The 57,671-nt window shown below is 66.8% G+C and carries 40 protein-coding genes and 7 pseudogenes (1 of these 47 running past the window's edge); 21 read left to right on the plus strand and 26 right to left on the minus strand.

Annotation, left to right across the window (positions count from 1 at the left end; genetic code table 11):
* The coding region (mobF, locus tag OG963_RS42855) for a MobF family relaxase (protein WP_331749784.1) at positions 1-4,567 on the minus strand (4,567 nt) is incomplete at its 3' end.
* Between the two features lie 1,103 nt (positions 4,568-5,670).
* The gene (locus OG963_RS42860; RefSeq protein WP_331749789.1) at positions 5,671-9,408 is read right to left on the minus strand and encodes a S8 family serine peptidase; all 3,738 of its coding nucleotides are present in this window, start codon (positions 9,406-9,408) and stop codon (positions 5,671-5,673) included.
* A gap of 638 nt (positions 9,409-10,046) precedes the next feature.
* On the opposite strand from OG963_RS42860, the gene OG963_RS42865 reads away from it, so the two are divergent.
* The 4 genes and pseudogenes from OG963_RS42865 (at position 10,047) to OG963_RS42880 (ending at position 16,912) form a co-directional block, all read left to right on the plus strand.
* On the plus strand, positions 10,047-11,051 hold the full coding sequence (locus OG963_RS42865) for a LuxR C-terminal-related transcriptional regulator (protein ID WP_331749791.1): 1,005 nt from the start codon (positions 10,047-10,049) through the stop codon (positions 11,049-11,051).
* An 828-nt stretch (positions 11,052-11,879) separates the two neighbouring features.
* Positions 11,880-11,972: pseudogene (locus OG963_RS42870) on the plus strand (IS5/IS1182 family transposase); the annotation flags it as partial.
* Between the two features lie 319 nt (positions 11,973-12,291).
* On the plus strand, positions 12,292-12,546 hold the full coding sequence (locus tag OG963_RS42875; protein WP_371800372.1) for a transposase: 255 nt from the start codon (positions 12,292-12,294) through the stop codon (positions 12,544-12,546).
* Between the two features lie 649 nt (positions 12,547-13,195).
* The gene (locus OG963_RS42880; protein ID WP_331749794.1) at positions 13,196-16,912 is read left to right on the plus strand and encodes a S8 family serine peptidase; all 3,717 of its coding nucleotides are present in this window, start codon (positions 13,196-13,198) and stop codon (positions 16,910-16,912) included.
* A 465-nt stretch (positions 16,913-17,377) separates the two neighbouring features.
* Here OG963_RS42880 and OG963_RS42885 read toward each other — a convergent pair whose 3' ends face one another.
* A complete protein-coding gene (locus OG963_RS42885; RefSeq protein WP_371800373.1) occupies positions 17,378-17,641 on the minus strand; it encodes a hypothetical protein in 264 nt (87 codons plus the stop codon).
* 236 nt (positions 17,642-17,877) lie between these two features.
* Between OG963_RS42885 and OG963_RS42890 the strand changes: the two genes are divergently transcribed.
* Complete coding sequence (locus OG963_RS42890) at positions 17,878-18,906, plus strand: hypothetical protein (protein WP_331749800.1); 1,029 nt, start codon at positions 17,878-17,880, stop codon at positions 18,904-18,906.
* Between the two features lie 59 nt (positions 18,907-18,965).
* On the opposite strand, the pseudogene OG963_RS42895 reads toward OG963_RS42890, so the two are convergent.
* Positions 18,966-19,168: pseudogene (locus OG963_RS42895) on the minus strand (IS5/IS1182 family transposase); the annotation flags it as partial.
* Positions 19,169-19,352: 184 nt separating this feature from the next.
* Between OG963_RS42895 and OG963_RS42900 the strand changes: the two are divergent.
* From OG963_RS42900 to OG963_RS42925, 6 genes and pseudogenes are all read left to right on the plus strand, one after another.
* Positions 19,353-19,721 carry a helix-turn-helix domain-containing protein gene (locus OG963_RS42900; protein WP_371800421.1) on the plus strand — a complete coding sequence of 123 codons (369 nt, stop codon included), beginning with the start codon at positions 19,353-19,355 and terminating at the stop codon, positions 19,719-19,721.
* 15 nt (positions 19,722-19,736) lie between these two features.
* Positions 19,737-19,943: pseudogene (locus OG963_RS42905) on the plus strand (DDE-type integrase/transposase/recombinase); the annotation flags it as partial.
* A gap of 141 nt (positions 19,944-20,084) precedes the next feature.
* On the plus strand, positions 20,085-20,543 hold the full coding sequence (locus OG963_RS42910; protein WP_371800374.1) for a hypothetical protein: 459 nt from the start codon (positions 20,085-20,087) through the stop codon (positions 20,541-20,543).
* Positions 20,540-20,755, plus strand: coding sequence for a hypothetical protein (locus tag OG963_RS42915; protein ID WP_331749802.1), 216 nt, complete (start codon positions 20,540-20,542; stop codon positions 20,753-20,755). Before OG963_RS42910 ends, OG963_RS42915 begins: the two co-directional genes overlap by 4 nt.
* A pseudogene (locus OG963_RS42920) lies at positions 20,752-20,943 on the plus strand (AAA family ATPase); the annotation flags it as partial. The gene OG963_RS42915 and the pseudogene OG963_RS42920, both read left to right, overlap by 4 nt.
* A gap of 328 nt (positions 20,944-21,271) precedes the next feature.
* Entirely contained in the window at positions 21,272-21,736 is a 465-nt protein-coding gene (locus tag OG963_RS42925; RefSeq protein WP_371800375.1) for an OsmC family protein, read from the plus strand.
* Positions 21,737-21,756: 20 nt separating this feature from the next.
* Here OG963_RS42925 and OG963_RS42930 read toward each other — a convergent pair.
* The 5 genes and pseudogenes from OG963_RS42930 to OG963_RS42950 all read right to left on the minus strand — a co-directional run.
* Positions 21,757-21,999 (minus strand): annotated as a pseudogene (locus OG963_RS42930) (transposase); the annotation flags it as partial.
* 714 nt (positions 22,000-22,713) lie between these two features.
* Positions 22,714-22,845 (minus strand): helix-turn-helix domain-containing protein, encoded by a 132-nt coding sequence (locus tag OG963_RS42935; RefSeq protein ID WP_331749806.1) that lies wholly within the window; start codon positions 22,843-22,845, stop codon positions 22,714-22,716.
* Between the two features lie 1,357 nt (positions 22,846-24,202).
* Positions 24,203-24,487 (minus strand): annotated as a pseudogene (locus OG963_RS42940) (DnaB-like helicase C-terminal domain-containing protein); the annotation flags it as partial.
* Between the two features lie 674 nt (positions 24,488-25,161).
* Entirely contained in the window at positions 25,162-26,361 is a 1,200-nt protein-coding gene (locus OG963_RS42945) for a wax ester/triacylglycerol synthase domain-containing protein (RefSeq protein WP_371800376.1), read from the minus strand.
* A 776-nt stretch (positions 26,362-27,137) separates the two neighbouring features.
* A pseudogene (locus OG963_RS42950) lies at positions 27,138-27,378 on the minus strand (tyrosine-type recombinase/integrase); the annotation flags it as partial.
* A 608-nt stretch (positions 27,379-27,986) separates the two neighbouring features.
* On the opposite strand from OG963_RS42950, the gene OG963_RS42955 reads away from it, so the two are divergent.
* Together OG963_RS42955 and OG963_RS42960 are read left to right on the plus strand one after the other, a co-directional pair.
* Positions 27,987-28,763: a polysaccharide deacetylase family protein gene (locus OG963_RS42955; protein WP_331749812.1), complete on the plus strand. Its 777-nt coding sequence runs from the start codon at positions 27,987-27,989 to the stop codon at positions 28,761-28,763.
* Positions 28,764-28,984: 221 nt separating this feature from the next.
* Positions 28,985-29,134, plus strand: a complete 150-nt coding sequence (locus tag OG963_RS42960; RefSeq protein ID WP_371800377.1) for a hypothetical protein — start codon at positions 28,985-28,987, stop codon at positions 29,132-29,134.
* 790 nt (positions 29,135-29,924) lie between these two features.
* Here OG963_RS42960 and OG963_RS42965 read toward each other — a convergent pair.
* From OG963_RS42965 to OG963_RS42990, 6 genes are all read right to left on the minus strand, one after another.
* Complete coding sequence (locus tag OG963_RS42965; protein WP_331749814.1) at positions 29,925-30,110, minus strand: hypothetical protein; 186 nt, start codon at positions 30,108-30,110, stop codon at positions 29,925-29,927.
* 650 nt (positions 30,111-30,760) lie between these two features.
* Positions 30,761-32,248, minus strand: a complete 1,488-nt coding sequence (locus OG963_RS42970) for a UvrD-helicase domain-containing protein (protein WP_331749816.1) — start codon at positions 32,246-32,248, stop codon at positions 30,761-30,763.
* Positions 32,248-34,389: an AAA family ATPase gene (locus OG963_RS42975; RefSeq protein ID WP_331749818.1), complete on the minus strand. Its 2,142-nt coding sequence runs from the start codon at positions 34,387-34,389 to the stop codon at positions 32,248-32,250. Before OG963_RS42975 ends, OG963_RS42970 begins: the two co-directional genes overlap by 1 nt.
* Before the next feature lie 1,040 nt (positions 34,390-35,429).
* Positions 35,430-35,831 carry a DUF6009 family protein gene (locus tag OG963_RS42980; protein ID WP_319741455.1) on the minus strand — a complete coding sequence of 134 codons (402 nt, stop codon included), beginning with the start codon at positions 35,829-35,831 and terminating at the stop codon, positions 35,430-35,432.
* Positions 35,828-37,354, minus strand: a complete 1,527-nt coding sequence (locus OG963_RS42985) for a phage/plasmid primase, P4 family (RefSeq protein ID WP_331749822.1) — start codon at positions 37,352-37,354, stop codon at positions 35,828-35,830. The genes OG963_RS42980 and OG963_RS42985 overlap by 4 nt, the downstream gene beginning before the upstream one ends.
* Positions 37,351-38,391, minus strand: a complete 1,041-nt coding sequence (locus OG963_RS42990) for a bifunctional DNA primase/polymerase (protein ID WP_371800378.1) — start codon at positions 38,389-38,391, stop codon at positions 37,351-37,353. The genes OG963_RS42985 and OG963_RS42990 overlap by 4 nt, the downstream gene beginning before the upstream one ends.
* Positions 38,392-39,735: 1,344 nt before the next feature.
* Between OG963_RS42990 and OG963_RS42995 the strand changes: the two genes are divergently transcribed.
* Positions 39,736-40,320, plus strand: coding sequence for a 3'-5' exonuclease (locus OG963_RS42995; protein ID WP_331749828.1), 585 nt, complete (start codon positions 39,736-39,738; stop codon positions 40,318-40,320).
* Positions 40,321-40,530: 210 nt separating this feature from the next.
* On the opposite strand, the gene OG963_RS43000 is transcribed toward OG963_RS42995, so the two are convergent.
* On the minus strand, positions 40,531-40,674 hold the full coding sequence (locus OG963_RS43000; protein WP_371800379.1) for a hypothetical protein: 144 nt from the start codon (positions 40,672-40,674) through the stop codon (positions 40,531-40,533).
* Positions 40,675-41,005: 331 nt separating this feature from the next.
* On the opposite strand from OG963_RS43000, the gene OG963_RS43005 reads away from it, so the two are divergent.
* On the plus strand, positions 41,006-41,485 hold the full coding sequence (locus OG963_RS43005) for a hypothetical protein (protein WP_331749832.1): 480 nt from the start codon (positions 41,006-41,008) through the stop codon (positions 41,483-41,485).
* 1,116 nt (positions 41,486-42,601) lie between these two features.
* Here OG963_RS43005 and OG963_RS43010 read toward each other — a convergent pair.
* Positions 42,602-43,387, minus strand: coding sequence for a sulfite exporter TauE/SafE family protein (locus OG963_RS43010; protein ID WP_331749834.1), 786 nt, complete (start codon positions 43,385-43,387; stop codon positions 42,602-42,604).
* Positions 43,388-43,633: 246 nt separating this feature from the next.
* Between OG963_RS43010 and OG963_RS43015 the strand changes: the two genes are divergently transcribed.
* Entirely contained in the window at positions 43,634-43,825 is a 192-nt protein-coding gene (locus OG963_RS43015) for a hypothetical protein (protein WP_331749836.1), read from the plus strand.
* A gap of 463 nt (positions 43,826-44,288) precedes the next feature.
* On the opposite strand, the gene OG963_RS43020 is transcribed toward OG963_RS43015, so the two are convergent.
* The 6 genes from OG963_RS43020 to OG963_RS43045 form a co-directional block, all read right to left on the minus strand.
* Positions 44,289-44,819 carry a hypothetical protein gene (locus tag OG963_RS43020; RefSeq protein WP_331749840.1) on the minus strand — a complete coding sequence of 177 codons (531 nt, stop codon included), beginning with the start codon at positions 44,817-44,819 and terminating at the stop codon, positions 44,289-44,291.
* Between the two features lie 22 nt (positions 44,820-44,841).
* Positions 44,842-45,054 carry a hypothetical protein gene (locus OG963_RS43025; protein WP_331749842.1) on the minus strand — a complete coding sequence of 71 codons (213 nt, stop codon included), beginning with the start codon at positions 45,052-45,054 and terminating at the stop codon, positions 44,842-44,844.
* 26 nt (positions 45,055-45,080) lie between these two features.
* Positions 45,081-45,263, minus strand: a complete 183-nt coding sequence (locus OG963_RS43030; RefSeq protein ID WP_371800422.1) for a DUF6233 domain-containing protein — start codon at positions 45,261-45,263, stop codon at positions 45,081-45,083.
* A gap of 405 nt (positions 45,264-45,668) precedes the next feature.
* Positions 45,669-46,757, minus strand: a complete 1,089-nt coding sequence (locus tag OG963_RS43035) for a ParB/RepB/Spo0J family partition protein (protein ID WP_331749844.1) — start codon at positions 46,755-46,757, stop codon at positions 45,669-45,671.
* Positions 46,754-47,995, minus strand: a complete 1,242-nt coding sequence (locus tag OG963_RS43040) for a ParA family protein (protein WP_331749846.1) — start codon at positions 47,993-47,995, stop codon at positions 46,754-46,756. The genes OG963_RS43035 and OG963_RS43040 overlap by 4 nt, the downstream gene beginning before the upstream one ends.
* Positions 47,996-48,341: 346 nt before the next feature.
* Positions 48,342-48,650 carry a DUF1963 domain-containing protein gene (locus OG963_RS43045; RefSeq protein WP_331749848.1) on the minus strand — a complete coding sequence of 103 codons (309 nt, stop codon included), beginning with the start codon at positions 48,648-48,650 and terminating at the stop codon, positions 48,342-48,344.
* 614 nt (positions 48,651-49,264) lie between these two features.
* On the opposite strand from OG963_RS43045, the gene OG963_RS43050 reads away from it, so the two are divergent.
* Both OG963_RS43050 and OG963_RS43055 read left to right on the plus strand, forming a co-directional pair.
* Positions 49,265-50,197, plus strand: coding sequence for an AAA family ATPase (locus OG963_RS43050; RefSeq protein ID WP_331749850.1), 933 nt, complete (start codon positions 49,265-49,267; stop codon positions 50,195-50,197).
* Complete coding sequence (locus OG963_RS43055; RefSeq protein WP_331749852.1) at positions 50,197-51,135, plus strand: hypothetical protein; 939 nt, start codon at positions 50,197-50,199, stop codon at positions 51,133-51,135. The genes OG963_RS43050 and OG963_RS43055 overlap by 1 nt, the downstream gene beginning before the upstream one ends.
* A gap of 49 nt (positions 51,136-51,184) precedes the next feature.
* Here OG963_RS43055 and OG963_RS43060 read toward each other — a convergent pair whose 3' ends face one another.
* The 3 genes from OG963_RS43060 to OG963_RS43070 all read right to left on the minus strand — a co-directional run bounded on the left by OG963_RS43060 (position 51,185) and on the right by OG963_RS43070 (position 54,413).
* Positions 51,185-51,922 (minus strand): hypothetical protein, encoded by a 738-nt coding sequence (locus tag OG963_RS43060; RefSeq protein ID WP_331749854.1) that lies wholly within the window; start codon positions 51,920-51,922, stop codon positions 51,185-51,187.
* A complete protein-coding gene (locus tag OG963_RS43065) occupies positions 51,919-52,902 on the minus strand; it encodes a ParA family protein (protein WP_331749856.1) in 984 nt (327 codons plus the stop codon). Before OG963_RS43065 ends, OG963_RS43060 begins: the two co-directional genes overlap by 4 nt.
* A gap of 1,133 nt (positions 52,903-54,035) precedes the next feature.
* Positions 54,036-54,413: a hypothetical protein gene (locus OG963_RS43070; RefSeq protein ID WP_331749859.1), complete on the minus strand. Its 378-nt coding sequence runs from the start codon at positions 54,411-54,413 to the stop codon at positions 54,036-54,038.
* A 1,706-nt stretch (positions 54,414-56,119) separates the two neighbouring features.
* On the opposite strand from OG963_RS43070, the gene OG963_RS43075 reads away from it, so the two are divergent.
* The 3 genes in view from OG963_RS43075 to OG963_RS43085 are tightly spaced (at most 19 nt apart) and all read left to right on the plus strand, a layout consistent with a single transcriptional unit that may run on beyond the window.
* Positions 56,120-56,374 carry a hypothetical protein gene (locus tag OG963_RS43075; protein ID WP_331749862.1) on the plus strand — a complete coding sequence of 85 codons (255 nt, stop codon included), beginning with the start codon at positions 56,120-56,122 and terminating at the stop codon, positions 56,372-56,374.
* A complete protein-coding gene (locus OG963_RS43080; protein WP_331749865.1) occupies positions 56,352-56,882 on the plus strand; it encodes a DUF6879 family protein in 531 nt (176 codons plus the stop codon). The genes OG963_RS43075 and OG963_RS43080 overlap by 23 nt, the downstream gene beginning before the upstream one ends.
* A gap of 19 nt (positions 56,883-56,901) precedes the next feature.
* On the plus strand, positions 56,902-57,671 hold the 5' portion of the coding sequence (locus OG963_RS43085) for a helix-turn-helix transcriptional regulator (RefSeq protein ID WP_331749868.1). It continues 82 nt past the right edge of the window; 770 of the gene's 852 nt are visible here — the first part of the coding sequence; its start codon is at positions 56,902-56,904; its stop codon lies beyond the right edge, outside the window.

Genomic DNA, 57,671 nt, shown 5'->3' on the forward strand with positions numbered 1-57,671 from the left:
GGCGTTCGACGCGGGCGCGGGTGTACAGGTCCATGGCGTCGGTGAGGAGGTCCCACTCCTCGCTGTCGAGGCCTTGGGGCCGCGGCCCGAGGACATCGGGACCGGCCTGGGGGTGGCGGCGCCGGTAGTCGCTGATCGCCGTGAGCAGCTTGGTGTAGGTGAGCTGCTCGTCCTCGTCGTCCTCACCCGGGGCGGTGATCTCCTCCATCCACGCCTGTGGCGCGGTGTCCCCGGCAAGGACGGCGGCCAAGGCGCGGCGGGCGAGGCGCGCGTCGAGAGCCGTGTACTTGAGCGGGGCGATGCCGCCGGGGTCGCGCAGCGCGGGGTGGTCGGGCAGCGCCCCGGAGTCGGGCGGGGTGTTCAGGTGGTTGAGGGCGGCTTCGAGGACGACCGAGGCGGGCGCGTCGGGGGACGGCAGCTGCACCGGGCGGCGGCGCCCGGTCAGCGCACGGACCCGCATCTCGAGGTCGTCCCAGGCGGTCGCGTCGTCCGGGCCGGCCGGCCGGGGACCCAGACCCGGCACCGCAGTGATGGCATGGCGGGTACGCCACAGCTCCACCAGGGCACAGGTCATGGACCAGGCCGTGCGGCGCAGCGGCGCCGTGTGGGGTGGCGGTGGTCCGAGTGATCGGGCCCAGGCGGGCGGGGCGGCAGCCAGTGTGTGACCACGGTCGGCCAGCGAACGGGCCAGGATGCGGTGGCGCTCGGCAAGATGGTGGCGCCAGTGCTCAGGCGTTGCCCGGTGGGTGAGGGCGTGCCGGTCGGCGACCCAGTCGGGTATCTCACCGCGGTGGTCGGGACGGTGGGCAAGGTGGTTCGGGAGCCGGTCGCGCAGGCGGAGCTCGGCGGCGATCTTCTCGACGACGCCATTGGCGCGGGCGAGCTTGGTCTTCGCGCGGTGCAGGCGCTGCGCGGTCGTCACGCGGTACCGGGCGACCGTGTGGCGGGTGACGGCCAGGGACTGGGTGCGGGTGGGCGGGCGATGGGCGCTTGGTTCGCGCTGGAAGTCCTCCCTCGCCTGGTCGCGCCAGCGCAGGTTGCGGCGTAGCTGTGACTCGTGGGTGAGGGCTGCGATCATCTGCCGGGCCGCCGGTGACAGAGCAGCTCTCCTGGCCTGGGCCCGGCGGATCTGGGTGCGGATGGTGGCGATCTGGGCGGCGAGTTCGCTGCGGGTCAAGGGTCCCAGCGGGCGGTCGGGCCACGCGGGATGGGTGTGGCCGGACCGGGTGGTGACGGGGGTAGGCAGCTGGGTGACAGCGGCGTCGGCTGCCTTCAGCTCTTCGCGCGCGGCGGCCCGGTGGTCGGCTGCGAGACGGGCCAGGGTGTCGAGTTGGTGCAGCGAGAGTCGGGCCAACGGCCGGGTGCGGCCCTCCTTTTGGAGCGTGGCTGCGTCGGCCAGGCGTTCGCGCAGCCGCCAGGTCAGGACTGCGGCCATGTCGTCGGCGTCCGCGAAACCACGCCGGTAGGCGGTGCGCTGAAGGAGGCGGGGCAGGTCGAACCCGGCGCGTTCGGCGTCGCTCAGCGCGCGGATCAGTGCCGGGTAGGCGTCGGCGGCCATGAACGCGGCGGCCCGGTCGGCGCCGAGAACGGTTTCGAGGACGCCGGTCAGGCGGGCGGTCGTGGCGCGCTCGGCGACGTCGGCGAACTCCGCGCACAGTTGACCGGGGGCGCTGATCTCTCTTTGCAGGGCGGCGATCGACTCGGTCGCCGACAGCTGGGCGCTGCGCCGGGCGGCGATGGAGGCCAGCACGTCATCGAGCCGGTCGCCGTCCTCGAGGGCGACGTAGAGCCGGTTGGTGCGGGCACCGCGCGTCAGCTGCACGTAGACGCCTTCACGGTTGGAGCGCGTCGACGCCAGTGCGTGGGAGGTGTCCACGGTCATGCCCTGGGCGCGGTGGATCGTGGAAGCGTAGCCGAGCTCGCACTGGGCGGCGACGTAGTCGGCGGGCAGCCGGATCCGGCCGCGGTGCCCGGTGTGCCGGACCACGACGTCACCGTTGGCGGTGATGGCTTGGATGGTCCAGGTGTCGCCGTTCTTCACGAAGTCCCGGCCACCGCGCAGGGTCATGCGGCGCCGGTTGAGGCGGGTGACGATGACGTCGCCGACGTGGGCGTGCTGCCGGGCGCGCAGGGCGACCGCACGGCGGGTGTCGACGTCACCGGCGGCGATGTGCCAGGCCTGGGCGCGCTGATTGAGGGCGGTGACCGTCGCCGTATCGGCCGCGGTCATGAGCGCGTTGATGCCTTTACCGCAGTCTTTGGCCCAGGCGTCGAAGACCGCGTCGCACATCGCGTCGTAGCTTCCGGCGACGATCCGCCCCTTGTCCCGGTACCACGTGAACGCGTCGCGGTGATTGTCGCCGTCGCGCAGACCGAGGGAGGCGTCGGCTTCGCCGGGGGTGCGGAAGCGGTGCAGCCGGTCGAGCTCGACCGCGCCGCCCGCCCGGGCGATGAGCCGCAGCGCTCCCCCGGCCTCGACAGCGGCGAGCTGGTGCGGGTCGCCGAGCAGCCGCACCACGGCACCGACGGCCGCTGCGTCGGTGAGGATCCGGTCCAGCAGCAGCGTCCCGGCCATGCCCGCCTCGTCGACCAGGACCACGTCCCCGGGGCGCAGCTGGAAGTCCTTGCCGACCTCCTTGCCGTCGGCCGCGCGGCCGCGCTGATGAAGCCAGGAATGCATCGTGTGGGCGCGCCGGTTCAGGTCCGCGCCGAGAACCTTCGCGGCACGGGACGACGGTGCGAGCGGTATCAACCGGCCTCCCGAGGCGTCCATCGCCCGGGCCACGAGCCGCATCGCCGTCGTCTTCCCGGCACCGGCGGGTCCGAGACCGGCGAGCAGCAGCCGGTCCGACAATGCAAACGAGCGGGCCAGTTCACGCTGCCCGGCATCCATCGGACCGCGATGCAGGGCGGCGACCCGTTCGAAGGTGCCGCGTCCCACGGGCGGGATGACGTGGGTGCGAGCGGCGGCCAGCAGCCGGTTCTCAGCGGCCAACAGCGAGTGGGTGGTGTAGGCGGCGGACCCGATCGGCCGGTAGACACTGCTGCCGTCCGCGCGGACCAGGTCGGGGTGGGTGGGGTTGATCTCGGGTGGGGTGATGTCCAGGCAGTCGCCGTGGACGAGGGCCCGGTCAGTGATCTGTTCGGCCAGGTCGTGCGGGGCGGTGGCACCGCCGTAGGTGCGCATCAGGTAGCGGCGGGCCTCGGCCAGGATGTGGCGGCGGCGGAAGGTGGTGCGGCGTTCGCTGACCGCGGCAAGCACCTCCGCGGCCGCCGCCTCGGGATCGACGCCCGTGTGGGGGTGCTGCTCTGTGGCGGCGGCCTGCGCGGTGGCGAGCAGGTTGTCGACGGTTGCCCGGCTGGTCGCGGCGATCGCCCGGGTCCGCCAGGTGGCCAGGAGGTCGTCGAGAGAGCGGGCCTTGCCTTTGCGTGGGCGGGTCAACAGGGTCGCGCGGCCCTGCAGGCGCGGCCGCATGGACGGGCCCGGCTCCCGTCCGTAACGGCGCCGGTAATCGTCGAACAAGGTCTCCGCCATGGTCCGCACAGCGGTGGCCCGCTGCGAGAACTCCGACCGGATCCGGCGGTCGATGCCGACGATTCTCATCACCGGACGCTGTCCCGGGGTGACCTCGACTTCCTCGGCGACCAGGCCCAGGCGGGCGCAGACCAACTCGAGGGCCCGCTGGTTGAACAGCTCACTGGCCGCGACCACTTCCCGCAGCAGCAGCCTCGAGTCGAGGTTGCGCCACCGCCCGTCCGGCCCTTTGACGCGGGGGCTGATGACCACGTGCTCGTGGAGCATCGGGTCTCCGGCGCGCGATTCGTAGTGGAGGTAGACCGTCGCCAGCAGGCCCGGTACGGCCCGCTGCTGGGCGATTCCGCCTGGCCCGGTACGTACCGCGAGGGCGTTCTCCTCCAGCCAGGCCACCGTCTCTGCGCGGGCCTGGGCCAGGACTTCCAGGACGATCCGCCGCACCTCGGGGCTGCCCAGGGCGAACAGGAGGGACAACTCTTCGGAGGCAAAGGTCAGGTCGAAGCCGGTCCGGGCGTGACGCTGGGGGCCGGTACGGACGGCCAGGAAACGGCCGAGTTCGGCGCCATCAACGGGCGGACGGTGGTACTCGGCCTCGAACACGCGCGCCGCAGACCGCATCCGCAAGTGCCGTGTCTCCGCCTTCGTCAGCGGCCGGCACAACTCCTCGACAGCGTGCTGCAGAACCTCCTCGATCTCCTCGTCCAACGGCGAGAGCTCGGACAGTCGCGGAACAGCCGGGCCGAGCCTCGCCGCCCTGAAAGCCTGCTTCGACGTGCCACCGTCACCCAGCACCCGGGCCACAATCTCCACCGCGTCCGGGTGCATACCCAAGCCGAACAGCGCACCCATCTGCGGCTCACTCACCACACCCGACAACCCCAGCACCCCGGCCGCCCGGCCGTGCCACACCCCCGGAGGAACACCAGGCTCACCCGAGGACACAGTCACCCCACTACCCCGAGCACCATCACCCGCCGCGATACTGCGCCGGTAATAGGAGTAGTTCCTCGCCGTAAGCCCCTTCGCCGTCATCCCCACAACACCAGCCGAACACCCCACACCAGACACACCCGCGCCCAGAACCGGAACCTCCCAAAGCCTCGGAAACAACCTACGAACACCTCCCGCCACCCGGGAAAGCCCGCTTCCTGAGCGGGCAGCGGCAAAAAGTGCCAGAGGTGTGTCCCACAACCAGCCCCACCACCCGCAGACCACCCCACCCCCATTCACAGCTGTCCAGCACCCGGCGTGCCGCCCAGACGCAGCACCCCACCACCCCGACCCACCCTCACGCTCACCCACCGGCACACACCCACCGGCACACACCCGACAGACAACCCCCGCCACCACCCGCACATACAGCGACGACACCGACCCCCGTCCCCGGTCCACCGCCAACAACCGACGCGCCACCCAACTGACAGCGCCACCACCACGTCCCCCACGACCTGATCTACCCCGACGAGATCCCACCCGGCGCGCTCGCCCTCCAGCCCGAGGGCGGTGAGCACCCACGGGGCCGCGGCCTGCCAGCGTTCGCCGGACAGCAGCTTGACGCGCGGTCGCCCCACCGGTCCGCGCCACTGTGACCGAGAACGGTAGGTGGCGGATCGCGCTTGCTCCGGTGCAGGTCAGAGGCGTTCGGAGAAAGCTGGTTGGCAGATCACGAGAAGGATTGTTGGCAGACCATGCCACCTTCGGCCCCGACCGTGAGCACGTCACCGCAGGTGGGCGCGCTAGTCCTCGGTGTGACCGAAGGATCCGCCAACAATCCTTCTCGCCCGCCACCTAAAGATCTCGGTCACAGCCGCATGCGTACCCGTCCCGCCGCCGCTGCAGCCACCGGTGCAGCCGCTCCAGCACGCAGAACGTATGCGCGGGCCTTGTTCACCGCCCCGAGCCGGTCCACCGGGTCGGCGAAAACCAGCCGCCGGCACGACCCGGTCACCAAGTCCCGAGCTACCTCGGCCGCAACCACCCTCTTCAGTGCTGTAGCGGGCAACCAGCTCGCGACGCCACTCCGGGCTCGAGGTGTGGTCAGCAGGCACATGGCCGATGCTGCGGGCATACCCGTGCGGCCCCTGTCCGCGGTCTCCACCGCGGACAGGGGCCCTTTCGTCAGCCTCCCGCCGTCGCTACTTCAGGCCGAAGGCGCGGATCACGGTCTGGCTCACGCTGTTCCCCTTCGTGTCCCGCGCCGTCGTGCGCAGGCTCGCGAAGCGGGCCCGGGACGGCGCGTCGAGCTGCGCCTTCCAGGCGCCGCCCGACTGCCTCAGTGTCGTCCGGCGCCACGTCACACCGTCGTCGTAGGAGACTTCCACCGTCGCCGTGCGTATCGCGCCCGCGCCCGCCGCTCCCTTCAGGTGCGACGGGGTGACCGTCAGCCCGGTCCGCCGGTGCGCCTTGCCGGACAGGTCGGTGGCCACCGCATAGTCGAGCTGCACCAGCGGGAGAGGCGTGAGAACCGCGTAGTCCTTGGTGCTGGAGGTGAACCCCCACTCGGTGCGCGTACGGGTCGAATACGGCCGGTCCGGCAGGCTCCGCTTGCCCTCGACCACCATCCGGTAGGGCAGCGGGTCCGGTGACACGTTTTCGACGGTGACGATCCGCTCGTTGACGTCCTCGCCGAGCAGCTCGTCGCCCTGGTAGAGCGAGATCTTCGAGGTGTCGCTGTCCGCCCAGACGACACCCGCGTGACCGTCGGCGTCGCCCCAGGCCGGTACGACGGACGTGCTGATGACGTCGCCAGCCCGGAAGGGGGCCTGCCAGCTGATGCCGTCGTTGAGCAGTCGCGGGCGCTGGACGGGTGAGAACCAGCTCTCGCCGGTGGTGCTGCGCGGCTGGTACGAACGCGCCAGGCCCCGCTGGCCCAGGTCGCTCATGCCGGCGCCGGAGACCCAGCGGACGCCGGTGTCTGCCGTGACCCACGACGTCAGCGTGCCCTGGGTCGCAACCGGCGTGGAGTTGCTGAGCATGGGGCCGTTGAAGATGGCGGACACGTCATCGCGGTACTGGCGGGCCTCGCCCTGCTTGGTGTCGCGGAACGACTCGTCGATCCGCGCCAGTTCACCCGAGCCGGGACGGTAGGACGGGTCGCGCGGGATAGCTCCGTCGTGATGGCGGACGAGGTCATAGAGGTAGCGCGGATGCGGGTGCGAGACCACCTTCAGCGTCGCGGTGCCGGTCTTGCGGAGCCGGCTGAGCAGCCGAGTGCTGTCGTCGGTGCCGAGCGAGGCCGTCGGCAGCGGGGCGGTGTCGGGAAGGTCGGCCCAGGGGTCAAACTTTCCGTAGCCGTCGTTCAGGATCAGCAGTTGCCTGGCGCCGGCCTTCGCCGCCGCCGCGGCCTGGTCCGGGGCGGGCACGGTGTCGTTACGGCGGACGACCGCCACCTGGCCCCGCACCTTCAGCTTGCGGAAGTCCGCGCCCGAGCCGTTGCCGGCCCAGACGGCCCGGTAGGTGCCGGTGCCCTCGGGCAGCGCGCGGGACAGGCTCTGGATGACGACGTCGTCGTAGGTCTGCGAGCCGGAGGAGAACGTCAGCGGGGGCTGGATCTGCCGCCAGCGGGTCGCGAAGGTGTACGAGCCCTTCGTCACCTTCGGCGTCGGGGTCACCCAGAGGCTGTCGTACCGCCAGTACTCGGGCATGTAGCTGTCCATGAACGGGAACAGGTCGCCGTTGGTGCGGTACTGGTCCACTCGCATGAACTGGTTGGCGGTCGGCTGCGGGGTATAGGCGGCTGCCTTGCGCAGGTTCGCGGCGTCGAAGCGGACGGTGCGGTCGGCGTCGAGGTCGATCTGCGGCGCGGAGAACATGGCGAAGCCCAGCGTGTGCGTGCCGTCGATCCCTGGCACGGCGGTGTTCATCCACGCCGAGTAGGTGCTTGGGGGCAGGCGCAGGCTCATGCGGCCCGAGGCGTCGATCTCATACATCTTGGGCGCGGTGTTGCGCTCGATGTCCTTCAGGACGAGCGTGCCGGGCAGGGCGTCCCCGTGGCGGTCCTTCGCCGTGACGGACAGCGTGACCCGGCGGCCCTCCTTGTTCACGCCGACCGGCGTGCGGGTGAGGACCGTGCCGTCGGCGCGGGTGGCGGTGAGCCGACTGGAGTAGGCGGCATTGTCCTCCGCCGCGTCGAGGTGGGTGATCACGCCGACGGTGGCGGTGCCGCGCGCGGGCACGCTCAGCCGCGAGTCGGTGAGGGTGAACACACCTTCGGGCAGCTGGTCCTGGCTCAGGGACAGGTCCACGGTGACCGGCTCGGACCCGGTGTTCGTGTAGGTGACGTCCTTGCGGACGGTCTGGCCCGGCGTGTACGGGTAGTGGGCCTGGGCGAACGCGGACCCGGAGGCGAACAGTGTGGCCTTCACAGCGGCGGCGATGTCGAGCCGGCCGCTGCCGGCCTCGAAGGGGCTGAACCGCTGGGTGCTCGCGGTGGTGCTGACCAGGGCGTCCTTGAGCTGCTGCCCCGTCCAGTCCGGGTGCTTGGCGGCCAGCAGGGCCGCCGCGCCCGCGACGTGCGGTGTCGCCATGGAGGTACCGCTCATCGTCTGATAGGCGCCCTCACCCTCCGCCGCGTACTGCGAGCGGGCCGCCAGCACGTTCACACCCGGGGCGGTCAGATCGGGCTTGATGGCGTTGTCGCCCACGCGGGGGCCGCGGCTGGAGAACTCCGCCAGCTGATCCACGCCCTTCCCCGGACCGTTCACCGCGCCGACCGTCAGCGCGGCATCCGCCGCTCCCGGGGCGCCCACACTGTACGCCTCAGGACCGGAGTTGCCGGCCGCGATGACGAACAGCGTTCCGGTCTCCTCACTGAGCCGGTTCACCGCCTGGCTCAACGGGTCGGTGCCATCGGTGGGCCCGCCCCCCAGGCTCATACTGACAACCTTGGCGTGCTGGTCCCGGGCCGCCCACTCCATCCCCGCCAAAATCCAGGAGTCCTGACCACTGCCGTCGTTGTCCAGCACCTTGCCTATGTGCAGCCCCGCGCCCGGGGCGACACCCTTCTCCTTGCCGCCGGACGCCGCCCCGGTACCGGCGACAGTCGAGGCGACATGGGTGCCGTGACCCTGCCGGTCGGTGACGTCCTGCCCCGGCACGAAACTCTCCGTGGCCACGATGCGGCCGGCGAAGTCCGGGTGCGCGGCGTCGATCCCGGTGTCCAGCACCGCAACGTCCACGCCCTGCCCGGTGTCCCCGCCCGCCCAGACCTCGGGAGCCCCGATCTGCGCGGTGGTATCGGACAGCGTGGCCGTGACCTTCCCGTCCAGCCACACCTTCGCGACCCCGCCCGCCAGCGTTCCACGGGACGCGCCACCAGCAGTCCGCGCCCTCGCGAAGGATGCCGGAGTGCCGCTGAGGGAGGACCAGAAGTCCGCCGCCTGCGCGTGCTTGGCCGATATCGCCGCGCCCTGGATGCTGCTCAGGGCCAGGGTCGTGCCGGCGCCCTCGGGGACCTTCATGTTGCGGGAGCGGGCCGCAGCGTCGGTGTACGTGACGATCAACGGCAGATGGTCACTGCGCGCGTCGTCGTAGCCGTCCGCGAGCAGCTCGGTCACGTTGAACAGGTGCTCGTCCAGTGCCCCGGACGCGATAAAGGGCAACGCCACGTCGGGATACACATAGATGTCATCACCGACCGACATCACGTGCGCGCCACCGGTCCTGCCCTGCGGATCGGCCACCGACGTGACCGAATGCCTGCCGCCGTTCCCGGTCACCGTGACCTTGTCACCGGTGATCAGCGTGACGGTACGCACAATCGCAGGACCGGCGGCGGAAGTCGCCGTCGGGAACGGGGGCGTCGGAGTGGTGTCGGCCGACGCGGTAGGGCCGGTGGCCGTCAGCACCACCAGCGCGGCGACAGCGGCTGTCAACCCGCGTCTGCGGGACGGAGGCATACGCAAGGGAACCTCATGAACTAGAGGGGCAGCGGTCCTTGGCAGTCAGCCATCCGTTCGCATCACTGTAAAGTCAGCTCTTTGACACTTCTGTGCCACGTCACCAAGCGGACAAGGCGCAAGTCGGCGCAATGATCTCCAAGCAGGACATACTGCAGGGCGCGAGGAGTTGCTGGATTCACAAGGAAGCCCAACCACGCAAGCAGGCCGCCGCTGTCTTGCGCGGTACGGCCGGGTAGCCTCACCCATATGCTGCGCCCGAGCCAGAACCCTCAACGGCCGCAACGTGCAGTTCACATGACTCTTTGACGAATCGCCAATCAACCTTCTTGACTTCGTCGAAAGCCCGGCTGGACGTTGCGAGCAGGCATGATGTGCCGGATATTCAACCCGTATGCCAGCGGCCCGGCGTCCTACCCCTGGGCTCTTTCCTGGTAGCCGGAGTGGTGCGTCACATCGATCGAAGACGTCGTCCTTTGCGGCGGCGCGAGAGCAGCAGATCGAGGGACCCCAACTGGAGTCAACCGACGACCGGGGCCCCTTCCTCTGGCCGTCACCACGGCTTGTACTTTCCTGATCGATATCACACGGGCAGAGGCCAGAGGTGGAGAGCAATGATGGAAAACGACGCACCTTTGGAGTTGGTCGGACTCGATACAGAGGCTGAGGCTATCTATCGCCATCTTCTGGTGCGCGGTGGTGGGACTGTCGACGAGATAGTGGCGGCATTCGGAGTGAGCTTCGAGCACGCGTTGGCGTTGCTCGAACGTCTCCACCACTCCGGGTTGGTCAGCCGCAGATCCTCGGGGGCGTTCCTCACGGTGGATCCCCGCCACGCGCTGCGGACACTGGTGGAGTCACGCGAGCGTCAGCTGGCTGCCGTCCGAGATGCGGCGGGGCCGCTGGGTGCGATCTTCGACGACGCCAGGCGGTCCAGTACGACCGAACCCGCCACCAGGACCATCAGCGGTCCGGAGGCGGTCGGCGACTGCTACTACCGCTTGAAGCAGGCTGCCCAATCCGAGATCTGCGCCATGGACCGCCCTCCGTTCCTACTGGCTCCGAATGGACCACTCGACGAGGCGGCGGTCCGGCGCGGGGTGCGGGTGCGTGTCGTCTACGCGGCTGCCAGTTTCGATGCCGAAGGCGGCTGGCAGGCACTGGGCAGCCTCGTGTCGCGTGGGGAAGAAGCCAGGGTCGTGCCGGCACTGCCCATCAAATTGGCAATGGCCGACCGGTCGGCCGCGATGGTGTCGCTGAGCTTGTCAGCCGACAGTAGCGAGTGCCTCTACACCGAAGCACCCCCCTTGCTGAAGGCATTGACCGAACTCTTCGAGCATTACTGGACCACTGCGCCCTCACTGACTGGGGACCCCGACTCCGAGTCGTTGCCGGCACCAGGACCGCCCGCCCAAGGCGACCAGACCCGCAAGCCCACGGACGAAGAACGGAACCTGCTCACGCTCTTTGCTGCTGGGGTCAAGGACGACGCCATTGCCCGCCAGTTCGGGATTTCGACACGGACACTGCGGCGGCGGATCCAAAACCTTTACGCAGAGCTGGGGACCACCAACCGGTTCGGAGCTGGTCTCGCGGCAGCTAGACGCAACTGGGTTTGAGTGTCCCGGCCCCGTTCGGAGCATGCGGGATTTCCCACGAGCCGACGACTCCCTCGGCCCCGATCGCGCCGGACCAGCCGTTCGGACAAGTCATGCTGAATATCGACCGTGCCAACCGCTGCTGGTTTCAGTCCTACTGAGACGACCGGCCCGGTGCGGGCTTCGGCTGACACTGGCCGTACGAAAGGCGTTCGACGAGTCATACTTCCTGACTAGCCTCGCTGTTTCACTTGGTGTGGGGCCGGGGTCTGTGCGGTAACGCGAAAGTGCCTTCTGAGCTGGGACGATGAACCTTGTCGAGGGGTTTTGTCGGTCCAGGCGGAAGGCACTTTCTGCGTGCAGGGTATCTCTGCTGACGATGCCGGGGTCCGATGCCACCGGGCTGAGCAGCGCGTACTCCACCGCGTTGGGGCTACTTCGGACACGAAGCACCGGCCACGCCCCGGGCCGGGATCGCCACCGATCTCGCGGTGATGCTCGCGGATGGCGGCGGGGCCATCCCGGATCTGGCTTTGTGCTGCGAGACCAGGATGAAGTGTTCGGCCCGATCGCCTCGACACCGACGGCCTGGCGGCTGCTCGCCGACGTCGACGAGACCCGGACTCGCTCGGCTGCGAACGGCCCGCGCCCAGGCACGAGAGGTCGCCTGGCTGCAGGCCGCCGAGGCCCGCTCCGGTATACCGGCGGTGAAGGCCGGTGGACGGGAGCTTCCTGGCCTGGTCTTGGACATCGACGCCACGCTGGTGACCTACCACTCCGAGAAGCACCAAGCCGCACCCACCTATAAGACCGTGTCCTACATGGTGAGGCTGGGTAGTGCTCCTCAGCATGGGGCAGGGGACGTGGAGTTGGATTGTTCCGGACGGGCTGTGGGAGATCGCCAAGCCGTTGATTCCGGCGGATCGGGTGCGGGCCGCAGGGTGGACGGAACACTGCGTGCCGGCGCCGAGATCGCCGAGCTGACCGGCGTGGTCGACCTTGCCGGCTATCTGGACGGCACCCGCATCATCGTGCGCCGCGAGCGCCCGCACCCCGGCGCCCAACTGTCCCTGTCCGACCAGGACGAGGGCCTGCGGCACCAGGTCTTCCTCACCGACACGCCGTTCGCCAGCGAGGGCTCCACCCAGTTCCTGGAGGTCCGTCACCGCGGGCATGCCACCGTCGAGGCCCACATCCGGTGCGGCAAGACCACCGGCTTCGGCCGCTTCCCCTCCCGCCATTTCCTGGTCAACGCCGCTTCTTGGTCAACGCCGCTTGGCTCGAACTCAGCCTCGCGGCGATCGACCTCCTCGTCTGGATCCGCGTCCTCCTGCTGGACGGCGATCTGGCCACCGCCGAACCCAAGAAACTGCGCTACCGAATCCTGCACGTCGCCGGCCGGATCACCCGCGGCGGCCGCCGTCTGCGCTTGCGGATATCGGCGACCTGGCCCTGCAGACATGAACTCGCTGCCGCATTCCACCGCCTGGCCGCCCTGCCTCGCCCCGCCAACTGAACGACCGCCCTCTGACCACCCGCGACCCGAAGGACCTTGGAGAACCCGGCGCACCGCGCCGGGCCCCTACCATGCCCGTCGACCGACACCGCTCCAAACAACCCCGCTCAGCCACCCAGCAGCCTCAACTGAAACGGCGAGGCTAGTAGGTCCTGCGGAATGGATTTACCCTGTTTCGCCGCCTTATGCCTCGCATCACGGCCAAAGTTGACACTCACGCAATACGGGATGGCATTTATCTTCTAACGGGCCTCATAGGGGGCCCGTATGGTGAGGCAACGCCAAAAGGCGCCCCTTCGCCTTCTAATTGGATAATTCCATCTAGAAGTGTCGCAAAATGGTGAGAATATGCGCATTTTAGGGATGTAGCGAGACCCGCTAGTTCGTGAGGGCGTCTTCTATAGCTTCTGCGGTGGCAGTTCCCGCAGCTCGATCCCTCATCTATGTCGGCTCGCTGCGCCCCGAGGGGACCGGGAGTCAAAATTTATCTGCGCTCGTCGGGCTTCACCATTCCGGCCGCGCCTATTTGAACTGCGCGGTTCACCCCGCTCTTTGCCCCTTTCTCAGCTGAAGCTGCCTTACCCATCGGTCGAGCCAGAGTCGCCTCTTCGATGCGGATCAATTCTCGTACTTATTCCGGAGTCTTTGCATGTCTAATGTTCCCGTTCCCAAACCCGGATTGATCGCGCTCGGCGTGGTCGCCGCCCTGGCACTCGGAATCGTACCGGCTACCGCCGCCATATCTGAGGACTCGGCCGGTTCCGCGCCGACAGTCGCACAACGGTCATCCAACGGGGGCGGCACGCACACCGTCACTCTGATCACCGGGGACAAGGTCACCATCGGCACCGCGTCCGACGGCACCGTCGTCCGGTCCTTTCAAGGCGCGAACGGCACCACCACCGGTTTCCACCGGGCGGTCATTGACGGGGCAACGTACGTCTACCCTGATGCCGCCCTTCCCTACGTCGGTGCCGGAAGGCTCGACAAGCAGCTGTTCAACGTGACGCGGTTGATCGCCGATGGCTATGACGACGCGCACGCCTCGAAGCTGCCGCTGATCGTCAGTTACACCGATACGGCCGCCAAGTCCCGCACCTTTCCGAAGGTGGCGGGCTCGAGCGACGTTCGTCGACTGGATAGCATCCAGGGCGCGGCACTGGCGCAGAACCGCAAGGAGGCTCCGGTGTTCTGGTCGGCGCTGACCGGTGGCTCCGGTGTAGCGGCCCGGTCGGCGTCGCAGGGTGTCTTCGCTAACGGTGTCGCCAAGGTGTGGCTCGACGGGAAGGTGAAGGTCGATCTGGCTGAATCGACTGCGCAGGTCAGCGCGCAGAAGGTCTGGGCGGAGGGGAACACCGGGAAGGGCGTCAAGGTCGCGGTGCTCGACACTGGCGTGGACGCCGAGCACCCCGACCTCGCCGGTCAGATCGATGACAGTGTCAGCTTCGTACCGGGACCGGATGAGGGGGATCCTGCCGACTACGCGGGTCATGGAACTCACGTTGCCTCGACGATCGCCGGTACTGGCAGCGCCTCCGACGGCAAGGAGCGGGGTGTCGCTCCCGGCGTCCGTCTGGACATCGGCAAGGTCCTCAACAGCGAGGGCAGCGGCCAGGAGTCCTGGATCATCGCAGGCATGGAATGGGCTGCCCGGGACGAGCAGGCCAGGATTGTCAGTATGAGCCTGGGCGGCGGTGGCGACCACACCGACCCGATGAGCCAGGCGGTGGACCAGCTCAGCCGCGAGACCGGTGCATTGTTCGTCATAGCGGCGGGCAACAGTGGCCCGCACTCCATCGGCAGCCCCGGTGCCGCCGACTCCGCGCTGACCGTGGGCGCCGTGGACTCCGCTGATCAGCTCGCCAACTTCTCCAGTCAGGGCCCGCGTGACGGCGACGCCGGGTTGAAGCCCGAGATCACCGCGCCGGGGGTCGACATCCTGGCGGCCCGCTCCCACTACGTCCGCGGCTCGGGTTACTACACCACGATGAGCGGCACGTCGATGGCGACGCCGCACGTCGCGGGCGCCGCCGCGCTGCTGGCCGCCGCGCACCCCGACTGGACCGGCCAGCAGCTGAAGGAGGCCCTGGTCAGCAGCGCCAAGGCCACCCCGGCGTACACCCCGTACCAGGCGGGCGCCGGACGGCTGGACGCGGCTGCGGCTGTGCACGCCTCGGTCTTCGCGACCGTCAGTGCCTACTCCGGCTTCCATACCTGGCCCGCCAAACCTGGCGAGACCGACGTGAAAAATGTGGCGTACACCAACGTCGGCGACGCGCCCGTCAGTCTGGACCTGGCGATCGACGGCACCCTCCCACCCGGACTCTTCACCCTCTCCGCCACGCGCGTCACCGTCCCCCCGCACGGCGACGCTTCGGTCAACCTGACCGCGCATCTGGACCGACTTCCGGTCGACCAGGACGTCAGCGCCTTCATTACCGGCACGGATAGCGCCAAGACGGTCCGTACCCGGACCATGATCGGTGGCCACCGGGAGGGACAGCGACAGAACGTCAATATCGTCGCGAAGGACCGCTCGGGCGAACCTCTGGCCGGCCAGGTCGTCGTGACCGGGGAAAGCATCTGGACCACCGTCAACCTTGAGGCCGACGGCACCGGTACCGCACGCCTGCCCGTGGGCACCTACAGCGGGTGGCTCACCGCCGACGTCCGGGGTGCAGGCGGACCCCACTCGCTGGGCATGGCGCTGCTGGCCTTCAACGACGTCCAGTTGGACCAGGACAGAACCGTCACCCTCGACGGACGCAAGGCCCGGCAAATCCTGACCCGCGTCCCGCAGCAGGCCACCCCGGTCGAAACACGCATTGACATCCGGCGGACCTTCCCCACCAGTACCTTCGAAACCACCAATCTGCCCAACACGGCCTACGACAGCGTCTGGGCCCTGCCAACGGGCAAGAAGGTCACCAACGGCGAGTTCGAGATCGGTGCGCGCTTCCGCCTTGAGCAGCCAGCACTGACCCTGGGCACGAAGTCCACCCTCTACGCCGACCCGCTGGTCAAGCGGGCGGCCAAGCCGCTGCCAGCCGGCACCCGGACCCTGGCCGCGGTGTACGCCGGCGACGGCACGAGCGAGGACCTGGCTCGCCACCACGTACGCGGCAAGGCCGTGGTGGTGCACGCCGACAATAGCCGACTGATTCAGGCGCAGGCCGAGGCCGCGGCGGCCGCGGGCGCGCAGCTGCTCGTGGTCGTCAACGACGGTGTCGGCCGGCTCGACCCGTGGGACGAGAACGCCTGGAGCCCCGAGAGCCCCGCCCCGCTGACGGTGGCGACGCTCAACGCGGACCAGGGTGCCGACCTGATCGCCTCGATCCGGCGCGGCTCCAGCACTCTGAAGGTCACTTCGCATCCCACCACCGACTACCTCTACGACGTGGTGCACCACTGGACCGGTGCAGCCCCGGCCGACCCGACCTGGAGCGTGCAGAAGCGCGACCTGGCCCGGGTCGACGTCTCCTTCCGCAACTTCCGTCCGGGCAAGGCTCTGGAATACCGCGCCGACATCTGGCGTGGTTGGGCCGTGGGCAATCAAGTCCCGGCCCCCGCCCAAGGTGAACGGACGGACTGGGTCACCAGCGAAGCCGACTGGACGAACGATGCCTACATCGTTGGCGAGACCGGGCAGCACTCGAACAGCACCCTGCACTACCCTGCGGGAAAGACCGGCAAGGTCAGCTGGTTCGGGCCGATCCAGCGCCCCCGCATGGGCCCCGTCGACTTCCAGCCCGTCCGCTACCTCGACACCGTGTACATCCCCGCGCCCGGATGGGGAGACTCCGGCTCCGGCCACGTCGGCGAAGCGAGGAACAACTTCGACGTCAAGGACTGGATGGCCCTCTACCAGGGCGACCGCCAGCTCAAATGGGGCAACTCCGAGTTCCTGCCGGTGCCCGAGCTTGCCCCGGAGCGCCTGCCCTATCGGCTCGTCGTCGACAACGACCGCGGCGCTTGGACCAACCCGTACTCGACGCACACGCTCACCGAGTGGAACTTCACGTCCGCGGCCAGCGGTGAGGACGCTGCCGACTCCCTCCCGCTGATCCAGCTCGACTACGGGGTGGAGACCGACAAAACCGGCCGGGCCGACCGGCACGCCAGACTGATCATCAGTGCCTCGCACCTGCCCGGTACGACCGCCGCCATCGGCAAGCCCTCGCTCGAGGTCTCCTACGACGACGGCAAGACCTGGCAGCGAGCCGACCTAAACCGCTCTGGTGACGGATGGCAGACGGGCCTGCACGCCTCCAAGTCCGCGAGCTTCGCCACGCTCCGGGTCACCGCCCGCGACAACGCCGGCAACAGCGTGTCTCAGACCATCACCCGGGCCTTCGGTCTGCGCTGACGACTATGGCATGAGCGCTTACTGGGCGGGGCCGCAACCAGCGGCCCCGCCCTCCGCGTTCAGACCACCCACCGACCAGCCGATCACCCACGCAAACACACGAAAAACAAGACACAGAACACCCGCCACCCCATCCCAATAGCAACAGCCCCCTCCACGAGAAGCAGCCCACCCCACACTGGCCGGACAACAGCAGCCGCTTGGTCACGCCCATGACCGCGAACCTGCCCCATGACCAGGCACCCAGCATCCCATCCCACTGACGCCCACCCGAGGCACCAATACGCCCAGTCACATCCGTGCGGCTCGGGGATGCGATCACGCAGCGGCGTGAGGCCGGGCTGCCGGTTGCTCTACCGTCGGCGCCCTCACCGAGAACGCCGCGACGCGCTGGAGCCATCGCCTCCTCCTGGTGCCCCACCTGGCCCATGACCTGGCAACGCAGCTACCGCCTGTGCCGCAGACTCATCGAAAACGGCCAGCCGCTCCCGACCGCCCCGGGGCAGACCACGGTCCAGAGCGAGGACCTCGGCGCGCCATCTCCTCCGGGGCCCGGTCCAGCTCGATCCCGGCGGTGTCCAGCCCGGCCGCGGTCAGGATGCGGACCTCTTGCGTGCCTTTGGTGCGGCCGCCGTCCAGGACGGCGGCGACCGACCTGATCCTCGCATCGGGCCGCGACTCGTATAGCGCGACCGCGTCCGCCTTGAACTCCGGCGGGTAGTTCTTCATGACCACGAGATGTCCGTTCTCAGATCCCAGTCCAGTGTCTCGTGTTTCCAACATCAGGGGTCAAGGCCCCATGAGGAGCTGACCCGTTGTGTTGACCCTGCTGGAACACCTCTCTGACCGCTTCCTGACATCGCCTGACTAGTGTCCCGCGCATGCGAATGCCTCACTACCGCTCATGCGGTCACCAGGACAGCACTGTCAGGAGCCTCCGGTATGCGATCGGCATTTCCGTCGCAATGTCGGCGGCCGTCGTCGCACTGGTCACACCCGCCACGGCCGCGAACGCCGCACAGCCCAATCTGTCATTCACCAGTGGCGCCAGCACGGCGGGACTCGACACCATCACCACCCATGCTGGTGCTACGACCGCACGTGAGCGCAATCGGATCGGCGCCTACTGGACCCCCGAGCGGATGAAACTGGCGGGCGCCATGGTCCCCGAGATCACCCCCGTGCCCGAGGACGACAACACGCCGAACGACCCGCGGCCGCTTCCCGCGAACACGCCGGACTCCGGAAGCGTGTGGACACACGGCGGGGCAGTGAACAGGAACATCGGCCGCCTGTTCTTCACATTCGACGACGGCTACGACGCTAGCTGCACCGCGACCGTCGTCACCAGCGCCAACCGCAGTACTGTCATCACGGCGGCACACTGCCTGAGAGGTGTCGGATCGCCTTCCGCCGACGGCACCTGGAACCACAACTTCTACTTCGTGCCCGGCTATCGCAACGGAACAAAACCGCTCGGCGGCTTCAGCGCCAGGACCATGGCCACCTCATCCCGCTGGAACGCGGATCCGGACACCACGGAATCGTCGGACGTCGCAGCCGCCGGCTACGACACGGGACTCCTCGTGGCGAACCCCGCTGCCGACGGTCACCCGGTCACAGATACCACCGGAAGCCAGCAAATCGGGTTCGACCAGCCCGTCGAGGACGAATTCGTCCACACCTTCGGGTACCCGAACTATGGACTCAACATCCCCAGCGACAAGTACGTCGGATCTCGCATGATCCACTGCGCGGGCACGAGCCACCCCGGCCCCAACGCCCCCCTGCTGTGGGGTGAGACTTGCGACATGTCAGCCGGGTCGAGCGGTGGCCCTCACCTGGCCAACTTCGACACCCTCACCGGCACCGGCACCGTCGTGGGCATCACTACCACCGACCAGGATCTCGCGGGCGGGCAGACCCCCACGCTCTACGCCACGCGCTTCGGTGACAGCGCCCACCGTCTCTACAACTGGGCCCAGTCGAGCTAATCTCCGCTCCTAGCGGCCCTCACCCGGCACGGATGGGGGCCGCATACTCAGACGTCATCTCATCGGGCGAGTCTGCGGTAGCAGATGAGGGTGCAGGCGATGCTGGTGAAGGCCAGGATGTGCTCGGCGTTGCGCTCGTAGCGGCGGTGCAGTCGCCGGCATCCGGCGAGCCAGGACATCGTGGGTCTACGGTCCACTGGTGACGGCCCAGCCGCGCCGAGGACTCGATGCCCCTGCGGGCGACGCGGTGGCCGATACCGCGAACGAGAGCGCGGCCGCCGACCACGTCCGGCCGTCGGCGCCGAGCTTGGCCGTCTCGCCGATCCTGAATCTGTCCGGGGTGGGTGACGGGGTGAAGCTCTTCGTAAGGCTGGCTCACTTCGTCTCGGCGGCCTGCCCGGCGGTCGGCTCTCCTGTACTGCTGGAGGAGCGGCCGGTAGTCAGTCCTGCGGCAAGCAGACAGGCAACCCAGGTGCACACCGACCGGGAAGCCGGTCAAGATCACGCGCGGGACGTTGGACCGGTGGTTCAAGCTCTGGCGGGAGGGCGGCTTCGACGCGCTCCTGCCGCCGACCAGGCAGGTCACCCCGCGCACGCCGGAGGAAGTCCTGGACCTAGCAGTGGCCTTGAAGCGGGAGAATCCGAGCAGGTCGACCGCGCAGGTGGTGCGGATCCTGCAGCAGCACCTGGGCTGGGGCCCGTCCTACCGCACCGTCCACCGGCCCCTTCAGCGCCTGGAACTGCTGCCCCGCCCCGACGGGCAGGCGCCGGAGGTGTTCGGCCGGTTCGAGGCCACACGCCCGAACGAACTCTGAGTCGGGGATGCCCTCCACTGGCCGAAGATCGCAGGTCACAAGGCCTATCTCTTCGCTTTCGTCGACGACCACAGCCGGGCGGTGGTCGGGCACCGCTGGGGCAGCGCCGAGGACAGCGTCCGCCTGGCGGCGGCGATTCGGCCGGCACTGGCTGCCCGTGGCGTCCCCGAGGGCGTCTACGTCGACAACGACGCCGCGTTCGTGGACTCCGCCCTGCTCTGAGCATGCGCGAGGCTCGGGATCAAGCTGATCCACTCGACGTCGGGGCGCCCGCAGGGCAGGAGCAAGAACGAACCCCTTTTCCGCATTGTCCGGGAACAGTTCCTGGTCGAGGTCGACACGGAGAAGGTCACCGACCTGGCCATGCTCAATCGCCTCTTCACGGCCTGGGTCGAACAGGCCTACCACCGGCGGGCGCACTCCGAGACCGGCCAGCAGCCGCTGGAGCGGTGGATGCTGCGCGAGGTCGCCAAGACCGCCACGGTCTCACTCCAGTCCAACACCTACAACGTCGACGCCTCGCTGGTCGGCCGACAGGTCGAACTCGTCTTCGACCTCTTCCACCTGCCCGACATCGATGTCCCCTTCGGCGGCCGCTCGTTCGGCAGGGCCATCCCGCACCAGATCACCCCGCACGCGCACCCCAAGGCCAAGCCCGAGACCCCCGTCGCGGCCACGCCGGCGCCGACCGGGATCGACTACCTCCGCCTGATCGACACCGAGCGCACCAAGGAACTCGGGCAGCGGATCAACTACGAGGTCTTCCTGCCCGGCCAGGCCCAAACGACCGAAGCCGTCGACCTGACCGAGGAGGGCTTGTGACCAGCGGCAACTCGGTCCGGGACCGGCTCGACGAGCTCGACGACCAGGAGACGTCGGCCCGCCTGCTGCTGGAGCGGAGGCTGCGGCTGGCCGGCCGCAGGCTCGACCACCACCGGGCCACCGGCCCGGCCTTGCGGCTCGCGGTCCGCTTCCACCGGCGGGCCGAACACGACACAGCAATCGCCCACTTGGAGAGGACGGACGGACGTTGATAGACAAACTGAGCTCGCACTGGGGCTTCCCGCGCATGCCCTTCGGCAAGGACCTGGCCCCTCGATGCTGCACCGGCACTCCGCCCACGCGCAGGCCGTCGCCCGCATCACCTGGTGCATCGGCGAACGCGCACTGGGGGGTGATCGCCGACGAGGTCGGCGCGGGCAAGACCGTCGCTGCCTCAGCTGGACCACCCCCGCCACGCTGACCAGGCAGGATCTGTCAGAGCCGCTGCTTGACATCAATAGGGGCATCAAGCTGGCCGTGCGCTACGAGGCGACCGCTGATCGCAGCCATCAACGAGTGGCTTTGGCCACCGCCTTCACAAAGATCGGCGGGGCAGCGGTGCCTGATGCCGACCGCCGCGTGTGGCGCCTGATCGCGGCTGGCGGTGTCGTATGCGCGCGGGACGTTCCTCCGGTGGCGGGTGATGGCAGGGGCGGCCCGCGCTGTAGGCGACCATCGGCGAGAATGGGGAATATTGTCACAGTGGCGGCAGTCGCCAACACGGAGAAATGGGATCGGTTGTGTCTGGCAGAGAGCACGAGGTCAGCGTGTCTCGGACTGGTTCACATGAGTTCCTGGGCCGCAACTCCAGGGGCGCGACGGTGCGGCTTGGCTTCGCGGATGCCGAGGAGGCTTTCACTCCAGGCGAGTTGCTCCAGATTGCACTCGCGGGCTGCATGTCGTTGACCGTCGAGGAACTCGTCACACGACGTGCCGGGGAAGACGCGGCTCTCGAGGCAACGGCGGGATCCTGGCACGCGCCGGGTGTCCGCGAGTACCAGAGGATCTGGGTCGATTTGGACGTCGACCTGTCCTTTCTCGACACCGTCACCCGTGAGCGGGTGGTTGCGGCGATGCGCAGGGCAGTGGAAGGCCAGTGCACGGCGCACCGCACGCTGGAGAAGGGTGCCGAGATAGCTCTCGCCGTCGAGACCGACCGCGCCTCGAACACTGCGCCGCAGACGCTGCCGTAGACCGAGTCGGGTGGGCACCTGTGCGCGCAGTGAACAGGTGAGACTTTCGCTTCGCAACAGGCCCTGGACGTGATGAAGCATGCCAGCGCCTGCCGGTTGCCGTCCTCGCCCAGGCGAGCCGCCATCGGCTCCACCAACTTGCGTCTGCCGTCCAGCAGCAACCCGCGTACACACGCCTGCCCCCAGCGCCGCTGAGCCGCACAGAAGAACCCGTCGATCAACCCCGCCGCGAACGCCTCCAAGTCCTCCCAGACTTCGCTCATCTCCTCAGGTGTCACGCCAACTCAGCGACACCCACGAGCAAGCAGACACGCCCCTCACGAGTGAAGATGACAAAGCCCTACTAGTGCTGGATTCCTCGAACGATGTACGTATATCCGCGTCGCATTCGTCGGGTTGGCGATGCCGGTCTGCTCGAGATCCATGGTTTCGCGCGGGAGTTGAGTTGGCTGGTTGCGAGGGTGGTGGCGTATGCGATGTCGTCGGGGTTGGCGAAGGAGCAGCCGGCGGGTGGGGCGACTTTGCGGAAGATGCGCCACCAGCCTTCCTCGAGGTTGAGCCAGCAGGCGTCGACGGGGATGAAGGCGTGATGGGTGCGGGGACGTCCTCGAGCCAACTCCAGGTGGACAGGCTGTTGTGGCTGGACAAGTGTCGGTGACGATCCAGACCTCACCGGTCGGGTTGGCGTCCCCGACCTGTTGCAGAAACCGCTGGTAGAAGACGCTTTACGTGAGGACGCGGTCATGGTGAGGGCCTGGCCGTCGGTCGGCCGCAGGTCGCCGTAGACCCAGGTCCTCTCCGGTCCGCGGCTGTAGGCGAGTACCGCCTTGAGCCGGTGCCCGTCGGGTGACCAGGCGGGGCGGGCGGGAAGGCCCGGGAGCTCGTCGGCGCAGATCACCGTCACGTCGTCGCGCGGCTGGGTGTAGAGGCCGATGATCCTCGTCCTTTTGGGACGAAGTCCGGGTCCTTCGACCGCATCAGGACCGGGTACGGCGCCAGCGCACGCCCTCGGCGAGCAGGATGCGACGGTGTAGCCAGCAGCGAACCGTCTTCTGACTGCAGCCCAGCTCCACCGCGATCGCCGGCACCCGCAACCCCGACCAGCTCACTCGATCATCCGGGCCCGCATCACCACGTCCCGTGGCGCCTTCCGCGCCCGCCGACCAACGACGGCCCGATCGTCCCCGTCACCCTCCGGTCGTGCCCATAAAACCATCGCCCAGCACCCGCCCCCGAGCACCCTCAACTACCCCACCACCAGGACATATACCCAGCCAAAGAGGAATCCAGCACTAGGCCATGGCCATGAGATATGCGCAGGGTGGTCTCACACCGCAGGGTCAGGCCGCTCGAAAGCGCGTGCGAATACTCGCTGCCGAAGGCTTTGCGCGAGGCGAGAAGAACGCAGTGATCGCGAGGGATCTCCGGCTCAGTGTGCGGTCGGTGGAGCGCTGGCGCCGGTCCCGGCGCGGGGGCGGGGGCGGGTTGCAGGCCTTGCGGTGTTCGGGTCCGGCGAGGCGACCGAAGGTCAACGACAGCGACTTCGCGTTGCTAGAGAGGCTTTTGCTGCAAGAGGCGAAGGCTCACGGATGGCCGGACGAGCGCTGGACGCTGTACCGGATCCATGTGCTGATCGCGAACCGTCTACTTAGTCTAAACACTCGAACGAAACGCTCTCCGACGGGAGAACCCACTCCAACCTGGCGAATAGAAACAGGCATTTCGCACACATCGGGTTGAAAATTGATTTGATGCTTGTTGACTGCCTTGTATGAAACAGTAGGCACGCAAATTATATGGGAGGGCACCTTGACGTTGCTATCTTGAGCGGGCCAGATCAAAGCTTTCCGATTTAAGGAGGATTCATGTCTAAGCGCAGAGTGTTCGCCGCCATCTCCCTGGCCGTGATGGCCACAGCCGGAATGGCAACGAGTGCGAGTGCGACCACTGGGTCAATTACGACTCAGGCAATGGCATCTGCCAATGTTGCTTCACCGGCGGACGAATCCTACCGAACCGTGAACTGGGTTTATTATAACACCTACAACGATAAGCCAACATGCGAAGTTGTGGGTCAAAATGCCGTACGCGATGGCTTGGCTAACCTCCACGAATGCAGGAAGAACCCGAACCCCGCAAAGGGGTACGATCTCTGGTTTGGATACAATAATGCCGGTTGCGGCATATATTGCCGCGAGGACGGGCACTAGAATCATCCGTAACGGCATGCTAGAACCTCTGGCATGCCGTATTGGCGGGTGACTTAAGCAGTCTACGTTCCGCAGTCGCCCGCGTTCCTGACGGCACTTGAACGGCGTTCTGAGTCGAGCGATTCGATACGTCTGCTTCGCGGGAAAAGGCCCTCTTGATAACTTCCGGACGTCGTCCAGCACGTTATCAAGAGGGCTTGTCTACACGTCCGTCGCGCTTGCCGATTTCATTCGTCCACCCCTGCGTGTGACTGCCTCACACCACAGCTTGGGGAACGCGTACAACCGGCCAGATCGCCAACCTTTGCAGATCGAGCAACTGCACCGCATGGAGGAGTAGTGCCCCCTGGAAGCCGACGCTGATGGTGACCGTGGGCCCGTTGCGGTGCTTGCCGATGATGAGGTCGGCTTCGCCGGAGCGCAGTGATTCCTTCTCGTAGGCGTCCTCTCGGTGCAGCATGACGACCATGTCGGCGTAGTTTTCGATGGCGCCGGATTCGCGGAGGTCGGAGACCACCGGCTTCTTGCCAGTTTGAGGTCCTGATTCTCAGGCGGCGTTGCCTCGTCCCGCTCCCGTGCCGGTCGTCCGTGGGCGCACCACACCAGGAGGTACTCCTCGGCCCACGGCATACGGAAGTCGAACTCGAGTTGCTCACAGCCCGGACTTCGAGCTCGTAACAAAGATCACCCTGCCCGACACTTTGACACCGCCTCCGGGCCCTTAACTTCGCGGCATTATGCGATCGCCGCCCAAACCCAACTCCGTCTCGCCCGACCGCTTGCCACCGACCTGACGGCCGTGGGAAAAGCTGGCGCTGCCGCACAAGGTCACCTCGGCCCGGGCCGGCGTGAGTTTCGGACCTCCGCACGACGACCGGCTCACCAACCGGTGCTCCGAAACCCCACCCGCCCAGGTCCGGGCACCTCCCGGCTCGAAGAACCGACTCCCTGTCACCCGCCACGACGTGGGCATAGTTCTCGCCACCGGCGAGGCATACGCCCGGCCCCGCCCACCACCAGAATGGCACGTGAACCGGCGTGGCAGGCTCCGCCCTGAGGGCGCCCCTGGGGGCACCGACGTACTTGTCCCCGAGCAGCACGAACATGGACCGGACGGTTTGAGGACGCGCGCCCACTCCGCGGTGCACTCCCTCATCGCCTCCAGGTACGCCCTCGGGCCATGAGTGTGACCGCCCTGGACGCGGACGCCTCGTGTCACTGGGTGGGGGTCGTTGTCTGCTCCTTCTCGGCGGCGTCCAGTTCGGTCAGCCAACGGCTGGGCAGTTCCGCCGCGCCCGGCAGAGCTCCGTCAGCCACGAAATGCAGCGTGGTCGTGCCGCCGTAGGAGCACGAGAGCACCGACAGGGGATGGTTGGCAGGGAGCACGGTGAACATCCGTACTCCAGTCACCGGCGCGTCTTCATGCCGCAAGGGCTGGTGGAAGGCCACGTGAGAGGTGTCCACCGGTGCGCGGTGCGGTGCCGTCAGCATCTTCGCCGCGGCGTAGAAGGTCCCGGCCGGTGTGCGCTCCATCAGCAGTCTCGTGGCACGACGGATCGACGGCTGCCGCAGGACATCGGTTACCTCCACCACGGCCGCCAGCCGTTGTCGGGTCTCTGAGAGATGGGCCGGCAGCATTAGCGGGCCGAAGGAGAAGAGGTTTCCGGGCCGGGCGCTCTCCGCGGCGTGCCGACCGTCCACCATGACCATGGCGCTCAGTGGCTGGTCCGCGCCGCGTGACCAGTTGTCGAACGCCCACGTGCGCAGTGCACCCGCGAGGACCGCCAGAGAAGCGTCGTTACTGCTGCCGCCGGCCTCCGAAGCCACAGCGCGCAGCCGCTCCGTCGGGACGCTCGCCCACCCGCGCACAAGTTCGCCTGTCAGTGGTACGTCCGGATCGTTCCACACCCCCGCTCGCGACAGCATGCCCGACTGGTTTCTGAGCACACGGGCGAAAGCGGCCACGGTGGCGGGCCTGGGTGCCAAAGCTTTCGGCACCTCGGCGCCGAGCAGGCCGTACAGGGTGTTGCGGACCGCCACACCGTCGTGGGTGACGTGCGACGCCCGGTAGCAGAGCGTGTGACAGCCGGGTGAATCGCCGCGCAGGAGCCACAGGTCCCAGGGAGGGCCGTCCTGGGTCAGCGGCTGGTTGATCAGCGCGTCGACAGCCGCAGCTGCCCCGCCGGGCGCCACCACCATCTCCCTAACGCGGACGGTAAGATCGGGATGTAGCTCATGCACCCAGCGGGCCCGCAGCTTCGGCCCTTCAAGCCGGTGCGTGAGCACGGGCAGCCGGGACAGGCACGTAGCTACTCGCTCTCGCAACCGCTCCACCGGCGGCGCGTCCCCTGCCACGTCGAGGACGGCGCCGATGGTGAGCGACATGGACGGCCAGTCACGTGTTACTGCGTCCATGCTCAGATCCATGGGGGTCGGCCGGAAGGCCGCCGCCGGGGAGAGAAACCCACTTTCCCTACCAGACACAGATTTTCCCTACCGATTCGTTCCTACACGATCTGCGATGTGGCCGATCGGAGGCTTGTCTGGGGGACTAGGGGCTCACTGCCCCCGCGGAGCGCGCTGAACCGGCCCCGCGCGCCAAGTCAGCCACGACGTCGTCGGTCCGCCCTTGCGGATTCATCCCGCCGGACGGCGCCCTCATCCAGCACCTCACCGCAATCTCGCCGTTGCGCCGAGACGGCACCCGTGCTGGCTGACTTGCTCGGTCTCGCCCAAGCTAACAACGACGAAGTGGCCTCTATAGAATTTACCTGCCAATCACTTCTTGAGGCCCTTCCGTTTCGTACGGGCAGTCAGTGAGCCCCACCGTGCCCTGCGGAAAATCCGTCACGACCCAAGCCGTACGAGGGCGTACTCGACGGGCGAACGGTTTGCGGGGTTGGTGCGAGTTCTCGGGACAAAACGCTCTTTTTCTGGTCGTTTCAGAATGAGGTGCGGGGTCGTCTCAAGCAGATGATGCTGCAGGCGAGTTGGAGCGGTGTGAGGGAGGTCGGCACGTAGCCCGTCCGCCGGTGCGGGTGCAGATGACCTCCAGGTCCTGAAGGCGGATGGTGAGGGAAGTGCCCGACCACAGGCAGACCTCTTCCCCGCACTGACCACAAGGTCGTGCGCGGCAAGGACACGGCGCAGGGCTGCGGAGGTGGTGATATCGCGCGCCAGTGCGCGGCTCTTCAACTCTCAGCGCATCGGAGCGTCTCCCCCACGCCTACGCCGAGGCGGTCGGCAACCCGGGTGTTCGCCCACACCCACGCCTGCTCGTTTCGCACGTGCATGTAGCCGGTCATGGCGGCCAGCCACTCATGCCCGAGCAGCTCCTGGATCGCTTTCAGATCCACGCCCCCGCTCATACAGGGACGAGGCGCAAAAGTGCCGCAGGCCGTGCCGGGTCAACCGGCCCGTCCACACAGGCAGATGGGCCTAAAACCCTCTGGCTCGCGCTGACGCCACCAACCCGGCACTCCTGATACGCCTCACGCCAGCCCACCCGCCAACACGTCCAACGCCACCACCAGACGATGCTCTCCCGACGACCCGGACCCCACCGGACCAACCCCCGCTCCCAGCACCGCCGCACACACGGCACTGACCTCAGAACCACTGAGACAAAGTCCCGAACCACGCGGTCCGTTGAGAAAGGCGGCCGAGACAGAACACCAACGCAGAATCGGCGAACCCAGCCATCTGACCAGGAAGAGTGCTGCTGCCCAGCCCAAACACACACCGGACCTTTAGACCCAGACACCCACCCCGCAGGCCCGCCACGCCCCCCAGTCGGAGCACAAAACCCCAGACCCCCCGAACACGGCACTCACCCCCTCCTCCCGTCTCAACGAATCATCAACACACCAGGTCAGCTACCACCCCGCACACCAACTACCCCGTCCAACACACGCGGAGGGTTCCTGTCGCAGGTCTCTCGCGGAATTGTCAGTGATCGGTAACGGATGGATCCGGTGGCCGCCGCCTTCCGTCTGCAGGGGGGAACGAGATCAACGGAACGACAAGGATCGGGGCGGACGATGGTACGGCGCGGCGGACGAGGGTGGTACGGCCAGGTGGCCGCAGCGGCATTGGGGGTCACCGCGGTGGCCGTGGCCGCGTCGTTGTGGACCTCCCCGGTCGGTCCCGCCGACCGGACAGCCGGCGCCTCGGCGCACCCTGCGGCGCCCGGCGCGGCCCCGCAGGCAGCCGCGGTGTCCGCGGAGATCGCGCACGTCTCGGACCGGGGCGCCCAGGGCATCAACATCACCATCGACGACGGGCCGGACCCGGTCTGGACGCCGCAAGTGCTCCAGGTACTCGAGGAGTACGGCGTCACGGCCACGTTCTGCATGATCGGCCCGCAGGCTCAGGCGCATCCGGACCTTGTCAGAGCGGTGGTAGCGGCCGGGCACCGGCTGTGCAACCACACGGTGGCGCACGACGTCACCATGGACCACAAGTCCGAGGCCTACCAGTCCCAGCAGATCCTCGACGCGGATCGCATGATCACCGAGGCTTCGGGGGGCGTGGAGCCGCTCTATTACCGCGCCCCGGGCGGTGCCTTCACCCCGTACAGCAGGAAGCTCGCCGCTTCGCACGGCATGCGGCCGCTCGGCTGGAACGTCGACTCGAAGGACTTCGAACGCCCCGGCACGTCCGCCGTCGTCGCCACCGTCAAGGACGAGATATCTAACGGGCCGACCATCCTCTTCCACGATGCCGGCGGCGACCGCTCCCAGACCGTGACCGCCCTGCGCGAGGTGCTGCCCTGGCTCAAGGCACAGGGATACTCCTTCGGCTTCCCGGTGCGGTGAGCCCGGCCCGTCAGCCCGGTGCGCGGCCCCTCGGACAAATGTTGCGGACCGCCCAGCGATGGCCGCAGATGGATAGTGTGCGCGGTGCGGCTGGGAGGCCGGATGCCCAGAGCCAGCGGGAAGTGTAGATGTCAGGGCGGGCACCGCGCGCGGTGACGTGTGTGATGTCGGTCAGCCATGTGTGATCAGCGGGTGTCCTGGTCGCAGCTGCGACTCGGTCCATGACTACACCGTTTACGTCGAGCGCAAGATTTCCACGCGGTCGTCTCGGTGTCGCGGAGCAAGAGCTCGCCGAGAAGTGCTCGTACGCCGCCCGGAAGCGGATCACCTACGCCGACCAGGCAGATTTCCAGCACGGGGGATGCGTCTGAGTACTCGCCAGCCGTAGACGGTCAGCGGCCAATACCCGCCGGCCTCAGCGACGCCCCGGCACGCTGGGGTAGATATGGCGCGGCCCAAGCCGGATTCCACCGCCAGTGCCCGCCTCCCGAGGGCGCACCCTCTTCCCGGTGCTCCTGGTGGCGGCGTTCGTCCTGGGCCGCACGCTCCTGGCGATGTTGGTCTTCGTAGCGGGAAGTCTGCTCAATGGTGAAAGCAGAGACCGGCAGAGCTCCGATGCTGCACTGAACACCACTCACCCCGCCCGATGGGCGGACCAAAGCGAGTCAGCAGGGGGCCAACGAGGTGACGAATCCGCCGCCGACTCGCGCGTCACAGCTCGGGCACCCCACACGGCAAGGAGAGTGAGTCAGCAGCGCCCAGGCCGACCCTGTATGGCGCCAGCCCCTGTAGCTCTCGGGACGGCGCCGTGTCACCGCCCTCCCGAGAGCTACGACACCCACGACCGGCAGGCGGACGACCTTCGCCAGCCGTACCGCCGACCGGCCGTGGTGAGCCACCGAGAAGACCCACCATGGCCCGGGCTACAGCCCGATAGCGAGTTCCACTCATCACGCCCATCCGCAGATGACCGACAGGCAAGTGCCTGGCAGTGGCAACGGTGTCGCGTCCTCGTTGATCGGACTCGTCCCAGGGAGTGCACCTGGCGTTAGGCCATGGCGCAGCACAAGGGGCTCTGCAAGCGCCTCCGTAACGAACTCAGGGCCCACGGAGAGCGCCTGGGAGAAGGGCGGATGTGAAACCCGGCATGCGGGCAGCGCCTCAAGAACTCGGAGGCAGATCGAGCGTGACCTCGCCAGCAGTGGTCTTGAGAGTGAGAACGCTCTCTCCGCGGCCGATAGCACGATCGATTTTTTTGATCTCTGCCCATGTAAAGCCGAGCCGGCGGTACTTGTTCCGCTGCTTCGGCCGCATGTGCTGGATATCCTCCTTCGAGGTTGTGGTCATACCCGGATGCCACGAACGGGCCGAACCGCTAGTCATCTTGGGAATCAGGTCCATCCTTCACCCAGAGCGGTTGTGCGTTGTCCGCGTAGTGTTCTCGATCCCGCGATCGGAGCGGGGCATCCGTCGGAGGAATGAGCGCTGTAGCAGGCTGGGGTGCTGGGACCTGAACTATCCTGTGCCGCGGCTTGAGCTCGAGGCCAGCCACGAGGTAGTCGGGGACCTCACCAGCGACGATGCGAGCGGCACGATCGCGGGCAGCTGCTTTAGCCGCAGCCTTCCTTGCCCGCTTGACCTCGCGAGACTCCTTCGGCATCTGCGTAGCGTATGCCGATCCAACCGCTCGCGAAACGAACTTTTGTAGCTCGACTTCTCACGTCGCTCGCACTTCCCTTGCCCAGGCTCCCACAGGATCCTCCGCCTTGTACCTGCGATCGGCTCCACGTAACCTGCGGGAGATCCTCTGCGGTGGGCCTGAACTCATAGCCAGTGTCATCGAAGAGCGCCATGCCATTCACGACGGGCGCACCCTCCTTCACCGGGTGGAGCATGCAGGCAAACGCTATGGGCTGCTCCTCCCACCAGAACATCACCTTGCCCGCGGGCCCGCCCCGGCCGGATGCGAACCACTCGTTGAACGCCTTCGGAAGCGGTCACGGCGCTTCGCCCGCGATGGCCAAGGTCGTCCACCTAGCTCGCGTGAGGGCGACGTAGAGTTTGCGGTGGTCTTCGTTGCCGGAATTAAGCCCATGACTCAAGGCCCCCTGCTCGGCGCTGCTGAGGCACACTCCGACACGGTCCCACTCGCGGCCCTTGGCCTGATGGGCGGTGAGCCCAGGGATCAGCTGAGCTGCCGGTATGCGGAGCCGAGCACGGAGTTGCTCCAGACGAACGCGGTGAGTCTTGTGGTGTCGGGGGATTTGGCGGTCGCTTTCCTCCCCAATGACGGTCTTGAGACTGGTCAAGATCTCGTCGATGTCTCTCGTGCCTGCAAGGTCGTCGAGAAGGGTGCCCAAGCTTGGGCGCAGGCGACCCAGCGCTTGGCTTTCGATATCAAGCGTGGTCAGGGCGTCGTTGTGGAAGGTGGCGTTGCCGCCAAAGGTTCGCTGGGTAAGTTCGCTGAGCAGAAGAGTGCACGCTGCTTCCTGGGCTTGTCCCTTGAAGCTTTTGTAGGCAAGGGGCAGGACGTGGGGTCCGGTGTCCCAGAGTTGGTTCCACTGCAGGGCGAGGAGGACGTCCACGTCTTCGGCGTGCCCTTGTGGCAGGCTTACCTCTTCTCCGGCTCGTAGCCGGTGTGCCAACTGGGACTGGTCTTCGCTCTTCCATCGGAAGGATGTGGGAAGGTCCCGCTGGACGAGGTTGGCTTCCTCAACAAGGGCTGGAACCTGGTCGGGGCGGGCCCCTCGGAAGCCATACAGTGCCTGCCATGGGTCGCCGACCACGGTGATGTCCAGTCCCGCGTCGGCAGCGAGCCGGACCAAAGCCAGGTCGAGCGCATTGGCATCGAATATCTCATCGACGATGAGCGCACGGACGGTCTGGGCAAGGCGCGCGAGTAGGACGTCGCGCGTACTGCTGTTGGCCAGAGCCATCTCCAAAAGGCGCCGGACCTCTTGATGGGTGCACCAGCCCCCAGCCAGAGCCTCGTTGAGGTCTGCCAGGGTAGGTCGGTTGTCCTTGTCGGCCGAGCGTGCCCCCCTTGCAACGACCTGGTCGCCGTCCAACGTGAGGATGGGTCCCCAGTTGCTCCACGTGGTGGGTAACAGCACTCGCCAGTGATCGATGACGGTGAGCGAGCGATGGCCCGCAGGCCAGTTCACGTGTCCAGTGCTCAGCAGGTGTGTGAGCAGATCGCAGACAATGGTGTCCAGGGTGACGATGCGGTGCGGCCACGCCAGGGCCGCGGGCCCCCATTGGCTGAGCACGCGGCTGCGGAGTTCGGTCGTTGCCGAGCGGGTGAAGCTGACCGCGATGATGGCGCGTGGATCGTTGCCACTGCGGAACCGCTGAATGCCGAAGCGCTGGGCGGCCACAGTGGTCTTGCCGGACCCGGGGGCCGCTTCGATATACAGCCGGCGGTGGGGCGTCCCAGCTGCGATCAACTGCTCCCGGGTGAGGGGTCCCCTGCCCGAGGGGCTCACTACCGCTCCCCCGGTTCCGATACGCCGGTGGCTGAGTCAACTTCGCTAGTCGGTACGGCTGCCGTAGGCCAATGTCCTGCAGGGTCAGCGTCGTCGGGCACAAAGGAAGCTGCAGGCCAGAGCCCGCCAGCACCCATCGGTGCTGCGGTAGCAACCTGATCACCAGCCGACGTCGGGTCCAGAGGCCAGGTGAGTGCGGCGGGCCCAACGGCGCCCTCGGCTCTCTCGTGGGCTTCATCGACCTCCCCGTCACCGCCAGTCTTAGCCGCAGGCTGCGGGTGAAGGAATTCGAAGAGTTCCCTGAGATGCCCTGGAACGTGAACCGTCTGACCACCTTCAACGGCCTCTGCGAGGCATGCGGCAAGAGAATCGGCGAACGCCGCCTTCTCCGCAGAGAGCGGCCCTGCCTTCGTAGCGGGCGACGTCTTCGTGGCCACGCGTGCGCTCTTGAACAGGTCGTGTACTGCTTCCGGGGTCACCTGATCGGGGACCGTAGCATCGATCGCAGTCAGGGCAGTAGATATGAGGAGCTCATTGCCGTCCACAATGGATGGCTCCAGTGTCGGGTGGCTAATGAAGGCCCGTACGACGTCGGGATCGTGATCCTTGACCCACTTCGGAGCAGAGTATCCCTGGTCGAAAGGCTTGTCGCTGTCGGTCAGCACGGCCAACCTTGTACAGAGTTCCTCGCCTTTCGTGGCGAGAAGCCGGGAAGTCCAGGCTCCGACCTTGGATCCGACATAGACGATGCTCAAAGCCTCGATAAAGGCGCGCTTCGCAGGGTCGTCCGCTGCCCAGGCACGGCCGAAGTCACGGAGGATAGCGGCTTCGGTGACCCCTTCCACCACCACAAGCCGTTCGGCGAACAGGGCAGCGGAGCGGCTGGCATCCATGTGAATGCGAGCCATGCGCAGCGTACGATCGCGATCCTTCATCTGGATTGCGGCGATCGGTCGGCAGACACGGCGGCCAGCTCCCGTGTGCCGCAGCACTACGAGATCTTCCGGATTGCAGGAGGCGATGATGTCGGTGGCGTGGCTGGAGAGCACGATCTGCAGTTCTGGGCGATCCCGGACGGACTTGCGTAGGTAGCGCACGAGGGCGTGCTGCAGCTGGGGGTGGAGGTGAGCTTCTGGCTCCTCGATGACGATGGTGGCGTGGAATGCTGTGCGGGGAAAAAAGGAGTCTGCCTCGGACTCGGCCTCGGCTTCGGCCTGGGTGAGGCCTTCCAGCGCTCGCTGTTCCTCCTCCGCCTCCGTCATGTCATCGGGCTTGGGGTGCGTCTCTGACTGCGGTGCGCCTTCTGGGGCGGCGCGCTGGGTGGAGTCGGGGATTGCGGCCAAGGTCACAGCGATATGCAGCAGGTTGACATAGCCCAGGCCCGAGACCTCTAGCGGGCGGGCTGTGGTACGGCCTTCCATGACGGCCAACATCATCTCCAGGACCCGGGCGAGGTAGGAGTCGTCGATCACCTGACCGCGGACGTAGGGCCACTGCTGCTGCACACCCGAGGTGAGTGCGAAGAGATGTGCGCCGATGCGTTCTTCAATCGCTTGGATAAGGCCGTCCTTGGCCAGGTCCTCCAGGAGACGAGAAGCCTGCACCCGCAGCGGCACCAGACTGCGGGTGCCGTCCAGCCGTTCCTGCTCGGCACGCAGCAGCTCAATCAGGATGCGGGCCTCACGACGCGCCAGCTCATCCAGAGGGTTGCGCCAAGCCGGAAGATAGATGAATTTGAACGGATCCGTGCCCAGCCCTGGGTTCTGGGCTTCGCTCCCCTTAACTCGGGACCGGATGGTGCCGAGGTCGCGTTCCAGGACAGCTCCCCATTTCTGGGCGGTGCCCTCACCGGTTTGGTGCAGGGAGTTTTGCAGCGATCTGCCCAGCGGCCCTTCGTGGCCCGCGGAGTCCTCAAAGGTGTATTGCACCTCGACGCTTGCTTCCCTCCCGAGAGCGGCGGCGCCCTGTCGTGGCAGCAGAGGGAAGCGGCTGGTGTGCGCCAGATATAGGGCGTCGGTGACAGTGGTCTTGCCCGCGCCATTCGCGCCGATCAACACGCTGAAGCGCCCCGGCAACGGGCAGTCAATCTCCCCCTCGGCGCTTGCTCTCAGTCCGGATACCCTCACGCGGCTCAGATACACAAAATCTCCCCTTTGCAAGCCCTAAACCTGCACAGCTTAGCCATCAACGGCTTGGAGCGGTAACCGCCGACGGAACATCGGCGCCTAGCGAAAGAGCGCGCGGGCGGGGCGAGTAGCAGCGTTTGCTCGTTCGTCCGGCCCGTCGCCGGGGCGTACAGGACGGGGCGGCCTGGGCGCCGAGCTCACCGCGAAAGTGTCTGCGCCAGCTCCGCCGCTAGCACCGGCCGTTGGAAGCCTTCGACCCTCAGGAACTGGCGGTCGCAACCCGCCTCGCCGATGCAGGTGACCGGCTCCTGGCCGACGCGCTCACCCGTGCCTGCACCAATGGACACCTAGTCCCATCCGCGATCCACGACTAGTTGACGGAACATCTCAAAACGGAATGGCCCTGATGCGTGGACCTAGACGTCGCGCCCACGCCCGATGGCAGTGACGTCGTATCCAAGGGGATCTGCCGGCTGGCTTCTGCGTGCCTTCGTTGCCTGCCCCCCTACAGCGCACGGTGCCCAGCGGGAGGCAGCCTTGGTCCAGGCGGGGGAAGAGGTGAGTGGGCAGGGTGTCCCGGAACTCGAACTCCGGAGACGTGTGGCCCCCGTTCACTGTGCCGTCCTCACGGACAGTGCGGACGTGCTCGGACTCGCGGCGACCGGCACTGCAAACGGGTACTGTCGGATGGTTGGCAGGAGTGTTCAAGCGTAGTTGTCTGCCGCACCGTTCCGGGTCAGTGTCCGTGGTGGTGTCCATCCAGAGCGTGGACCGGCGTTCGCCCTGTCGGGCCACCGCATGGGCAAGCAGAACCTATGCGCGCTGGTTCCGGCCACGTTTCTACTGCGGAGATCCCTCGGGCCATCGGCAGCAATCGCGAGCGGTTCGGCGGAAGATTGCACGCCTGCAAGCGGGCACGAGAGCGGCTATCCTCGGCGCGCGTGCCTGGTTGCGGGCGCCCGAGGGGCCGAGGGCCCGCATGCTCGGTACGTCTCGCACGTGCGAGGTTTGCGCCCCCACTGGGTAGGTAGCGCGTTGCCGTTCTACTTAGTCGTCTACAGGGGGAGTTGTATCCCAAGTTCCTGCATCGCGGTCGAGGGCGGTCCACCCTCAGAACGCTCCGTCTTGAAGCCTTTCACTCGCGCCGCGAGGGTGCGCGGATCGACCGCTTCGGCCGGAGCGCCCTTGGCGTACAAACCGTCTGGCTCCGAGTCGCGGTCATGGGGCAGGAGCCAGAAAACACGGCGTCGAAAAGTGCCGGAAGAGCGGGAGGACTTGGCCGTGGGACCGAGGAGGGCATAGCCGACCATGCGACCGTCACGATAGTAGGCGGGTTTGCCCTTCCGCGTCGGAAGGCGGTCGAGGCTTTGGCGCACGTAGTCGAGATCGTCGATGCCTTCCAGCCAGACGAGGTCTACTTCGTGGCTGATCTCGTCCTCGGTGATCAGGGAGCTCATGGGCGGGCGTCCCTTTCCTCATCGGTGAGCAGTCCGATTCCCGGGTAGTGCTTGCGCTGATTGGACAGGATCATCTCCTTGGGCGACTTCAGCCCCACGAGTTCACGAGTGCGGGCGGCAAACGCCCTGGAGGACATGGCTGGTGCTCCTTCATTGTGGCACCAGGCCTTGTACACCGCGTAGAGGGCGGTCTGCTCGGCGCGCAGTTCGGCGGCCATGATGCACGCTTCTTCGTAGAAACGACCGGTGTGGTCTTCGGTCTCCGCGTAGGCGGTGGTGGCGATGCGGACTCGCTCGGGACCGGTGAGATCGCGGTCGCCGGCGAGGTAGCGGCGGGCACCGTCGATGAGCCAGCCGAGGATGCCTGGCCCCTCCTCGGTGACCAGGATGTCGGCAAGGTTGTCGATCTTCCGGTCGTCAGGAACGACGCGTTCGAAGGGGATCAGGCACATACGGCGCCAGAACGCGAAGCCTCCGGTACCGACTTCGGGGCGGTGGTTGCCCAGGAGCCACAATTTGTGCGTGGGCTGGAAGCTGAAGAAGTCCTGGCGCATGCGGCGTGCCTTGATGCGGTCTCCGCCAGTGAGCAGTTTGACGCGGGCCTCGTCGAACTTGTCGCCTGGTTTGACCTCGGAGCACACGATGACGCGCCGACCGTGGAGTTCAGCAAGGTCGGTTGGGTGGCCCTCGTAGGGGCGGGCCATGAGGAAGCCTGGGGGCGCCGCGTCAGCGTAGTCGCCGAGCAGCTTCATCAGGACGTCCAGCAGTACGGATTTGCCGTTCTTTCCGGAACCGAAGAGGAAGGGAAGGACCTGTGCACCGACGTCACCGGTGACGGAGTATCCCAGCAGCAGCTGGAGATAGCTGATCATTTCACGGCCTTCGGTGTCGTCGCCGAAGGTGTCGGTCAGGAAACGCTCCCAGCGGGGGGCAGGGACGTGCTGGGGGCCGACGCTGGTGGAGCGCGAGTGGAAGTCCTTGTTTGGGTCGGGTGTCTTCAGGAGAGCTGTACGCAGGTCGACGATTCCGTCGGGCGTGCACAGGGCGTAGGGGTCGGCGTCGAGGAGGGCCGCGTTTAGGACCATTCCGGGAGCGGATTTGGCTTGGGTCAGCATGGCGTTGATCCCGGTGGTGGATAGCGCACGCCGCCGGTGTTGGTTCAGGGCGGTGCTGGTGAAGACACCACGGGGGTCGTGCCCCGCGATGTTCTCAGCGAGGTCGCCCGCCGCCCACAGCACAGTGTCGTCCTCGTCGATCTGCCAGCGGGTGGTGTCCCAGCGATACCAGCCGATGCCGGGGACGTGCCGGTAGTCGTTGGCGTACAGCCGGACGAACAGCTTGGCATTGCCGCGGTCGGAAAGGGTGTCAGGTAGAAGTCCGGCCTCGGTCGCGGGGCCAGACGCGGCTCGCTTCGCGTCGGACTGAGTCGGCAGAGGAACCGTGGAGCCTTGAGCACGGATCTGGGCGGCCACGGCCTCGGCGTTGAAATCGAAGAGCGTTTCGTTGCTTCCCGGCGTCGTCATGGGCGGCCTCCATGGGGGTGGAGGGGGTGCTTGAGGCCTGCGGCCAGTCCGCTGCTAATGATCAGCTCGATGCGGCGTTCCTGGCCCGGGCGAGCGGCAATGGCAGTGTGGGTCAGCAGGCGGGCCGCTTCGCCCTCGGGCAGGCGCCCGGCCGCGACCAGGCCGCCCAGTGTGTAGGCGGCCCGGTTGAGCGTGTCGGAGAAACCAGCTCCTTCGCTGACTTCTCCACAGGCATGGACGGGGGCCAGGACGGCCGTGAGGAGGCGCTGGATGCGGTCGCCGCCGCCGCCCGCCGCCAGGACGGCCTGCTGGGCACGGGGGGGCACCGGCCGGGGGGCGGGGATATGAGGGGCGGGCAGGTGTCCGGTGCGCTCGAGTTCCTGGGCAAGCCAGCCTGGGAGGAGGGCAGGTTCGCGGGTGTCCCCGAGGACGGTGTAGGTGCCGTGTTCGGTGGTCGTGCCGGGGGCAACGATGTAACCGCCGTGGGCGCGAACATCAACCTGCCAGGCGAGGGCACGGCTGGAGCTGGACCCGGAGGAGCACTGCCAGCGGCGATTGTCCGAGGCTCGGTACCAGACGTGGAGGCCTCCGGATGGAGTCCTCACTCGCAGGGTCGCCTGGTCGTCCGCGGGACATGGCTGGCCCCTGAGGGCGGCCAGGACGGCGAGCGTGTGGAAGCCGTTGGCCAGTCCCGTGAGGTCTACGTGGTCGGCGATGGGGATTCCCGGCAGGATACGGTCGCGGCTGGGGGGCTGAGTCTGGTGGGCATCGATGTCGATGACGACGAGGCTTGCAGGGCCGCAGGCGACAGCGACTCCGAAGTCCGGCCTCGAACCCCACCATTGGCTGATGCGGCGCTGGTCGAGGGTGGCGGCATGGAATCCGTGGCACCAGCGGTCTGCGGCTAGACAGGGGCACTGTGTGGGGCTGTGTCGAGTCGCACGACACGACGCGCAGTTGGCGGCCGGTGTCTTGCGCCCTGGAGCAAGCGGATGCACCGGCCAGCCCCGGCGCGCGCACCAGCTGGCGGTGGCCAACGAGAGAGGGACTGAAGCCGCAGGCGACTGGGAGCGTGAGTCGCTGGTGGAAAAGCCCAGCTCAGCAGACACCTGCACCCCCTATCAGCGACCGAAGCGACTCAACGACGGACACAGACTAGCGAACGTGAGCGCTGAGGGCGTGGAGCACATGCGAAACAACGTGGGTGCCGTGTCGATTACGGCGTCGTCGTCGGGGCCAGCGCCGGCGACGCTGGCGGGATCAGCGACTGGAGAGGAGGGGCCAGCGACCGTCACTCCTTCGACCGATGTTTTGGGTGTCATAGAAAACCACAGGTCAGAGGCATGGTCTCGACCAAACAGCGACTGAAGCGACTGAAGCTCTCTATATATGACGCACACGCGCACACATGGATGTCCTCCTATATGGGAACCTTGAGTCGCTTCAGTCGCTACTTCGTCACTGCAACCCATCTGACCAGGGGTTTTCTCAGCGACTGAAGAGCTACTGAAGTCCTCTTGAGTAGCCTTCGCTTCAGTCGCTGTACGGTTTTTGGAGCAGCGACTCAAGCGACCGATAGCGACTGAAGCGACTCAACTCCGCCGCCCGCCGCAGGCAGTCCTCTGTCCTGAGCATCCCGCGCGAACGATTCGAACTTTCAGTCGCTTCAGTCGCTTGTCACTGAGGTTCCCCCGGCTGATCTGGGCTTATGCAGGCCGTAACCCGCAGCGACTGAGAGCCGGACAGTGAAGGGCGACTGAACCAGAGACAAGTTTCAGTCCGCTCCCTGGTCCGACCTCTCTTGAGTCGCTGACCGTTCGGTCGCTGACCGTTCGGTCGCTGACTGCTGGTCTGGCCCACTACGGTTGCGCGGATGAGGGGCGACCGTTTGCGCGTGCTGTGGCTCCGTGGGCCGTCGGGTGTCGGGAAGTCCTCGGTCGGCTGGGAGATGTTCACACAGCTGAGTCGGATGGGTGTCAGGACAGGGTTTGTCGACAGCGACCAGATCAGTCTGTTCCTCCCGGAACCGGAGGGTGGCACCCATCGACTCCGGGCTCGGAATCTCGCTGCGACGTGGCCCAATTTCCGTGCGGCCGGTATGCAGTGCCTGATCCTGTGCGGCTATGTCGACACCCTCGCGGAGGTACGCGAATACACGGAACTGCTTCCGGACGCCGCATTCAAGCTGTGCCGGCTGCGCGCCGAGCCCGCCGAGATCAAGCGCCGGTTCATCGTGAGGCCTGCGGCGTTCTGGTGCCGCAGGGTTCGGGGTGCTGGTGTCCACTCAGTTTGGGGGCTGGGAGGTGTACCACCCGGAACACATCCGTGAGGCCGCGCCTCCGGGACGCGGTCGGCACTCGGGCTGGCATCGTCGACGTCTCATGGCCGTGGACATTGGCACCACCGGGAACCGGTACGGCGTCGACCGGATCCTGGGCGCGGCGCTACGCACCACCGACGGAACCGGCCGGTGCTGGTTGATTGACCCTGGCCCGGGCCGACTGTCCGTCGCACCTTGCAAGCGCCACGGCATCACAGTGGAGCAGGCACGGGCTGAGGGAAGACCTGCCGCTCAAGCCTTGGATGAGGTGGCAACCGTACTTGCCGGCCACTTGGCGACCAAAGAGCCGCTGGTGGCATGGCATGCTCCCTTCGTTCTGACCATCCTGGAAGCCGAGCTGCTACGGCACGATCTCGCGCCCCTCGCCGATCGCGTCCCCAACGGCCTGGCGCCGATCTGTGATCCTCTCGTATTGGACCGGCACGCTGACCCTTTCCGCTCTGGCGGGCGTGCGCTAGAGACCGTCACCGAGTGGTACGGCATCGTGCACGATTGTCCTGGTGATCCGCGGAGTGACGCCGAAGCCGCACTCGTTCTCGCCTACGTCATTGGGGCCTGCCTGCTATCCGCCCATCGGAAGGCTGTCGCGGCCGGCCCTGCACCGCGAACAGGTTCAATGGCATGAGCAGCACGTCCAGGAGGCCGAGGCACGGAAGCCTGGCAGGGAGAAAGACACCCATTGGCCCCTTGGAACAGTCCAGGCGTTGCCTTGGCAAGATCACGACGCTTCATGGGGCAGCACCGGGGCGCGACCATGGCGTCTTGGCGCTCTCCCTGATCACCGGGTCGGTCAGCAGCCCGGTCTCTTCAGCGACTTCTCGTAGGACGGCATGTCTCAAGTCTCCGCCAGGCTGGACGCCCGCCCGCGGGGGACCTGAGTACCGGCCTCTGGAATGCCCAGGTGGTCGAATACGAGGAGCTCGGGAATGGTGGAATGCCGGATCGCGTACGCGGCGACATGGATTCTGGGAGTGGCCATCCCGACATCCTCTGCCATCCCCAACTCTTGTTGCTGGCCTGTGGGGTTGGTGTGGGGCCAAATTCAGCGACTGAGGAAGTTCCTGGGCCGCGGGCAGGCTGGGCGCGGACTGTAAATCTGCCGGCCGCAGCGAATCAGCGTCGCGCCTTCGGTGTGCGTGTGCCAAGGGCGCCGGCAGCCAGGTCGCCGAGCTGAGTACGGTGTTCAAGCTGATCGAGTCCGCGCAGGCCAGCTGGCGGGCAGTAAACGCACCCCACCTGGTTTCCCTGGTCCAGGCCGGTGCCTGCTTCGAGTACGGACAGGTGATTGAGTGGCCGGAAGGGATCGCGGCATGACCAGCCCTCACCTCGACGAGGAGCCTGCCGAGCATCGGCGCTTCGTCCGCTACCTGCAGGCCCTGGAGGCCGTCGCCGAGACGGATGAGGTTGCCCTGGTGGCCGCCGTTTTGTGCGACCAGGACGCGACGATGGCGGACAGCGCGGTAGGCCGGCATCTGGACCGCCGGGCCGCCGACCTGCTGACCGACGCCAAGTTCACGGCCTGGGCCCAAACCCTGACCGAAGTGATCGCGGATCGAGACTTCCTCACCCTCCGTCTGCGCGAGTGGACCCTGCTCAGAACCATTGCCCTGGGCGAGCCATGGACTGCTGAAGAGCTCACTGGAGCAACCGACTGGTTCCAGCGCATGGCCGCCACCACGCAGATCGCGTCCTCACCCGAGGCCCTCAGGCTGCTGGCCGAACGTGGAAGAACACGCCGCGTCCGAAACGCAGCAAGCCAGCAGCTGAGGCACCGGGACCAGCTCATCTGACTGATCCAGGTCTTGACGATGCCTCGTGTGCGAACCTCCCGCTCATCCGTCACGCGGGCCCTCTACGAGTCGAATGACGGCAGTCTCTGACGGCAACGTCGGCAGACCGAAGCGGCCTTGATTGCATCTGGAGGTACACACTGCACCGCGCCATAAGCCCGCCACCCAGGCGAGCAGATAGCGCGCTCGAACTTACAAAGCAGATGTCGCTCCGGTTGGCTGGAGCGAGACGTGTACAGCAGTCAATGATGGCCTGCTCAATTCCCCCGTACCCGGTTTGCAGACTCCAAGATCGCGGCCCAAGGAAGCGCCCGATCGGCCGGGCCCTGACGCGGTTCGTCCAGTAGCCAGACGTCAGTCCCGTAGACCAGTTTCACGCCTGCCTTTCGCAGAGTTTCGACGTGTCCCTCCCACGCCGGGTGCCGCGTATGTGCCGAGTTGATCCGAGGGGACACCACTACCGGGACGTCGATCGTGCCCAGCGCTTCGCCTACTTGTGTCAGGGCTTGGTTGTACGGTGGCGCGCTCCACCTTGACGCCCTGAACCACGCCCGCCCCACGATGTGTTGGCCGGAGGGGGACGGGATGGGAGCTGGGGGGTGGGAGTTGTCGGCCAGTTGAACGTTCATTTCAGGCGGCCTTACTTTCGCCGTGGCCAGCTTCGCGGGGCCGCGGCGGGGCGGTGTCGCTGGGTGGTTGTCGCTCACTGATGAGGTGGTCCAGCTCCAGCCGCTCGTAGCACTCATCACACCGATAGGTGCCGTCGCCCAGGCGGTACACGTCCCTGATCGGGTGTAAGCACTCACATTCTGCGCATACGTGCTCCAGAGGTGACGTCATATGCTCGACGGTCGGCCCATGGCCAAAGCATCAGAAGGTCGCCCATGGGGTCGCACGGGCGCGTTAGGTCAGCTCATCGACAGTCCAAGCGCAGAAGTACCGTCGAATCTCCTGCGCGACAGGCCCCACCTTGGCCCGGCTACTCGCCCCGCGACGAGGCTGTCTGAAGCTCGAACTCCTCCGGACCGCATCCTCGCGTGATAGACGGCCCATGAGGCAGTCGGGGCACGGCCCCGGAGTTCTGTCGGGACGGTAAAGGTTGAGAGGCTGCTCAGCTCAGCTCAGTGCGTTGATCGCATAGACCGTGCCTAGCCCGGCGGCCAAAGTTCCAAGGAGCAAGCGGAGGAGGGTCTCGGGCATTCGCGACTGGAGGCGGGTGCCGAGGTAGCTCCCCACGAGGCCGCCCAGACCGCAAGCCAGGCCGAGAAGCCAGTCGGGGGCGATGCTGCCGCTGTGGTTCAGGGACAGTAGGGCGTAGGTCGAGGCGCCAACCAGCGAGGTGGCGAAGGTGGAGGCGAGTGCGGCTGGGGCGACCTGGGAGACGGGGACGCCGCGGCCGACCAGGATGGGGCCGAGGATCGAACCGCCGCCGATGCCATAGATGCCGCCCACGATCCCGACCGCGAGCGCCAGGGAGGTGACCGTCCGGGGCGCAGGCTGAGGGTGTTGAGTCCCCGGAGGCTTCGGGCGGAGGGTCGTGATGATGAGCCAGGTTCCGAGCGGCAGCATGAGAGCGGCGACCAGGAAGCGGAAGACGTTCGGGCCCGGAAGGGCGAACACGCGGATGACCGCTCTGAGAATCACGCCGGGCAGCGTGCCCAGCACCAGACGGCGCACGAGCGGTCCGCCGAGGGCGCCGTCGCGTCGATAGCGCAGCAGTGCGCCGGGCCCCGCCACCACGTTGTAGAGCAGGTTGGTCGGTGTTGCGGCCGGGTTGGGCACGGCGAAGATGCTGAGTTGTACGGGGAGCAGGAACACCGCCCCGGACACTCCAACCGGCGAGGTCACCGCAGCGATCAGCATCCCGACCGCGAGGCCGGCCGCGACCAGTTCCCACTCCACCTGATGCCCCCCGCGCCTGAGACTGTCCCGCTCGCGACCTGCGACAGACTAGGTGCGACGGCGCGGTCGACCTCCACGGCGGAGCCGGGCCGCCCCCCGTCGTCCGCTGCACCAACTGCGGTCGCACCTGGACGCGGGAGAGTGACTGATATGTGACCTCTCCGGGCGTCACATTTGGCCAGACCGGCCCCATAACTAAGGGGTACGGCCGACCACGCCGGACAGTTCCCAGCCCTTGGAGTACGCGTGTCTTACGCAGATGATCCGCAGCGTCTTGCCCGTCTTCTCCGCGACCTCGCCCAGGCTTTGGAAGATGCCGGGGTGAACGCATCCGGAGCCACCAACGAGCGGCACCTGATGGACGACGCACGCAGCGCAGCTCGCGACCTCGAAGGCCCCGACGCCGGAAGGAAGCCTGGTCGCTTCGCTGGCTTCTGAGATCCGCCGGAGGAGCGTTGTCAGCCCCGTGCCTTAGGCTTTGAATAGGCGCGGGGCCTGAACGTCCTAGGAGGACGACGTGCACCACGCCCGTGCGAACGCCGCGAAGTTCATCAGCCGCCAACACGGCGAGCCATACGACACGCTGCTCGGCGGTGAAGAAGCCCACCACCTCCTCGCTACCGCCCACGCAGACCGTGTTTGCCCTTCGACAGGCCACCGAATCCCATGGACAGACTGCTACGACTCAGCTGACCTGTACCCGCTGGCCTGGAAAGCCCGGCTTCTGCTCGACGCGAGCGGCATAGCGCTCTCACCCGCTGAGCACCTGACCGGCGAAGATCGACAGCGCGCGGTCGCAGCGGGGCAGCTGGCTGAGCGCATTGCACGAGAGGCCCGGACTCTTCGCGTCGACTGATTGTGCAGGGGCGGGCCTGAGCACAGGCCCGCCCCTGCACAAGGTTCAGCCGATACGGGGCGGGACGCGAAGCGGCACCGGCTGGTCCTGCCCCTCCCAGACGAAACGCAGCACTGGCGGAATCGGGGACCCCATGGAAGCCGCCATCATGAACTCGCTCACCTCCCCGGGCTCAAGCGTGATGTCGCCTTCCAAGCCCCGTGCCATCGCAGTGGGTAGCTCGGTGCAACGAATCTGCCGCGCAGCTGCGGTGCCCGAATTGATGAGCTGCCACACTGCCTTCCTGCTGTGCTCGATGCTGAGCTCAGGACGTGGTCGGTTGGCCTCCGCCTGGGCTGATCGTCGAGCATCGGCCTCCCGTCGCTGGTCAGCCAATGTCTCTTCAGCGGCGATCGCTGATCGCTCTGCCGCATCGCCTGATCGCCGGGCCTCTGCTCGTGACTCCCGTGCTTCCTCCACCGAGGCCTCGGCGGCGTCCGCTGATCGTTTCCCATCCCCGCGTGCCTTGATGCTGATCCACAAGGCCCCACCCGACAACGCAAATGCAGCCCATGCGGGCGCGTCTCCCCAGTCCATGTCGGGACACTACTGGCGTGCGTTAGGCCGCGTGCCATTGGTGGGCGCGGCCTCCTCGCCACTCCACCATCTGCGGATCATCGATTATCCTCTCCGCGTCCGGCAGCCCGGCACGGCTGAGGAATTCCACCAAGTCGTGATCGTCGTGGGCGAGGCCGAGGATGTGCCCGTACGCGGTGACCCGGCGGCCGCCGGTGGGGGACGCTGGGTGCACGACTATCGGGGCTGAGCGCATGCCTTCAGGATGCGGCGGCTCGGGGGTCAGAGCACGCTGAGCTGGGTGTCAGGCTGGCACCTTTGGCAGGTCAGAGCGGTGTCCCCGGCCACCAGGCTCAGCGCCTGCTCGCGAGAGATGCCCTTGACCCGTGGCCCGGCTGGCCGACACCAGCCCTGATGCACTGCGACGATCCGGCGCCCGCACCGATCCCCTGCTCGACCACCCAGTCCGGGGGCGGGGGCAGAGGCTGGCGTGCAGCGAGCTCGGCCAGGAAAGGATCAGTCACTTCGACAGCGTTGCACATCTGCCATGGTGGACAGCAGCGAATGACGGCCTGTTCAGTTCCCCGATGGCAGTTCCTCAGGCACATCGCGCAGCAGTGTGCTGCGTGAGTAGAAACGTTCTCTACGGGTTCAAGGCTCCTCGACGGTGTCTGTGACCCAACCAAGCGGTGCTCCAGCATGCGTGGCCAAGGGCTCCGCGGAAACTGGGTGGAGAACGACCGGCGGACTTGGCGCACTCCCCCATGCCCCTGTCAGGGGAGCCGGGCGGGATGCCCTGAGGCGCGGTCATACAAGGCAGCGGCCCCACCTCCCGCCGACAGGCGGGAGGTGGGGCCGTGACGCCGATTTCTACTTCCTTCCGGCTGCTGAGGCTTGCTCAGCTCGCATCCTCTTTGTCTCTTCGATTTTGTAGTCCACCAGCAGCTCGGTGAGCTTCCGCCTTGTCGGGGCATCGAGCTCAGCAATGATCAGCTGCGACAGAGCCCCAGGATCAAGGGATGGCAGCCGGATCGCAGTGCCAGCGGCCTCTCGCGGCTTCGGCAGATCGCTCCCAGCTGTCTCGTCAGAAGCGGACCCATTCATTACGGCGTAATGATCGGGAGACGGCGCGTCTTCCCCTACCGGCTTGGACGGCCCGCTCAAGAGGTTCTCGGCGGGCGGAGTCTGGGAGGGCTGCCTGTGACTGCTTGCGACACGCTGCTTTGCGCGAGCCTTCTTGTCTGCGGCTTCCTGCGCTTCCCTTTCCTTGAGCAGCCGCAGGTGCACCTCCTGCTCTTCGGCCTTCTTCTTGCCGACTCGCCTTAGAAGCGCTGCGGATTCCTCACCGGACTGCAGCCTCTGCTTCAGCTCGGGGGTCAGGGTGAGGAGTGCGAGCCTCTGGGACACCCATCCCTGGGAGCGGTGGAGTCGGGCCGCGAGCGCCTCCTGTGTGCCGTGGACCTTCAGTAGTTGGTCGAGGGCTTTGGCTTCGTCGAGGTGGTCGAGGTCCTGGCGGTGGATGTTGGCGACGAGGGCCGATTCCAGTATTTCGTCGGGGTTGCTGCCGAGGTCGTCGTCGAGCATGACCTTGATGTCGGTGAGGCCGGCTTCCCGAGACGCGGCGAGACGGGAGTTGCCGTCGATGACGACGTACTTGGTGTCCGGCTCAAGGTCGTGCTCTCGCTCGGGGTTGCCCTCGAGGTAGGCGAACCGGCCCATGATGCTGATCGCGGTCTTCTGACCGTGGTCGCGAAGACTGGCGCTGAGGTCGGTCAGGTCGCCGAGTTCCGACCGTGGGTTGTCCGGGTTCAGACTGATGAGGTCAACAGGCAGCTTGACGGGGGGCGGTGCTCCCTCCGTCGGGGCGCTGGTGTTGGCGTTGATCGCGGCGCGGCGTGCGCTAATGGTCTGTGTCTGTCCGAACGACGCACCGGCGCCGAGCCTGTCTGCCTTGCTCATGAGATCTCCCGGGCCAGGGCCCGCATTCCGACGGACTGGTCACAGCGGGGCGAGTACGCCAGCAGGGGTTGCTTCACGCGCACGGCCTCCTTCTGCTCCTTGAGGTCTCCGATGACTCCGACTACTCGGGGATCCTTTATGTCCATCCACGACTCGAGGGATGACGTGGCGATGTATCCACGTCGGGCGTCGTAGTGGTTCACGACAATGCCGAGGTAGTCGAGTTCGAGGTGCATGTCGTTGCGCAGGTCTTCGATCTGCGAGGTGAGAAGTCCGTAGGCGTCGGCGGAGCTGTCTTCAGCCTGGACGACGACAAGTACACCGGAGTTTCCGGGGGCCTCTCCGGGGCGGCGGCGCCCGTAGTACGCGGCGGCGTCCATGCTCAGGCCGAGGCTGGGCGGGCAGTCGATGAGGACTGCGTCGTAATCGTCCTCGACAGCGGTGAGTGCCCTTTCCAGTGCTGCCTCTCGGGCGCGGACGCCGGAGAGCTTGACGTCCAGGAGGAATGCGTCGGTGCACGCGGGCAGGAGGTGCAGGCGGTCACCGAACCGGGCGTCCTCTATCGGCACGATGAGGTCACGCAGTTGACCCTTGGCCTCGCCCGACATGTGCTTGGTGAGGCTGTCGCCCTCGAGCGGCAGAGGTTCCTGGCCAAGCTGTTTGGTGAGGTGGCACTGGGGGTCGAAGTCGACCAAGAGAACCCTCATGCCAAGGCCCGGCAGGTCCTCGTAGTCGAGGGGAGAGTCATCGTCATCCTCGGACAGGGCGGCTGCGAAGTGCTTGGAGATCCGCACGGGGTGGAGCTGATTGGCGTCTTCAGCCAGGGCCTCACCTGTGCCGGCGGTGATGGCGGTCTTGCCGACGCCGCCCTTCTGGTTGCAGACGACGATCCGCTTGGGGTGCTCGGGGCGTACCACGGTGGGAGCCGGGTTGGTCTCGAGCCACATCTGCACTGATTGAGCGAGGCCTTGGATGATGGAGACTCCGCGGGAGGCGCAGTCGGCACGGAAGTTGTCCCATTGGCCTGCGGGGAGGAAGGTGGCGAAGGACTTGGCGCCGGAAGTGTCGATGGGGGCGAGGTTGGACCCGAGCCCGCGCCAGGCCTCGATGCCGGCTTCGACGGCGTGCTGAATGTCGATGCCGTGCTGGGCGGCCCGGATCTTCAGGTCCAGCTGTAGTGCGACGGGGATCTTTGAGACGACCTTCTCGCGGTCGCCGCCTGGGGATGACGAACTCATGGAAGATACCTTACTAACGTACGCGATCAGACGCAGCATCAACACGCTAGCTTCGCCAAGTATTACGCCGTAATACCGACTCGTTCCGTGCTCGTGCCTCGTCTCGTAATGACGCGTGCTCCCCACCCGTGAAGTCTGTGCATCGCGGCTTTCCCTAGGCAGCCATGAAGGCGTGCCGGTCATGCCCGGGCAAGTGATGTAGTACTTCGGCCTTCTCGGGGCGCGGCGGTACAGCACCACTCCCCCGGCATCCAACGAGACGGCTCTATCGGCCGCCGCTCGGCGCCGGCCGATGCCAGCAAGAGGTATGCGTGGGGATCGCGGCCAGGACTGCGACTGCTGCCAGCTACGGTGACTCAGAGAACGATGCCCTGATCTCGCGGGGGCGTATTGCATCGCCCTGGTCCACGAGTTGCCCCAGCTGAGTTGCTGCGTGGGCCTGTCGGCTGGGTCGAGCCTGCACCACCGGAATGAAGGACAAGGTCCCCCCGATCGGGAGCATGATGTCCACAGCGCCCGCAGGCAGCATGGCGCAGTCCACTGAGGCAATGAACGAAAGCGGCCCGTGGCCTTCCCACGACGGCCACTCCACATCCGCCGACAGTTGCGGCAATCCGCCGATGTGGCCCACGGCTATGTCTGCCGTCGTGGCCACCTCGAGGCGGACATTCGGACGGAGCAGGCCGACCCATAGCTCTGCGACATCGAACGGCAAGTACTGGTGAGAGAGGGGCGTAGGTCTTCGTAGGATCCATGTGTCACGCGCTTGATCAGGCCCCGGTCCACTGACAGCCGCTCCCCCAACTCCACCGCTGCGAGCGAATCAGCTGACGAACGCCAAGCGATCTTCAACGGCTCGCCGCATCGCTGGTCGGGTCCACTTGTGAACAGCTCACCCTTATCTGGGACTAGGCCATCAAGTATTACGCCGTAATACTCACCCGCCTCGTGAGCGCGACCTCGTAGTGTCAGGACGTGCGCTGGGCCTCAGCAGGCGGTGTCACAAGGCAACGCGCAGTTGTTGGACCCCGCCTGAGTCCGTCTGTTGCGTCGGCTGGCCCCACCTCACGCTGCCAACTACCCGCATGCCGATGGCCCAGTGCAGGCGAAGCGTTGGTTGGCCCCTTGGGGCAATGGGGATGTGCTTCAGACTCCCCAATTGGGGAGTCCACCCTCGATAACCCTTCATGGACGGATTCCGGTGTGCCACGATGCGGGTGCCGCGCCTGTTCGGACGCGGATGTGGGGTACGCAAGGAGGCCGGTTGCGGTGCTCAACGATCCCTTGGAACTGATCGACCCGGCAGTGAACAGCGTCGTGATCGGCACAGGCAAGGGCGGCGTCGGCAAAAGCACTATCGCCGCACATCTGGCCGGTGCTTCGGCAGCAGAGGGCCGGCGCACCCTGCTGATCTGCCTGACAAGCCAGGATGATGACGACCTCGGCATCAAGCGATATGGCAGAGGCATTCAGCCCGTGGGACCGTCCGTCATAAACGGACAGGGCCTGTATCGCGCTGTCTACGACCGCTCTCCGCTTCTGCCTGTCCGTGAAGTGCGCCCCAACCTGGACGTCGTGCCGGGCGGCGAGACAGTGGGCGAACTGATCCAGCTGCTGATGCACCGGATGATGTCCGAAGGCGCCGGTGTGGCACTCTCCCTGGCTCGCTCACTGGCACCCATCGCCGGCTGGTACGACCAGATCGTCATCGACAGTGCTCCCGAGAACGACTCGCTTGAGCAACTGGCCGTCGCAGCGGCCCGTGTCCTGGTGGTGCCCACCCGGTCGGATGACTCCTCTATCCACGGCATGGAACGCATCTCCCGCAACTTCAAGATGGTGCGCCGCCAGGTGAACCCGCACCTGCGCGTCGGAGGCGCCTTCCTCTATGCGTCCAACCCGACCGCCACGTCGATGCACGCTGAAGTGAAGGAGGACATCCGCGCAGTACTCGGAAGTACGACCCCGATCCTCTCGACCGTGGTCGGCTACCGGGAGAAGCCCGCCCGCAACTCCCGCAAGAAGGGCCTGTTGTTCTCCGAGTACGCGGAGCTTCTGCCGATGAGCGCCAAGGGGTACGACGTGGCTGCAGGCCGCGCGAAGGTCGCGGACGTCGTACCCGACGCCATCGTGGGCCTGGCCGATGACATGCGGTCCTTGACCACCGAGATCTTCGAGCACTGCAGGAAGGCAACAGGCTGATGGGCAGCGACCTGTTCAGCGATGACGAGCCGGGAGCGCCCCAGACCACGGGCACCGGCCTGATGGGGCGCGGCTACCCGGGCGTCGTCCAAGACGCAAGCGTGGTCATCAAGGCACCGGTCGGCACGACTCTGGAGTCGATTCCACTCCCCCGCCCCCCAGCAGGCGAAGGAGCACTCAGCTCCGATGAGGAGGAGACCTTCGAGGCGTGCAAGGCAGGGGTCGACAATCTCCACAAGGCTTTCTGGATCGCCGGCAAGGCTCTGGAAACGATGAAGACCGGCAACCTGCACCGGAACTCCGGTGTGCCGAACTTCGCAGACTTCATCTGGATCAACTGGGAGATCTCCGAGTCGCACTCCCAGCGGCTGATGGCCGAGTGGCGCATTGGAGAGGCTCTCGCCAGTCTCGGCTGGCGGCCCCGGGAGTCCCAGGTGCGTGAGCTGACGTCCGTCGCTAAGAGCAACGGCGAAGACGCAGCGGTGGCCGTCTACGACACCCTGGCCCGCGAGGGAAGACGGGTGACGAGCAGCGCGTTGAAGGATGTGGTGAAGCAACTGCCGGCCATTGCCTCAGGCGCTTCTCCTGCAGAGGTCGTGCGTGTGGTCCGCGGGATCCTTGAGCTCTCGGAGCCTCTCGCAGCAGGCGGGACCGGCAACGGTGCGAAGCAGCCGGGCCACGACGCGGCTGCCTCCTCGGCAAATGCATCCGAGGAGCACGGTCGAAGCGAGAAGCCTGACCCGACCGAGTCAGAAGACGTGCGCCGGCTCATGCAGAGCCTCGCCCTTGTCGCGGATGCAGCGAAGGCGATCAACCGCCCAGTGGTCCGCCGCGCCATCGATGAACACCCCGAAGCCGCCATGCTGGTCATGAAGGAGATCGAGACGACGCTCGGGAAGATCGGGCGGGCAATTGCCGTGCGCAAGCCAGCCGGATGACATCTCGTACCGAGGAAGGGGCGGCCCATTTTGAGGCCGCCCCTTCTATTTACGCCTGGCCGGTACTTCTCCTGCGTGCGGCCTCCGGCAAGGGCGGCAGGAAGGCATCCAGAGCGCTGTTGAGGAAATCAGAACGGTTCGGGAACGCGTACGCCGAGGCAAGGGCGTCGATGACTGCCAGCTCGCGACTGGATGGACGGAAGCTCTGCTGACGGCTGTCCTTGACCGACCCCCGGGCCGTACGCCGGGTCGGCACCTCACCGAACAGGCCGTCCGGATCGCTGTCCTCCTCCTGCGCCGGCTGCCTCCGGTGCCGCAGGGCGTCGCGCAGGGACACGAACAAGTCGTGCTTCTTGGCGTGGAGCACAGCGCGACGCACCACCACAGCGTTCGTCGGTTCATGCCCCGTCGTCATCTTCTGCGTGAGCTGGTAGTGCGCGAACCGCTTCCGCACATCGGAACTCACCATGATCGTGCACTGGCCGGCCTCTTGCCCCCTCTCCCCCAGCTGCGGCACCTGCACCTCGACGACGACTGCCGGTTCCGCAGAGCGTCCACCCGGGTTGGCAACGGCGGGCAGCGCGGGCTCGGGCGCGTGCTCAACAGCGTTTGCACTAGTCGGGGCCGGAGTGGGGGCTGCTTCAGGACCGGGTGTATCCGTGGTGGGAGCCCGTCGCCGGACGGGAGGGGCTTGGAAGGCGTTGCTGGCCGCGGAGGCGAAGGCCTTGAGCCCGTCGTCGTCGGGAAGCCCACCCCGCTTCCTGGGCGTTTTGGTGGTCTCGGTCATGCCGCCTCATTCTCCGTTCCGGTATCGCGGTCGAGCGTGATTTTCGCCTGCATGATCTCGATGGCCAGCGACTGGTAGTCCCCCGCGAGTGCCTTCACCGAACGTCGAAGGCTGGGTTCAATTGCTTTGCTGGCCCTCATCTCGTGGGCGACACGGCCGGCCATCCGGCAGGCCACTGCTGCCGCCTCGACGTGGCGGATCGTCTGGCTAAAGACGGGGGCCGCGCCATTGAGATCCTCTTCCAGTTGCTCCTTGATCTTGGCTTGAACATTGGTGGCCCTCGCGTTGGTGGCGAAAATGACAACGCCGAGCAGCCGCAGCATCGGGTTGAGGACGCGAGCCTGGCCGAACCGTCTGGCGACCGTGCGCAGCCCCTTGCGCGAGGAGGGGTCGGACTTGGAGGGGATGAGAACCAGGTCCCCCGCTGCGAGTGCTTGGAGCTGTAGGGGTTCCGACCCGGGGGCTACGTCCAAGATGATCACGTCGTAGTCGTCGCGGACGACGTCGATCGCTGCGGCGTACATACCCATCCAGGCGTTCTGGTCTTCAGCATTGTCGTAGCGCGAGGCGAGACGGCGCTGGCAGTACAGCTCTTCGACGACGTCCTCGAGAACACCTCCGCCCGGCACGACAAACAGGCCTGGGCGTGCCTCGCCGGTTGGGGTGAGTGGCTTGCCGTCGAGGATTGCGGCGGCCTGGGCCTCGCCGTCGTCGGCGAGCACGGTTCCGGTAGTTCCGAGGTCCTCGCCGTTGTTGCCTTGCTCGTCCATCTCCATGAGCAGGACTCGTAGCCCGATTCCGGACCAGGCCGCACCCAGGGCTGCGGACAGGGAGCTCTTGCCGACGCCGCCCTTGCCATTGACGACCACGAATACCTTGGCCTGGTGTACACCCTCCGACATGAGCTGAAGGCGCCGCTGCACTGCACGTTTCACCTCGATCAGATCAATGGCCGGGAGCGAGTGGACAGCGACGGGCACAGGGATCACCTTCAGTCATAAAATGGACATCATGTGATCATCGACGGTACGGGTGTCGTGAGTGCTCTCTGGTGGGACACGCACGTCGTGAAGTGCTGCAGTGTCGGTGTCCACCTGGTTGGAGGCAGAGGCTGCCATTGCGTCCGACGCCATTGCGTGCGCGACGCCGAGTGCCACATATGGGGCAATACATAGTGATGCGGCTAGCACGTCACATAGGGGAATGTGTCGACCTTCAATCGAAGAGACCACGCTCGTGGCCAGTTGCAGGGTCGGGGTACCCGCCCACCGGGGGAGTCGCTTCACTCATATGCCGCGTTCGGCGTCTCGCCCGGAGGGGCTAAACCGCCTGTGTGCCCGCCTGGCGGCCTGGGAGCGGCTTCGGTGTCGCGCCATACCAACCACGCTGAGATAGGCCGCGTACGGCACCATTCTGCAAGTCGCTTTTCTGACGGGAAGTGAGCTTTTCCCGGTTGCACACAGCCACTGCTGTCTGTTTCAACGGATGGACCGGTCGCGGGTGACCTTGACCAACTGATCGCCAGACCAGCGGGGGAGTGGAACCTCGCTCGACGTTGGAACAGGCTTCCACCGGGAGCGGCCACCGTCCAGCCCGCCCGAGCGCTTTGCACAGCACCGGATATGGAACGGGGGAGTAGAGGCCGTTCAGAGACCACGACTCACCGCCGCTCGTGCGGAGGGGACCCGAGGGCATTCTTGGGCAGACAGCACGGGTGCAGTCCTCGGCGGCTTTGAGTGCCGCGGATTCTCGTGGCCCACACGTTCTCGCCTGTGCGGGTGGACCTCACTTCTCCCCTCATGTGGCCTGACCTCCACGCAGCGAACGCCGGGCCGTCCTGCTGCATAGGCCAACGCGAGGAGGTGTTCGACGGAGCGGCCGTCAGCACATTCTTCATAGCCGCGTGAGGCAGCTGGCGCCGTCGCAGCGGACCGTACCGCCTGCGCGTCGAGTGAGCCCCGCGCTCGGTTCCGTCTCGCGGCCCTCGCGGCCGCGGAACCGATCACGAACCCCACGAGACGGCTACGCAACCACTGACGAACCAACACCCGCTATGCGACAGCGACACTGCGCGCGATCACGGAACACCTTGCGCCGACGCTTGGTTACGCGTTCAGCAGGACCGGTCGATGTCAAGGACGCCCACGTCGTTGCCGCAGACGAACAGCACGTACGTGTACTCGCCGTCCTCGTCCTCGTCGGTTGGGTCCGCCGGCGGCCACTCGGTAGGCAAGTACCCGTTCACTGCGACGAGCGCGCCGCCCATCCGACCCTCGATGACGTCGACCAGGTCATCGACGAGATGAGTCACGACGTGGCTGGCCGGAACCTCGGGCATCTCGTCGATGCCGCTCCACGAGCCGTCCCAGATGTCGACGAGGGAGAGCCGGGCGTCGTTGTGGAGCGACTTCCGCAGTTCGGTGAACGTGATCGGGCGAAACGTCGGCTCTTCGTCGGCGTACTCCTCGGCATCCTCGCGGTGGCCGACCACCAGCGGGTGGCGGTGGCGAGGCGGTCGTCGTCCCGTGTGTCGCTTTCGGGAAGCGTGCCGATCCGGAACCGGAAGTCGACGGAGTTGTTGTTGTTCACCATAAGGAGGTTGCTCAGAAGCGTGGCGAGGCAGGCAATCCGGGTACGGATGGCACCGTCAGCACCGTCGTCCGCGATCACCGGCGGCTGCCGCACCGAAGGCGCCGGCGCGAGGGTGATCCGCACCGTGCCGAAGTAATCCCGGTGCAACAGGTGCAGGGCTGGGTCATCATCGGTCGTGGCGAGGCGGAGAAGGTCGCCCTTCCGGCCGGTTGTCTCGTCCGCGAAGTACCGCACCAACGACGTCCGACGCGCGTCGTGGACGTGAGCCGCCCCGGCGATGAGCGAGACCAGTCCCTCGAGCGGCGTGGAGTGGTCCTCCTTCGACAACATGCTGGCGTACGGGACAGCGCCCGTGACCCCCGGCAGGTCCGCGACCGCGGCAAGGTGCTCGGGCGAAGCCGGCCATGGCTCGTCGCGGCGTTCACCGGTCTTGTGGAGCACGAGCGTCGACGCCCACCCGGGTGTGGATTCCAGTGACCACGCGGCGAGCAACCACAGGGCCGAGACGAGTACCCACTGTGAGTTCGACGGCCGACGGTCATCGGGTCGGGCCGCCGGATCCGGCTCCTGGTGCCACGCGTCGTTGAAGGCCGTGGCCAGCTCCACCCAAACCACCTCCGTCACGGCCCGGGCGCGTCGACTCCCACGCAGCCGACCGGTGCCACGAAATCGCGGCAACCATACCCAACCTCCGCCACCCCGTCAGCACCGAGACCAACCGTCACTCCCTGACCCCGGATGTTGCATCTCTCCCCGTAGCCGAACGACGCCGACGTTTCCAAGAGCCGGATGCGCTGATGCCAACGCACGTCGCTTCACCGGTCCAAGCAGACGTGAGCACAGCATTTTGCACTCCTCGATGCTGCACTGGGCTGAACGTGCCGCTGATTGCACCCGAGGCAGGCCCCGAACAGTCGCGCTAGTGGGGCCGTCGGTGACTTCCCCGCTCGCGCGGAGGTGAACCGATGGGTCAGACTCCAGCTTCAGTTGAGGGTTCGTCTCCGCGCGAGCGGAGGTGTGTCCACGAGAGTGGTCCGGATGCCAGTCCGGGCCGCGTGCTCTCCGCGCGAGCGAAGGAGCCGGGGTGGGGGAGTGGTCACTCCTTCTTCAGTGAGTACTCTCCGCGCAAGCGGAGTCGCACCTCATGCCCGCCCCAGCCGCCAGGCCCGGCCGAGTGCGCCCGCGGTCACACACGGAGCCCCGTCCAGGCACGCGGGACAGGTGGTGGTGTGGCTGAGAAGCACTCGGTATGAGGTGTCACTCGTGCCCGTGCTCCGGCACCGGGGGCACTGACAGTCCGGGAATGCGCTCCGCGGATCCACTGTGCTGGCCGGCGTGACCGCAGCCTCCGGCCGTAATACGCGCGTGAGCCCGTCCCTGGTCACCTGGTACACCTTGATCGTCATGGTCATGGGTATGCCCCCGCCGTCGGTCGGTGAATACCGCTGACCGTAGGGAGCGTTCGTGCGTGCGCGCCAACGATGTGCGTAGATGTGCATATATTCCCTCGACGGGTAGAGATGGCCGGGACACGCCCTTGACCGAACCCGCCTAGCCCGTCAGGTTGATGCACATCAGTGCACCGAACTCACGCCGGAGGCAGCAATGAAATTAGAGTTCATCGGGATCGACCCAGACACGGGGCAGAGTGGCTCGCCCACTGTGTGGGTCGACGCTGAGACGCGAGACATCGTCATGCAGAGCTACAAGGCTGACGAGGCGACGCTCGAAGAGTGCTCCCACAGCACCGCCCCTGGCCACGCGCACGGCATCCCGGACCACGAGACCGTCGTGCGCATCCCAGCCCGCATGGTGCCCGCATTGAGGAAGGCCTGCGATGCCGCCGAACGTCGCCTTTGACGAACTCCTCGAAGCGGCCCAGCACTCCGCGGTGCACCTCGAAATGCGAGATGTCTACGGGGTCGGGGACGAGGCTGACGACTTCGAGCTCTGGCGGCGCACGGGCGACCGTGACGCCGACCCGGCATCCGCGTACTGGGCTCCGTGGGTCGACCTCATCCGGGCCGCTACCGCCCGCGGCGTCACCGTGCGCCGGGCTCGCGTCGTCTCGGAGCCGGTCACCGACTACATCCGGTACGAGCACGCGGGCACCCCGGTCAACATCCATGCCGGGGAACAAGTTCGGTGGCTACCCCGCCGTCACACTTCCGACCTCATGCTGCCCGGCAACGACCTGTGGATCTTCGATGGGCAGTCGGTCCTCTTCAACCACTTCACCGGCGAGGGCAACTGGGCCGAGCCGGGCCTTGAACTCCGCACCGAGTCCCACATTGTGAAACAGTGCGCCGACGCCTTCGACGCCGTGTGGGACCGGGCCGTACCGCACGATCAGTACAACCTCCTCTGACAGGAAGCACCGCACCAGCATGTCCATCTCACCGTCGTCCTCGGCCCAGGCCGCCCGCGAAGGCGTGGCTAGGCAGCTCCGCGAGCTCCGGCAGGACGCCGGCCTGACCGTGACCCAGCTGGCCGCCAAGTGCGGCTGGCACCACGCGAAAACGTCCCGGATCGAGAACGCGAAAACACCGCCCTCCATCCGGGATATTCGCGACTGGTGCGCTACCTGCCAGGCGCCAGCCAGAGCAGACGACCTGATCGCAGCATCCCGGCACGCCGAGACGCTCTACACCGAGTGGCGACGCCGGGTCCGCACCGGGCTGCGGCAACTCCAGGACAGCTACGTGCAGCTGTACAGGTCGACGGGGGTGTTCCGGGTGTACTCGCCCTCGCTCGTGCCTGGCCTCGTACAGACCGAGGGCTACGCCAACGCCGTCCTCAGCACGAACGCACGGCTCCTCGATATTCCCGACGACGGAGCGGAGGCGGCCGCGGCCCGGATCGAACGCTCCCAGGTCATCCGGGAGCCGGGACACCGGTGTTTGCTCCTCGTCGAGGAGTCGGTGCTGTACTTCCAGCTCGGCACCGCCGAGTCGGCGGCGGCCCAGCTCGGGCACCTGCTGTCCGTCGGGGCGCTACCCGCGGTGTCACTGGGCATCATCCCGATGGCGACGCGGGAGCGGGCGCTCTGGCCGCAAGAGACCTTCCACGTCTACGACGACACTCTTGTCTCAGTGGAGCTCCTGTCCGCGCAGGTGAACATCACGCAGCCGAGCGAAATCGAGCTCTACCTAAAGGC

It is taken from the genome of Streptomyces sp. NBC_01707, from assembly GCF_041438805.1.
Lineage (GTDB): Bacteria > Actinomycetota > Actinomycetes > Streptomycetales > Streptomycetaceae > Streptomyces.

Bases quoted from the DNA above. Each gene is read 5' to 3' on its own strand.
- OG963_RS42865 (WP_331749791.1), top strand. From the start codon at position 10,047: ATGATGGAAAACGACGCACCTTTGGAGTTGGTCGGACTCGATACAGAG.
- OG963_RS42880 (WP_331749794.1), top strand. From the start codon at position 13,196: ATGTCTAATGTTCCCGTTCCCAAACCCGGATTGATCGCGCTCGGCGTG.
- OG963_RS42885 (WP_371800373.1), bottom strand. From the start codon at position 17,641: ATGAAGAACTACCCGCCGGAGTTCAAGGCGGACGCGGTCGCGCTATAC.
- OG963_RS42890 (WP_331749800.1), top strand. From the start codon at position 17,878: ATGTCGGCGGCCGTCGTCGCACTGGTCACACCCGCCACGGCCGCGAAC.
- OG963_RS42910 (WP_371800374.1), top strand. From the start codon at position 20,085: ATGCTCAATCGCCTCTTCACGGCCTGGGTCGAACAGGCCTACCACCGG.
- OG963_RS42925 (WP_371800375.1), top strand. From the start codon at position 21,272: ATGGGATCGGTTGTGTCTGGCAGAGAGCACGAGGTCAGCGTGTCTCGG.
- OG963_RS42945 (WP_371800376.1), bottom strand. From the start codon at position 26,361: ATGGACGCAGTAACACGTGACTGGCCGTCCATGTCGCTCACCATCGGC.
- OG963_RS42955 (WP_331749812.1), top strand. From the start codon at position 27,987: ATGGTACGGCGCGGCGGACGAGGGTGGTACGGCCAGGTGGCCGCAGCG.
- OG963_RS42960 (WP_371800377.1), top strand. From the start codon at position 28,985: ATGACTACACCGTTTACGTCGAGCGCAAGATTTCCACGCGGTCGTCTC.
- OG963_RS42965 (WP_331749814.1), bottom strand. From the start codon at position 30,110: ATGACCACAACCTCGAAGGAGGATATCCAGCACATGCGGCCGAAGCAG.
- OG963_RS42980 (WP_319741455.1), bottom strand. From the start codon at position 35,831: ATGAGCTCCCTGATCACCGAGGACGAGATCAGCCACGAAGTAGACCTC.
- OG963_RS42985 (WP_331749822.1), bottom strand. From the start codon at position 37,354: ATGACGACGCCGGGAAGCAACGAAACGCTCTTCGATTTCAACGCCGAG.
- OG963_RS42995 (WP_331749828.1), top strand. From the start codon at position 39,736: ATGGCCGTGGACATTGGCACCACCGGGAACCGGTACGGCGTCGACCGG.
- OG963_RS43000 (WP_371800379.1), bottom strand. From the start codon at position 40,674: ATGGCCACTCCCAGAATCCATGTCGCCGCGTACGCGATCCGGCATTCC.
- OG963_RS43005 (WP_331749832.1), top strand. From the start codon at position 41,006: ATGACCAGCCCTCACCTCGACGAGGAGCCTGCCGAGCATCGGCGCTTC.
- OG963_RS43020 (WP_331749840.1), bottom strand. From the start codon at position 44,819: ATGGACTGGGGAGACGCGCCCGCATGGGCTGCATTTGCGTTGTCGGGT.
- OG963_RS43025 (WP_331749842.1), bottom strand. From the start codon at position 45,054: ATGCGCTCAGCCCCGATAGTCGTGCACCCAGCGTCCCCCACCGGCGGC.
- OG963_RS43035 (WP_331749844.1), bottom strand. From the start codon at position 46,757: ATGAGCAAGGCAGACAGGCTCGGCGCCGGTGCGTCGTTCGGACAGACA.
- OG963_RS43040 (WP_331749846.1), bottom strand. From the start codon at position 47,995: ATGAGTTCGTCATCCCCAGGCGGCGACCGCGAGAAGGTCGTCTCAAAG.
- OG963_RS43055 (WP_331749852.1), top strand. From the start codon at position 50,197: ATGGGCAGCGACCTGTTCAGCGATGACGAGCCGGGAGCGCCCCAGACC.
- OG963_RS43060 (WP_331749854.1), bottom strand. From the start codon at position 51,922: ATGACCGAGACCACCAAAACGCCCAGGAAGCGGGGTGGGCTTCCCGAC.
- OG963_RS43075 (WP_331749862.1), top strand. From the start codon at position 56,120: ATGAAATTAGAGTTCATCGGGATCGACCCAGACACGGGGCAGAGTGGC.
- OG963_RS43080 (WP_331749865.1), top strand. From the start codon at position 56,352: ATGCCGCCGAACGTCGCCTTTGACGAACTCCTCGAAGCGGCCCAGCAC.